General features: G+C 72.0%; 55 protein-coding genes and 1 tRNA gene (2 of these 56 running past the window's edge). 29 read left to right on the top strand and 27 right to left on the bottom strand.

Annotation, left to right across the window (positions count from 1 at the left end; translation table 11 throughout):
- Positions 1-173, top strand: partial view of an MFS transporter gene (locus AB0O93_RS03815; protein ID WP_363340658.1) — the 3' end only. It extends 1,033 nt beyond the left edge of the window; only the last 173 of its 1,206 coding nucleotides appear in the window; its start codon lies beyond the left edge, outside the window; the stop codon is at positions 171-173.
- A gap of 63 nt (positions 174-236) precedes the next feature.
- Here AB0O93_RS03815 and AB0O93_RS03810 read toward each other — a convergent pair whose 3' ends face one another.
- The gene (locus AB0O93_RS03810; RefSeq protein WP_363340655.1) at positions 237-992 is read right to left on the bottom strand and encodes an SDR family NAD(P)-dependent oxidoreductase; all 756 of its coding nucleotides are present in this window, start codon (positions 990-992) and stop codon (positions 237-239) included.
- 87 nt (positions 993-1,079) lie between these two features.
- Here AB0O93_RS03810 and AB0O93_RS03805 point away from each other — a divergent pair, with 87 nt between their 5' ends.
- On the top strand, positions 1,080-1,673 hold the full coding sequence (locus AB0O93_RS03805; protein ID WP_363340653.1) for a TetR/AcrR family transcriptional regulator: 594 nt from the start codon (positions 1,080-1,082) through the stop codon (positions 1,671-1,673).
- Between the two features lie 31 nt (positions 1,674-1,704).
- Here AB0O93_RS03805 and AB0O93_RS03800 read toward each other — a convergent pair whose 3' ends face one another.
- Positions 1,705-2,109, bottom strand: coding sequence for a pilus assembly protein CpaE (locus AB0O93_RS03800; RefSeq protein WP_363340651.1), 405 nt, complete (start codon positions 2,107-2,109; stop codon positions 1,705-1,707).
- A gap of 54 nt (positions 2,110-2,163) precedes the next feature.
- Here AB0O93_RS03800 and AB0O93_RS03795 point away from each other — a divergent pair, with 54 nt between their 5' ends.
- From AB0O93_RS03795 to AB0O93_RS03770, 6 genes are all read left to right on the top strand, one after another.
- On the top strand, positions 2,164-2,919 hold the full coding sequence (locus tag AB0O93_RS03795) for an alpha/beta hydrolase (RefSeq protein ID WP_363340649.1): 756 nt from the start codon (positions 2,164-2,166) through the stop codon (positions 2,917-2,919).
- A complete protein-coding gene (locus tag AB0O93_RS03790) occupies positions 2,916-4,112 on the top strand; it encodes an acyl-CoA dehydrogenase family protein (protein ID WP_363340647.1) in 1,197 nt (398 codons plus the stop codon). Before AB0O93_RS03795 ends, AB0O93_RS03790 begins: the two co-directional genes overlap by 4 nt.
- A 56-nt stretch (positions 4,113-4,168) precedes the next feature.
- Positions 4,169-5,377, top strand: a complete 1,209-nt coding sequence (locus AB0O93_RS03785; protein WP_363340998.1) for a DUF445 domain-containing protein — start codon at positions 4,169-4,171, stop codon at positions 5,375-5,377.
- Positions 5,378-5,464: 87 nt separating this feature from the next.
- Positions 5,465-5,806, top strand: coding sequence for a gamma-glutamylcyclotransferase family protein (locus AB0O93_RS03780; RefSeq protein WP_363340645.1), 342 nt, complete (start codon positions 5,465-5,467; stop codon positions 5,804-5,806).
- A gap of 33 nt (positions 5,807-5,839) precedes the next feature.
- A complete protein-coding gene (locus AB0O93_RS03775; RefSeq protein WP_363340643.1) occupies positions 5,840-6,775 on the top strand; it encodes an arginase family protein in 936 nt (311 codons plus the stop codon).
- Positions 6,772-7,257: a histidine phosphatase family protein gene (locus tag AB0O93_RS03770; RefSeq protein WP_363340641.1), complete on the top strand. Its 486-nt coding sequence runs from the start codon at positions 6,772-6,774 to the stop codon at positions 7,255-7,257. Before AB0O93_RS03775 ends, AB0O93_RS03770 begins: the two co-directional genes overlap by 4 nt.
- On the opposite strand, the gene hutI is transcribed toward AB0O93_RS03770, so the two are convergent.
- The 13 genes from hutI to AB0O93_RS03705 all read right to left on the bottom strand — a co-directional run bounded on the left by hutI (position 7,235) and on the right by AB0O93_RS03705 (position 23,485).
- The gene (hutI, locus tag AB0O93_RS03765) at positions 7,235-8,443 is read right to left on the bottom strand and encodes an imidazolonepropionase (RefSeq protein WP_363340639.1); all 1,209 of its coding nucleotides are present in this window, start codon (positions 8,441-8,443) and stop codon (positions 7,235-7,237) included. The two genes, AB0O93_RS03770 and hutI, sit on opposite strands and share 23 nt — an antisense overlap.
- A complete protein-coding gene (gene hutU / locus AB0O93_RS03760; protein WP_363340637.1) occupies positions 8,440-10,125 on the bottom strand; it encodes a urocanate hydratase in 1,686 nt (561 codons plus the stop codon). Before hutU ends, hutI begins: the two co-directional genes overlap by 4 nt.
- A gap of 1 nt (position 10,126) precedes the next feature.
- Positions 10,127-11,695, bottom strand: a complete 1,569-nt coding sequence (gene hutH / locus AB0O93_RS03755) for a histidine ammonia-lyase (protein WP_363340635.1) — start codon at positions 11,693-11,695, stop codon at positions 10,127-10,129.
- A gap of 89 nt (positions 11,696-11,784) precedes the next feature.
- Positions 11,785-13,800: a PAS domain S-box protein gene (locus AB0O93_RS03750; protein ID WP_363340633.1), complete on the bottom strand. Its 2,016-nt coding sequence runs from the start codon at positions 13,798-13,800 to the stop codon at positions 11,785-11,787.
- Positions 13,797-14,363 carry a response regulator gene (locus AB0O93_RS03745; RefSeq protein WP_363340631.1) on the bottom strand — a complete coding sequence of 189 codons (567 nt, stop codon included), beginning with the start codon at positions 14,361-14,363 and terminating at the stop codon, positions 13,797-13,799. The genes AB0O93_RS03750 and AB0O93_RS03745 overlap by 4 nt, the downstream gene beginning before the upstream one ends.
- Positions 14,360-15,583 (bottom strand): glycosyltransferase, encoded by a 1,224-nt coding sequence (locus AB0O93_RS03740; protein ID WP_363340629.1) that lies wholly within the window; start codon positions 15,581-15,583, stop codon positions 14,360-14,362. Before AB0O93_RS03740 ends, AB0O93_RS03745 begins: the two co-directional genes overlap by 4 nt.
- Positions 15,576-16,358: a dolichyl-phosphate beta-glucosyltransferase gene (locus AB0O93_RS03735; protein WP_363340627.1), complete on the bottom strand. Its 783-nt coding sequence runs from the start codon at positions 16,356-16,358 to the stop codon at positions 15,576-15,578. Before AB0O93_RS03735 ends, AB0O93_RS03740 begins: the two co-directional genes overlap by 8 nt.
- On the bottom strand, positions 16,355-17,665 hold the full coding sequence (locus AB0O93_RS03730; protein ID WP_363340625.1) for an oligosaccharide flippase family protein: 1,311 nt from the start codon (positions 17,663-17,665) through the stop codon (positions 16,355-16,357). Before AB0O93_RS03730 ends, AB0O93_RS03735 begins: the two co-directional genes overlap by 4 nt.
- Positions 17,662-18,822 (bottom strand): polysaccharide pyruvyl transferase family protein, encoded by a 1,161-nt coding sequence (locus AB0O93_RS03725; protein WP_363340623.1) that lies wholly within the window; start codon positions 18,820-18,822, stop codon positions 17,662-17,664. Before AB0O93_RS03725 ends, AB0O93_RS03730 begins: the two co-directional genes overlap by 4 nt.
- The gene (locus tag AB0O93_RS03720; RefSeq protein ID WP_363340621.1) at positions 18,815-21,961 is read right to left on the bottom strand and encodes a hypothetical protein; all 3,147 of its coding nucleotides are present in this window, start codon (positions 21,959-21,961) and stop codon (positions 18,815-18,817) included. The genes AB0O93_RS03725 and AB0O93_RS03720 overlap by 8 nt, the downstream gene beginning before the upstream one ends.
- The gene (locus AB0O93_RS03715) at positions 21,958-22,386 is read right to left on the bottom strand and encodes an ATP-binding protein (RefSeq protein WP_363340619.1); all 429 of its coding nucleotides are present in this window, start codon (positions 22,384-22,386) and stop codon (positions 21,958-21,960) included. Before AB0O93_RS03715 ends, AB0O93_RS03720 begins: the two co-directional genes overlap by 4 nt.
- Positions 22,383-23,144, bottom strand: coding sequence for a PP2C family protein-serine/threonine phosphatase (locus AB0O93_RS03710; protein WP_363340617.1), 762 nt, complete (start codon positions 23,142-23,144; stop codon positions 22,383-22,385). The genes AB0O93_RS03715 and AB0O93_RS03710 overlap by 4 nt, the downstream gene beginning before the upstream one ends.
- A gap of 2 nt (positions 23,145-23,146) precedes the next feature.
- Positions 23,147-23,485: an STAS domain-containing protein gene (locus tag AB0O93_RS03705; protein WP_363340615.1), complete on the bottom strand. Its 339-nt coding sequence runs from the start codon at positions 23,483-23,485 to the stop codon at positions 23,147-23,149.
- A gap of 129 nt (positions 23,486-23,614) precedes the next feature.
- Between AB0O93_RS03705 and AB0O93_RS03700 the strand changes: the two genes are divergently transcribed.
- On the top strand, positions 23,615-24,406 hold the full coding sequence (locus AB0O93_RS03700; RefSeq protein ID WP_363340613.1) for an IclR family transcriptional regulator: 792 nt from the start codon (positions 23,615-23,617) through the stop codon (positions 24,404-24,406).
- 104 nt (positions 24,407-24,510) lie between these two features.
- Here the strand turns inward: AB0O93_RS03700 and AB0O93_RS03695 are convergent, their stop codons facing one another.
- Positions 24,511-25,530 (bottom strand): LacI family DNA-binding transcriptional regulator, encoded by a 1,020-nt coding sequence (locus AB0O93_RS03695; RefSeq protein ID WP_363340611.1) that lies wholly within the window; start codon positions 25,528-25,530, stop codon positions 24,511-24,513.
- Positions 25,531-25,718: 188 nt separating this feature from the next.
- Between AB0O93_RS03695 and AB0O93_RS03690 the strand changes: the two genes are divergently transcribed.
- From AB0O93_RS03690 to AB0O93_RS03670, 5 genes are all read left to right on the top strand, one after another.
- Positions 25,719-26,972 carry an extracellular solute-binding protein gene (locus AB0O93_RS03690; RefSeq protein WP_363340609.1) on the top strand — a complete coding sequence of 418 codons (1,254 nt, stop codon included), beginning with the start codon at positions 25,719-25,721 and terminating at the stop codon, positions 26,970-26,972.
- Positions 26,973-27,111: 139 nt separating this feature from the next.
- Positions 27,112-28,158, top strand: coding sequence for a sugar ABC transporter permease (locus tag AB0O93_RS03685; RefSeq protein WP_363340996.1), 1,047 nt, complete (start codon positions 27,112-27,114; stop codon positions 28,156-28,158).
- A complete protein-coding gene (locus AB0O93_RS03680; RefSeq protein WP_363340607.1) occupies positions 28,155-29,060 on the top strand; it encodes a carbohydrate ABC transporter permease in 906 nt (301 codons plus the stop codon). The genes AB0O93_RS03685 and AB0O93_RS03680 overlap by 4 nt, the downstream gene beginning before the upstream one ends.
- Positions 29,057-30,940, top strand: a complete 1,884-nt coding sequence (locus AB0O93_RS03675) for a glycogen debranching N-terminal domain-containing protein (RefSeq protein WP_363340605.1) — start codon at positions 29,057-29,059, stop codon at positions 30,938-30,940. Before AB0O93_RS03680 ends, AB0O93_RS03675 begins: the two co-directional genes overlap by 4 nt.
- A gap of 464 nt (positions 30,941-31,404) precedes the next feature.
- Positions 31,405-32,232: a hypothetical protein gene (locus tag AB0O93_RS03670; RefSeq protein ID WP_363340603.1), complete on the top strand. Its 828-nt coding sequence runs from the start codon at positions 31,405-31,407 to the stop codon at positions 32,230-32,232.
- 10 nt (positions 32,233-32,242) lie between these two features.
- Here AB0O93_RS03670 and AB0O93_RS03665 read toward each other — a convergent pair whose 3' ends face one another.
- Both AB0O93_RS03665 and AB0O93_RS03660 read right to left on the bottom strand, forming a co-directional pair.
- Complete coding sequence (locus tag AB0O93_RS03665) at positions 32,243-32,719, bottom strand: YbaK/EbsC family protein (RefSeq protein WP_363340601.1); 477 nt, start codon at positions 32,717-32,719, stop codon at positions 32,243-32,245.
- Positions 32,720-32,724: 5 nt separating this feature from the next.
- A complete protein-coding gene (locus AB0O93_RS03660; protein ID WP_363340599.1) occupies positions 32,725-33,555 on the bottom strand; it encodes a methyltransferase domain-containing protein in 831 nt (276 codons plus the stop codon).
- A 136-nt stretch (positions 33,556-33,691) separates the two neighbouring features.
- Here AB0O93_RS03660 and AB0O93_RS03655 point away from each other — a divergent pair, with 136 nt between their 5' ends.
- Positions 33,692-35,668: a heavy metal translocating P-type ATPase gene (locus AB0O93_RS03655; protein ID WP_363340597.1), complete on the top strand. Its 1,977-nt coding sequence runs from the start codon at positions 33,692-33,694 to the stop codon at positions 35,666-35,668.
- A complete protein-coding gene (locus tag AB0O93_RS03650; protein ID WP_363340595.1) occupies positions 35,665-36,738 on the top strand; it encodes a Glu/Leu/Phe/Val dehydrogenase dimerization domain-containing protein in 1,074 nt (357 codons plus the stop codon). Before AB0O93_RS03655 ends, AB0O93_RS03650 begins: the two co-directional genes overlap by 4 nt.
- Positions 36,739-36,769: 31 nt before the next feature.
- On the opposite strand, the gene AB0O93_RS03645 is transcribed toward AB0O93_RS03650, so the two are convergent.
- Positions 36,770-38,080: a glutamyl-tRNA reductase gene (locus tag AB0O93_RS03645; protein ID WP_363340593.1), complete on the bottom strand. Its 1,311-nt coding sequence runs from the start codon at positions 38,078-38,080 to the stop codon at positions 36,770-36,772.
- An 18-nt stretch (positions 38,081-38,098) separates the two neighbouring features.
- On the opposite strand from AB0O93_RS03645, the gene hemE reads away from it, so the two are divergent.
- From hemE to AB0O93_RS03610, 7 genes are all read left to right on the top strand, one after another.
- Positions 38,099-39,157 carry a uroporphyrinogen decarboxylase gene (gene hemE, locus AB0O93_RS03640; protein ID WP_363340590.1) on the top strand — a complete coding sequence of 353 codons (1,059 nt, stop codon included), beginning with the start codon at positions 38,099-38,101 and terminating at the stop codon, positions 39,155-39,157.
- Positions 39,150-40,382, top strand: a complete 1,233-nt coding sequence (locus AB0O93_RS03635; RefSeq protein ID WP_363340588.1) for an FAD-dependent oxidoreductase — start codon at positions 39,150-39,152, stop codon at positions 40,380-40,382. Before hemE ends, AB0O93_RS03635 begins: the two co-directional genes overlap by 8 nt.
- A 35-nt stretch (positions 40,383-40,417) precedes the next feature.
- On the top strand, positions 40,418-41,125 hold the full coding sequence (gene hemQ / locus AB0O93_RS03630) for a hydrogen peroxide-dependent heme synthase (protein ID WP_363340586.1): 708 nt from the start codon (positions 40,418-40,420) through the stop codon (positions 41,123-41,125).
- Positions 41,122-42,036, top strand: a complete 915-nt coding sequence (gene hemC, locus AB0O93_RS03625; protein ID WP_363340584.1) for a hydroxymethylbilane synthase — start codon at positions 41,122-41,124, stop codon at positions 42,034-42,036. Before hemQ ends, hemC begins: the two co-directional genes overlap by 4 nt.
- On the top strand, positions 42,033-43,010 hold the full coding sequence (gene hemB / locus AB0O93_RS03620) for a porphobilinogen synthase (protein WP_363340582.1): 978 nt from the start codon (positions 42,033-42,035) through the stop codon (positions 43,008-43,010). The genes hemC and hemB overlap by 4 nt, the downstream gene beginning before the upstream one ends.
- A 2-nt stretch (positions 43,011-43,012) precedes the next feature.
- Positions 43,013-44,338: a glutamate-1-semialdehyde 2,1-aminomutase gene (locus AB0O93_RS03615; protein ID WP_363340994.1), complete on the top strand. Its 1,326-nt coding sequence runs from the start codon at positions 43,013-43,015 to the stop codon at positions 44,336-44,338.
- Positions 44,339-44,420: 82 nt separating this feature from the next.
- A complete protein-coding gene (locus tag AB0O93_RS03610) occupies positions 44,421-44,687 on the top strand; it encodes a hypothetical protein (protein WP_363340580.1) in 267 nt (88 codons plus the stop codon).
- Positions 44,688-44,691: 4 nt separating this feature from the next.
- Here AB0O93_RS03610 and AB0O93_RS03605 read toward each other — a convergent pair whose 3' ends face one another.
- Positions 44,692-44,949: a helix-turn-helix transcriptional regulator gene (locus AB0O93_RS03605; protein WP_363340578.1), complete on the bottom strand. Its 258-nt coding sequence runs from the start codon at positions 44,947-44,949 to the stop codon at positions 44,692-44,694.
- Positions 44,950-45,109: 160 nt separating this feature from the next.
- Here AB0O93_RS03605 and AB0O93_RS03600 point away from each other — a divergent pair, with 160 nt between their 5' ends.
- Positions 45,110-45,412, top strand: a complete 303-nt coding sequence (locus AB0O93_RS03600; protein ID WP_363340576.1) for a putative quinol monooxygenase — start codon at positions 45,110-45,112, stop codon at positions 45,410-45,412.
- A gap of 21 nt (positions 45,413-45,433) precedes the next feature.
- Here the strand turns inward: AB0O93_RS03600 and AB0O93_RS03595 are convergent, their stop codons facing one another.
- Positions 45,434-46,639 (bottom strand): MFS transporter, encoded by a 1,206-nt coding sequence (locus AB0O93_RS03595; protein ID WP_363340574.1) that lies wholly within the window; start codon positions 46,637-46,639, stop codon positions 45,434-45,436.
- A gap of 87 nt (positions 46,640-46,726) precedes the next feature.
- Here AB0O93_RS03595 and AB0O93_RS03590 point away from each other — a divergent pair, with 87 nt between their 5' ends.
- Positions 46,727-47,320, top strand: a complete 594-nt coding sequence (locus tag AB0O93_RS03590) for a TetR/AcrR family transcriptional regulator (RefSeq protein WP_363340572.1) — start codon at positions 46,727-46,729, stop codon at positions 47,318-47,320.
- 48 nt (positions 47,321-47,368) lie between these two features.
- On the opposite strand, the gene AB0O93_RS03585 is transcribed toward AB0O93_RS03590, so the two are convergent.
- The 4 genes from AB0O93_RS03585 to galU form a co-directional block, all read right to left on the bottom strand.
- Positions 47,369-47,444 (bottom strand) — tRNA-Ala (locus AB0O93_RS03585).
- A gap of 54 nt (positions 47,445-47,498) precedes the next feature.
- Entirely contained in the window at positions 47,499-48,398 is a 900-nt protein-coding gene (locus AB0O93_RS03580) for a large exoprotein (RefSeq protein ID WP_363340570.1), read from the bottom strand.
- 137 nt (positions 48,399-48,535) lie between these two features.
- Positions 48,536-49,165: a GNAT family protein gene (locus tag AB0O93_RS03575; RefSeq protein ID WP_363340568.1), complete on the bottom strand. Its 630-nt coding sequence runs from the start codon at positions 49,163-49,165 to the stop codon at positions 48,536-48,538.
- A 24-nt stretch (positions 49,166-49,189) separates the two neighbouring features.
- Positions 49,190-50,077 carry a UTP--glucose-1-phosphate uridylyltransferase GalU gene (gene galU / locus AB0O93_RS03570; protein ID WP_363340566.1) on the bottom strand — a complete coding sequence of 296 codons (888 nt, stop codon included), beginning with the start codon at positions 50,075-50,077 and terminating at the stop codon, positions 49,190-49,192.
- 92 nt (positions 50,078-50,169) lie between these two features.
- Between galU and AB0O93_RS03565 the strand changes: the two genes are divergently transcribed.
- The 3 genes from AB0O93_RS03565 to mscL are packed head-to-tail and all read left to right on the top strand — an operon-like array spanning position 50,170 to position 51,558.
- Entirely contained in the window at positions 50,170-50,766 is a 597-nt protein-coding gene (locus AB0O93_RS03565) for a 5-formyltetrahydrofolate cyclo-ligase (protein WP_363340563.1), read from the top strand.
- Between the two features lie 15 nt (positions 50,767-50,781).
- Complete coding sequence (locus AB0O93_RS03560) at positions 50,782-51,099, top strand: FmdB family zinc ribbon protein (RefSeq protein ID WP_363340561.1); 318 nt, start codon at positions 50,782-50,784, stop codon at positions 51,097-51,099.
- Positions 51,100-51,135: 36 nt separating this feature from the next.
- Positions 51,136-51,558 (top strand): large conductance mechanosensitive channel protein MscL, encoded by a 423-nt coding sequence (gene mscL, locus AB0O93_RS03555; RefSeq protein WP_363340559.1) that lies wholly within the window; start codon positions 51,136-51,138, stop codon positions 51,556-51,558.
- A 31-nt stretch (positions 51,559-51,589) separates the two neighbouring features.
- On the opposite strand, the gene AB0O93_RS03550 is transcribed toward mscL, so the two are convergent.
- Together AB0O93_RS03550 and AB0O93_RS03545 are read right to left on the bottom strand one after the other, a co-directional pair.
- Positions 51,590-51,802 (bottom strand): hypothetical protein, encoded by a 213-nt coding sequence (locus AB0O93_RS03550; RefSeq protein WP_053547976.1) that lies wholly within the window; start codon positions 51,800-51,802, stop codon positions 51,590-51,592.
- Positions 51,789-55,553, bottom strand: a complete 3,765-nt coding sequence (locus tag AB0O93_RS03545) for an AAA family ATPase (RefSeq protein ID WP_363340557.1) — start codon at positions 55,551-55,553, stop codon at positions 51,789-51,791. Before AB0O93_RS03545 ends, AB0O93_RS03550 begins: the two co-directional genes overlap by 14 nt.
- Before the next feature lie 173 nt (positions 55,554-55,726).
- On the opposite strand from AB0O93_RS03545, the gene AB0O93_RS03540 reads away from it, so the two are divergent.
- Positions 55,727-55,943 carry the start of an MGMT family protein gene (locus tag AB0O93_RS03540; RefSeq protein WP_363340555.1) on the top strand. It continues 362 nt past the right edge of the window, so the window shows 217 of its 579 coding nt (coding positions 1-217); the start codon lies at positions 55,727-55,729; its stop codon lies off the right edge, out of view.

Below are 55,943 nucleotides of genomic sequence, written 5' to 3'. Positions count from 1 at the left end.
TCGCCGGGTTCCTCATCGACGGGGTGGGGCCCACCGGCGCCTACCTCGCGGCGACGATCTTCGCCGCGGCGGGGCTCGTCGTCTCGGTCGCGTTCGTCCGCGGCTTCCCGGACCTCCGCGGGCGCGACGCCAGCCCGATGCCCGACACCGCGCCCGTGGCGACGATCACGTAGCCACGGGCCCGGCATCCGCTCACGGCACGGATCGGCGAGGCCGGCACGACGCGAGCGACGGGATCAGCGGGCCGCGTAGCCGCCGTCGACGAGGTGGTAGCTGCCGGTGACGAAGGATGCCGCGTCCGACGCCAGGAAGGCGACGAGACCCGCGACCTCCTCCGAGGTCCCGAGCCGGCCGAGCGCGTGCTGCGCGGCGAGGCCCGCCTGCGCGTCGGCGTCGAGGTTCGCGTCCACGAGCGGAGTCCGGATGAAGCCGGGGCCGACGGCGTTCACACGCACCTTGTCGGCGCCGTACTCGAGTGCGGCGTTGCGGGTGAGACCGATGAGCCCGTGCTTGGCCGTCACGTACGCCGACGACATGGGAATGCCGACCGAGCCGAGCACCGAGGCCATGTTGATGATCGACCCGCCCCCGGCGGCCACCATCGCGGGGATCTGCGCCCGAAGGCCGTAGAAGACGGCGTTGAGGTCGATCTCGATGACCTTCTGCCAGCTGTCGATCGGGTACTCGGCGATGGGGGCGGCCGCGCCGCCGATGCCCGCGTTGTTCACGGCGATGCGCAGCGGCGCGAGCTCGCCCGCTTTGGCGACCGCTTCCACCGCGGCATCCGGATCCGCGACGTCGGCGACGAACGCCGCGGCGGTCCCGCCGGCGGTGGCGATCTCGTCGACGACCGCGTGGGCGGCGTCGGCGGAGATGTCCGACACCAGGATCGCCGCACCGCTGGCGGCGAGGGTGAGAGCGGTGGCGCGGCCGATGCCGGAACCGGCTCCGGTGATGAGCGCTGAGCGCCCCTGGACGTCGTACGTGGCCATGATGGTCTCCTTCCGAATAATCCGACATATGTCGGCTAATGTGACGATACTCTTCCCCGCGCGCCCCGGATCGAGGAAGGTGGACGCATGCCCGCTCCCCTGCGGTCCCCCGCCCGTCTGCACACGGCGATCCTCGATCTGGCGCGCGAGCGTGCACCCGAGCAGCTGACCGCCACCGAGATCGCCCGGCACGCGGGCGTGCACCGATCGACCTTCTACGAGCACGCCGACACCCCCGCGAGCCTGCTCGTCGACGCGCTTCGCGCCGACCTGGACGGCATCCGTCACCGCTACCTCGACGATCCCGACGTCGACGTGGACGACGCCGTGGTCGTCACCACGCGCGCGGTCCTCGCGCACATCGAGCGGTTCGAGCCGATCTACCAGCGCGGACTCCGCTCGCCCGAGGGGAGCGTTCGCGCGCTGCTGTCGACGCACTTCCGCGACAGCCTCCGCATGCTCGAGGATGCCGGACGCGTCACCTCCCCCGTCACCGCGACCGGCCACGACGGCGCCTTCGGCCTGGAGGCGACGGCCCGTTTCATCGCCGGCGGCGCCGTCGGACTCCTCGAGGCGTGGCTCGCCGAACCCCCACCGCGCGCACCGGAGCTGTACCTGGACGCGTTCGCCTCGCTCACCGCCGCGAGCATCATCGCCCCGCGCCCGATCGACCACTCCTGACGGGCGAGCGCTCTTCGCGCGGACGCCGTGCTCAGCCGATGCGGCGGAGCATCTCGCGGACGGCGAGCGCGTACGCGTCGGCGGGTTCGGGGTGCTCGAACACCAGGCGCTCCTCGCCGACGACGATCTCGACCTCGTGGGTGTCGGCCAGGCGCCGGAGCGACCGAAAGGCCCCGCGGAGCATCTCGCGCAGCTGGTGCTCGTGCGGAAGCCACAGCGCGTCCTCGAGTGCGACCGAATCCAGCGCCCACTCCGTCGTGCCGTTGAAGGCGAGGATGCTCCCCGTCGGGTAATCCCGGGGTTCCACCGTCATCTCGCTGACCGTGAACACGTCCGCCTCGAACTCGGGCTCGTCCAGTTGGAAACGGTCGCCCGAGCGCGGGTGCCACACCAGGCCCGCCTGGCGGAGGTCGACCGCCCGTTCTGTCGAGATCATGCGAACCATCTTCCCGTGGATGCCGGGGGCCGGGGCCGCTCGTAGGCTGATCGCATGGTTTCCCCCGTGCTCCTCCCCCGCCGCTCCTGGGGCGCGCCGGGCTCGACCCGCCGCGCGCTCCTCGTGCACGGCCTCGGCTCGAACGGCGCGCTGATGTGGCGCTACGGCGTCGCCCTCGCCGACGCGGGCTGGCGGGCGGACGCCGTCGACCTGCGGGGCCACGGCACGGCGCCTCGGACGCTGGACTACGCCCTCGACGCCTACGCGGTCGACCTCGCGCACACGCACCCGGAGGACGGCGGGACGTGGGACCTCGTCGTCGCCCACTCTCTCGGCGGCGCGGCCGCCACCCTCGCCGCCGCCGACGCGACATGGGCCCGCCGCCTCGTCCTCATCGACCCGGCGATCGCGCTGACCCCGCGCGACCGCGGCATCGTCCGCGCGAGCCAGGAGGAGTCCTTCGCCGACCCGTCGCCGGCCGCCGTCCGCGCCGCCCACCCGACCTGGCATCCGCACGACATCGAGCTGAAAGCCCTGTCCGCGCAGCAGGCGAGCCGGTGGGCCGTCGAGCAGACGAGCGCGCAGAACCCGGAGTGGGATGTGACGGATGCCGCCACCGCGCTGACCGTCCCCACCCGCGTGATCGCCTCCGACCCGAAGGTCTACTCGATCTTCGCCGGCAAGCCCGCCGAGGCCGTCGTCGAGGCGAACCCGCAGATCACGATGACGATCGTCGCGGGCGCCGGCCACTCCCCCCACCGCGACAAGCCCGAGGAGACCGTGCGGGCCCTTCTGGAGGTCCTGCCATGACCGCGTCCCCGTCCCCCACCGCCGCACCGTTCGATCCCGCGGTGGTCCTCCCCGACGACCTGCTGGAGCGCTTCCGCGCGCGGGCCGCCGCGCACGACCGCGACAACACCTTCCCCGAGGACGATCTCGACGAGCTCCGCGAGCGCGGGTACCTCGCGATCCTCGTGCCCGCCGACCTCGGCGGGGCGGGGCTCGACCTCGCCGCGGCATCCGTCCTCCAGCAGCGCCTCGCCACGGCGGCGCCCGCCACTGCGCTCGCGATCAACATGCACCTCATCTGGACGGGGGTCGCGAAGCTCCTCGCCGACCGCGGGATCGACGACCTCCGGTTCGTGCAGACCGGCGCCGCCGGGGGCGAGGTGTTCGCTTTCGGCATCAGCGAGGCCGGCAACGACCTCGTGCTCTTCGGCAGCGACACCGAGGCCGCGCCCACCGGCGACGGCGGCTACGCCTTCACCGGGACGAAGATCTTCACCACCCTCTCCCCCGTGTGGACGCAGCTCGGCCTCCACGGGCTCGACACCACCTCGCCCGACGCGCCGCGGATGGTCTTCGCCTTCCTGTCGCGGGACGAGACGGATGCCGGTCGCGTGCGCATCCGCGACGACTGGGACACCGTCGGCATGCGCGGCACCCAGTCGCGCACGACGGAGCTGCACGGCGCCCGCGCCGCCGCCGCCCGCGTCGTCCGCCGTCTCGAGCCCGGCCCCCAGCCCGACCCGCTGGTCTTCGGGATCTTCGCGGTGTTCGAGCTGCTCATCGCCTCCGTCTACACCGGCATCGCCCGCCGCGCGATCGACGTCGCCGTGGCGACCGCGCATCGCCGCACCTCGAAGAAGACCGGCGCGACCTACAGTCAGGACCCCGACATCCGCTGGCGCGTGGCCGAAATGGGGATCGCCTACGACGGCCTTCCGCCGCAGCTGGCGGCGATCGCGCACGACATCGACGCGCAGACGGACCACGGCGCGCGCTGGTTCGCGCTGCTGTCGGGGCTGAAGCACCGCGCCGTGACCACCGCCAAGCAGATCGTCGACGAGGCGATCCTCGTCGCGGGCGGCGCGTCCTACTTCTCGGGGAGCGAACTCGGGCGCCTGTACCGCGACGTCCTCGCCGGGATGTTCCACCCCTCCGACCCCGAGTCCGCCCACGCCACCTCGGCGACCGCGTGGCTCGGACCGGTGGAGAAGTGACCGGCACCGTCGTCCTCAGCCCGGCCGACGAGGAACGCCGCCGGGGCCTTCGCCGCATGAAGGCGGTCGCGCTCGGGGCGCTGCTGTTCATGGCGGTCGTCTTCGTCATCTCCTTCCCGCTCCAGCAGGACGTCCCCGCCCTCGCCTACGTGCGCGCGGCGGCCGAGGGGGGAATGGTGGGGGCGCTGGCGGACTGGTTCGCCGTGACGGCGCTCTTCCGGCATCCGATGGGGATCCCCATCCCGCACACCGCGATCATCCCGAGGCGGAAGGACGAGATCGGACGCACGCTCGGCGAGTTCGTCGAGACGGAGTTCCTCCGCGGCGACGTGGTGCGGCAGAAGCTGGAGTCGACGGCCATCGCCTCCCGCCTCGGCGAGTGGCTGGCCGCGCCCGCGAACGCGGAACGCGTCGTCGCCGAGGCGTCCACGATGGCCTCCGGCATCCTCCAGGCCCTCAGCGACGACGAGGTCGGCGACGTCATCGAGTCGCTCGCCCGCGAGCATCTGATCTCGCCCGAGTGGGGCCCGGGGGTCGGCGCGTGGCTCTCCCGCGTCCTCGACGCCGGCGCCCACCACGGTGCGGTCGACATGGGCGTGGACAACATCGGCACGTGGCTGGCGGAGAACCACGCCGCCTTCACCGGTCTCGTCTCGCGGCGCCTCCCCTCGTGGGTGCCGAGCATCGCCCAGCGCCTCGTGGACGACACCGTGTACAACGAGGCCCTGAAGTTCGTCGCCGCAGTCCAGGCCGACCCGCAGCATCCGGCGCGTCTCGCCGTCGACGGCTACCTCGCCCGGCTCGCCGACAACCTGCAGCACGACCCCGCCACGATCGGCCGCCTCGAAGACGCGAAGGTGACGGTGTTCGACAGCCCGCGCGTCCGCGAACTCGCCGCGCAGGCCTGGGAGACCGCGAAGACCGGCCTCGTCGCCGCGCTCGCCGACCCGGACAGCGGCCTCCGCCGCCGCGCCCTGTCGGCCGTGACCGAGATCGGCACGCGCCTGACGACGGATGCCGCGCTCCAGCGCCGCGTCGACACGTGGGTGACCGACGCCGCGGTCTTCCTCGTCGACCGGTACCGTCACGACATCGCCTCGATCATCACCGACACGGTGGAGAGGTGGGACGCGAAGGAGACCACCCGCAAGATCGAGCTGATGGTCGGTCGCGATCTCCAGTACATCCGCCTGAACGGCACGATCATCGGCTCCCTCGCGGGCCTGACCATCTACACGATCGCCCACGCCCTCTTCGGCGGCTGAATCGCGCGACGCGGTCCGCGACATCGTGGGGGGACGTCGTGTGACGGCCCCGCTGACAACGGCCGCACCGCAGGCTACGGTGACCTCGTGGGCGCCGATCACCTCCTCTTCACGTACGGGACGCTGCAGGATCCCCAGGTGCAGCTCGACGTCTTCGGACGGCGCCTGCGGGGCACCGCCGATGTGCTCGGCGGTTTCACCGTCGACTACGTCGAGATCGTCGACCCGCGCGCGGGAGAGGGGCGGTCGCGCTCGGTGCAGCCCGCGCTCCGTGAGACCGGTCAACACCTCGACAACGTCACCGGCACCGTCCATCCCGTCGACGAGGATGAGCTCGACGCGTGCGACGAGTACCAGGCCCCGCTGTATCGTCGCGTCGCCGTGGTGCTGCGCAGCGGCCGCCGCGCGTGGGCGTACGTGACCCCCTGACGGCGAGGTACCCCGGGGGGCTATCGTGGCGGAATGAGCGCGCTCGCCGTCGATCCGCTGTGGCCGCGTGCCGGCGGATGGCCGGCGTGGACCGCGGACGAGGAGCGCCAGACGGATGCTCCGACCGCGGTCGCGGTCGGCGTGCCGACATGGCGCACGTCGCTCTCCCCGACAGCGGCGCACACGACGCCCGCCGCCGTGCGTGAGGCTCTCCGGCGCTACAGCCCGACCCTCCTCGGCCCCCCGCCGCTCGATCTGACGTCGGTGCTGCGGATCCTCGACGCCGGCGACGTCGCGGACCCCGACGGCGCGGACGGGGAGGAGCGGGTCGCGGCGCGCGTGCGTGGGATCGCGGACACGGCTGACCTCGTGATCGCCCTGGGCGGCGACAACGCCGCCACCGTCCCCGTCGCCCGGGGCGCACGGGCCACGGGACTCATCACGATCGACGCCCACTTCGACCTCCGCGACGGGGTCTCCAACGGCTCCCCCGTCCGCCGCCTCGTCGAGGGCGGGCTCGACCCCACGCGCGTCGTGCAGCTCGGCATCGCCGACTTCGCCAACTCCGTCGCCTATGCCCGCCGCGCCGCCGATCTCGGCATCACCGTCATCACGCTCGACGAGCTCCGCTCCCGACCCGAGGCGGACGTCGTCGCGCAGGCGCTGTCGGTCGCCGGCGGCGCGGACGCGCACTCCGTTCCCGGGGGCATCCATCTCGACATCGACGTCGACGTGTGCGATCGCGCGGTCGCCCCGGGCTGCCCCGCCTCCGTACCCGGAGGGCTCTCAGCCGATGCGCTGCGGCGGCTCGTGCGCGCGTTCGCGCGCGACCCGCGTCTCCGCTCCGCCGACATCGTCGAGGTCGATGCGGCCGCCGACACCCCCGATGCACGGACGGTGCGGCTGGCCGCGCTCTGCGTGCTCGACCTGCTCGCGGGCCTCGCCCAGCGACCGAGAGGATTTGCATGACCCCCGCACCCGGCATCCAGCTCGCCCTCGTCCGCCACGCCAAGTCGGACTGGGGGGATCCCGACCTCGACGACCACGATCGCCCCCTCAACGAGCGCGGCGAGCGCGACGCCCCGCGCATGGCGCGTCAGCTCGTGGAGACCGGCTTCTGGCCCGAGGCGGTGATCTCCAGCACAGCGCTGCGAGCCCGCACCACGGCGGAGGTGTTCGCCCATGCGCTGGATGCCCCGCTCCGCCTCGAGGAACGCCTCTACGCGGCGTCGGCGACGACGCTCCTGACGGTCGCGGCGGAGAGCGGCCTGCAGCGGGTGACCCTCGTCGCCCACGATCCGGGGCTGACGGTGCTGGCGGCGCGCCTGTCGCGCGATCGGATCGATCGGATGCCGACGTGCGCCGTCGCCGTCTTCACGTGGGCGGAGACGTCCTGGGATGTCGTGGACGCCGTCGACCCCGTCTCGTTCACGTTCGACGCGCCGCGCTGACCGCGCCACCGTCCATCCGCACCCCGCCGACGAGGACGTCGTCCACCAGCGGGACGCCGGGGCGGTAGGCGAGGTACGCGCGGCTCGGTGCACGCAGCACCACGAGATCCGCGCGGGCACCCGGCCGGAGCACTCCGACGTCGTCGCGCCGCAGCGCCGCCGCGCCGCCCGCGGTCGCCGCCCACACCGCCTCGTCCGGGGTGAGGCCCATCTCGCGGACGGCGAGCGCGATCATCAGCGGCATCGAACTGGTGAAGCTCGAACCGGGATTGCAGTCGCTGGCCAGGGCGATCGTCACCCCGGCATCCCACAGCGCCCGCGCGTCCGGGTAGGGCTGCCGCGTCGAGAACTCCACCCCGGGGAGGAGCGTCAGCACGGTGTCGCTCCCGGCGAGCGCAGCGACGTCCGCGGCGTCGAGATACGTGCCGTGATCGACGGATGCCGCACCGAGCGCGACCGCGAGACGCACCCCCTCGCCCGGCCCCAGCTGATTGCCGTGCACGCGGAGACCGAGGCCTCGATCCGCGCCCGCCGCGAGCACCCGCTCGGCCTGGGCCGGAGTGAAGGCCCCGCGCTCGCAGAACACGTCGACCCATCGGCAGTGCCGGGCCGCCGCGGCGAGCATCGGACCTGCGACGAGGTCGACGTACGCGTCGGCGTCGTCCGCGAACTCCGCGGGCACGACATGGGCGCCGAGGAAGGTGACCTCCTCCGTCACCTCCCGCGCGAGACGGGCGAGGCGTTCCTCGTCGGCGACCGACAGCCCGTAGCCGGTCTTGATCTCGACCGTGGTCGTCCCCTGCGCGCGGAGCTCCGAGATCAGCGCGCGAAGCCGGGCCCGCAGCTCGGCGTCGGTCGCCGCCCGCGTGGCGGCCACCGTGGAGCGTATGCCGCCCGCCGCATACGGCCGCCCCGCCATCCGGGCGACGAACTCCGCGCTGCGGTCGCCGCCGAACGCGAGGTGGGTGTGGCTGTCGACGAACCCGGGGATGACCGCGGCGCCGGCGACGTCGAGCACGGGTGCCCCGGCGGCGGCATCCGGCATCTCCCCCGCGGGTCCGGCCCAGGCGATGGTGCCCGCGCGGACGAGGACGGCGGCGTCGGGGATCGTTCCGCAGATGTCGTCGGGTGTCGAGACGTTCGTCGTCAGCTCGCCGATCCCGGTGACGAGGAGGTCGGCGCTCACCACATCGGCACCTGGAGACCGCGCTCGCGCGCCACCTCCGCGGCGCGCGGGTATCCGGCGTCCACGTGGCGCATGACCCCGGTGCCGGGATCGTTCACGAGCACGCGGGCGAGCTTCTCCGCCGCCTCCGGGGTGCCGTCGGCGACGACCACCTGCCCCGCGTGGATGCTCCGCCCGATGCCGACCCCGCCGCCGTGGTGGATCGACACCCACGACGCACCGGACGCGGTGTTCAGCAGCGCGTTGAGCAGCGGCCAGTCGGCGATGGCGTCGGAGCCGTCGGCCATCGCCTCCGTCTCGCGGTACGGAGAGGCGACCGACCCCGCGTCGAGGTGGTCGCGTCCGATGACGATCGGCGCCGACAGCTCACCGGAGGCGACCATCTCGTTGAACCTCAGCCCTGCGAGGTGCCGCTCCTGGTAGCCGAGCCAGCAGATCCGGGCGGGAAGCCCCTCGAACCGGACGGTGTCACCCGCCTTCTCCAACCAGCGCACGAGGGCGGCGTTCTGGGGGAACAGCGCCTTCACGGCCTCATCGGTCTTGCGGATGTCGTCGGGGTCCCCCGAGAGCGCCACCCAGCGGAAGGGACCCCGGCCCTCGGCGAACTGCGGTCGGATGTAGGCGGGCACGAATCCGGGGAAGGCGAACGCGCGGTCGAACCCGCCGAGTTCGGCCTCGGCGCGGATCGAGTTGCCGTAGTCGAACACGGCGGCCCCGGCATCCTGGAACCCGACCATCGCCGCCACCTGCGCCGCCATCGACCGGCGGGCACGGGCGGTGACGTCCGCCGGATCGGCCTCGGCCCGCGCGCGCCACTCGTCCACGGAGATACCGACCGGGAGGTAGGCGAGCGGATCGTGCGCGCTCGTCTGGTCGGTGACGATGTCGATCGGGACGCCGCGGGCGAGAAGGGCCGGGAACACCTCGGCGGCGTTGCCCACCATCCCCACCGACAGCGCCTCGCCGGCGTCCTTCGCCGCGACCACCCGGGCGACGGCGGTGTCGAGGTCGGTGGTGTACTCGTCGAGGTAGCCGTGGGCGACCCGGCGCGCCAGACGGGATTCGTCGACGTCGACGATGAGGACCGCGCCGCCGTTGAGGGTGACCGCGAGCGGCTGCGCGCCACCCATGCCGCCGCATCCGCCGGTGAGGGTGAGGGTGCCGGAGAGGTCATCGCGTCCGAGGCTGCGCGCCACGGCGGCGAAGGTCTCGTAGGTTCCCTGGAGGATCCCCTGCGTGCCGATGTAGATCCAGGACCCGGCGGTCATCTGCCCGTACATCGTCAGCCCCAGCTGCTCGAGCCGGCGGAACTCCGGCCACGTCGCCCAATCGCCGACGAGGTTCGAGTTCGCGATCAGCACGCGCGGCGCCCACGTGTGGGTCCGGAAGACGCCGACCGGCTTCCCGGACTGCACGAGCAGCGTCTCATCGGGCTCCAGCTCGTCGAGCGTACGGACGATCGCGTCGTACGCCGCCCACGAGCGCGCGGCGCGTCCGGTGCCGCCGTAGACGACGAGGTCTTCGGGGTGCTCGGCGACCTCGGGATCGAGGTTGTTCATGAGCATGCGCTTGGCAGCCTCAGCGCCCCAGCTCTTCGCGGTGCGCTCGGGGCCGCGCGGGGCGCGGATCGCGCGGGCGGTCGGCTCGGGGGCGGCGGTCGCGGTGTCGGATGCGGTGGTCATCTCACTCCTTCGTGGATTCGGGGATGCCGGCGCGGGCGACCGCCCCGGAGCTGACGAGCGCGGCGACCCGCTCGAGGTCGGGCGAGAGGAAGCGATCCGTCCCGGGGCCCCCGATGCCGGCATCCCTCAGCAGATCGCGGACCCGGGCGGTGCGCGGCGCCGGAGCGAGCGGGGCGCGGAGGTCCAGGGCGCGGGCGGCGGTGAGCACCTCGATGCCGAGCACCCGGGCGAGACCGTCGACGCCGCGGCGGAGCTTGCGACCCGCCGCCCACCCCATCGACACGTGATCCTCCTGCATCGCCGAGGACGGGATGGAGTCCACGGATGCCGGGACCGCGAGGCGCTTGAGCTCGGAGACGATCCCGGCCGCGGCGTACTGCGCGATCATCAGGCCCGAGTCCACCCCGACCTCGTGGGCGAGGAAGGGCGGCAGTCCGTGGCTGCGGGCAGGGTCCAGCGCACGGTCGGTCCGTCGCTCGGAGATCGAGGCGAGGTCGGCGACGGCGATCGCGAGGAAGTCCAGCACGAAGGCCACGGGCGCGCCGTGGAAGTTGCCGTTCGAGCGCACCTGTCCGTCGGCGGTCAGCACCGGGTTGTCCACGGCGGACAGGAGTTCCCGGTCGGCGATGCGCCGTGCGTGATCGACGGTGTCGCGCGCGGCGCCGTGCACCTGCGGGGAGCAGCGAAGCGAGTACGCGTCCTGCACCCGGGTGCACGCGGCGGGATCGCGGTGCGAGCGGACGATCTCGGAGTCGGCGAGGAGGGCGCGGAGGTTCGCGGCCGACCGGGCCTGACCGTCCTGGGGGCGCAGCGCCATGAGGTCGGCGGCGAACACCGCGTCGGAGCCGAGCTGACTCTCCACCGACATCGCCGCGGCGACATCGGCCGTCTCCAACAGCGTTTCGAGGTCGGCGAGGGCGAGGAGGAGCATCCCGAGCATGCCGTCCGTGCCGTTGATGAGGGCGAGACCCTCCTTCTCCGCCAGGACCAGCGGAGGGATGCCGGCCGCGGCGAGCGCGGATGCGGCATCCGTCGGCGTGCCGTCGGCCTCGCGCACCTCTCCCTCGCCGGTCGCGGCGAGCGCGACGTGCGACAGCGGCGCGAGATCGCCCGAGCAGCCGAGCGAGCCGTACTCGCGGACGACGGGGGTGATGCCGGCGTTGAGCATCGCGACGTAGGTCTCCGCGACGACCGGACGGACACCCGTGCGACCGGTCGCGAGGGTCTGCAGGCGCAGCAGCTGCAGCGCGCGGATGACCTCGCGCTCGACCTCCGCTCCGGTGCCCGCCGCGTGCGAGCGGATGAGGCTCGCCTGCAGGGCGACCCGGCGCTCAGCGGGGATGAATGTCGTCGCGAGCGCGCCGAATCCCGTCGAGATGCCGTAGTGCGCCCGGGTGTCCTCGGCGAGGGCGTCGACGATCGCGCGGGATTCCGTCATGCGCGACCGCGCCGCCACGCTCAGGGCGACCGATGCGCCGTGACGCGCGACGGCGACGACGTCCGCGGGCCGCAGCGTGGCGTCGCCGATCTCGACGGTGCGTGCGGACGGGGAGGCGACGGCGGTGCTCATGGGTCGATCCCACCGCACGACGCTCGCCTGCGGGGAGGCCGCGTGCCATTCTGTGTCTGTGATCTCAGACGGGGGCGTGGCCGCGGAACTCAGCGCGGGAAGACGATCGCGAACTCGGAGCCGCGTCCCACCACGCTCGTCGCGGTGAGGCTACCGCCCATCGCCTCGATCAGTCGCCTGCTGAGGGTGAGTCCGAGGCCTGTGCCCTCGTACTGGCGCGACAGGGAGGAGTCGCCCTGCTCGAACGGCTCGAAGATGCGCTCGAGGTCGTTCGCGGCGATGCCGACACCGGTGTCCCACACCACAATCCGCACCGACTCCGCAGTATCGGTGACCCGCACGCCGATGGAGCCTCCTGCGGGCGTGAATTTCACCGCGTTGGCGAGCAGATTGATGAGGGCGGCCCGGAAGCGCACGGCATCCAGGGGGATGCGGGGAAGGTCGACGGGTGCGTCGAGCACGATGTCCAGCCCCTGACGGACAGCGAGATCCTTGATCACTCCGCGCGCCTCCGCGATGACGGCAGCGACATCGCAGTCGGTCAAGACCGGCTCGTCCTTGCCGGCCTCGGTCTTGGCGAAATCGAGGATGGTGGTGATGACATCCAGCAAGTGGCGTCCGCTGTCGCCGATCTGGTCGACGAACGCCCGCTGCCGGTCGGTGAGCGGCCCGTAGATCTCGCGTTGGAGGACGGAGCTGAGACCGATCACCGCGTTGAGGGGCGACCGGAGCTCGTGACTGACGCCCGCGAGGAGCTCGTCCTTCGCCCGGGCGGCGCCCTCGGCCGCGTCCCGCGCCTGCCGGAGCGCGGCCTCGGTCTCCTTGTGCGCGGCGATGTCGCGGACGATGACCGTCGTGACGGGCTCTCCGTCGTATCGGCCGCGGACGAACGTGCCCTCCGCCGGCCGGAGGACCCCGTCGAGTCCTCGGACCTCCATCTCCATGCTCGAACCCGTCTGCAGCGCGTCGCCGGCGCGGCGGATGTAGGCGCGGAGGTGCGCGGGCGGGAGGTGGGCCCAGACACGCGTTCCGATGAGATCCGCCGCGGGCGATCCGACCAGTTCTCGCGCGGCGCGGTTGGCCAGCACGATCCTGCCGTCGGCCCGGAAGGTCACGATGGCGTCCGCCGCCTCCTCGACGATCAGCCGGTGGAGCTCCTTGTGATGCGCCTGGCGGCGCTCGGCCTCGATGCGTTCGCGGTCGACGGTCGCAGCTTCCATGAGGCTGCCGACGGTGGCCGCGAGCGGCGCGAGGAAGTGGACGAACTCCTCGTCGAAGCCCCCCTCCCGGTTCGCGAGGGCGACGACTCCGACCACGGCATCCCCCCGTCGGATGGGGACGCCGAGGAACGACTCGAGGGGCGGGTGCCCGTCGGGCCGTCCCGACGCGCGCGGATCGGTGAGCGGCGCGTTGGAGATCACCGGCCCGTTGTCGGTGACCACACGACCGAAGAGGGTGTCGAGGTTGTGGAACTCCATGCCGCGAGGTCCGAATCGGGCATACATCGCCCGCGTCGTCTCGTTCCACGAGATGTCGGTCATGGCCCAGCTGCGCAGGAAGGGGCCGTCGGCATCGTGCAGGACCTGTGCGATGAAGCCGTAGGCGCTGCCCGTGACCGCCAGCAGGTCCTCGAGCAGTCCGTCGAAGAGCTCCCCCACGTCGCCGCCGGCCATGTACTGCCCCTGCATGCGCGTGAGGGCGTCGAGGAGTTCGTTCGATCGCTGCAGCTGCGCGTCGACGGAGTGGAGGGTGGTGACGTCCTCGATCATCCCCTCGAAATAGGCGATCGCGCCGTCCTCACCCCACACCGGATGCGAACTCACGCGCACCCAGCGAAGACCGCCGTCGAACCGTCGGATCTGGAGGTCCTCCACCGGGATCGGATCTCCCGCTTGCGCACGGCGGATGAGCCACTCGCGGCGATCCGGGTCGGCGTAGATGTCCCGCGCGTGGACCGAGGCCAAGGCCTCGAAGGATTCGGCACCGAGGAGGCGCACGAGGGCATCGTTGCCGGCGACGAAACGGCCCTCGACCGTCGTACGGTACATCGCCACCGGCAGCCGGGCGACGATGTCGCCGAGGACGTCGGGCCGCTGTCCCGTCATCGCGGCGACGCGTCTTCCATCGTCGTGCGGATCACGTCGGCCAAGGCGTCGAGTTCGACCGGCTTCCCGAGGACCGCGTTGCCGAGCGCCGCGGCGCGTTCGAGGATCTCCGGGCTCTGAGAGGCGGTGACGAAGACCACGCGCATCTCGTCGAGGCCGGGGATCGCGGGCAGGCGACGGGCGACCTCGAGACCGTCGATCCCGGGCATCATGATGTCGAGGAAAAGCAGACGGGGCTGGACGGCCCCGCACATCACGAGCCCCTCCCAGCCGTTGAGCGCCGAGTGCACCGACACCACGCCGCCGAACCCGATCGCCGCCGCCTCGACGAGGGCGGCGGTGACGGGATCGTCGTCGATGACCATGACGACGAACTCGTGGACGATGTCGAGCTCCGCCGCCAGGGCCTCCAGCGTCGCCCGGTGCTTCGGCGTGGGTTCGCTGCGTCCGCGCTCCCACGCGTTGATCGTGGGATACGACACGGCCAGACGTCGCGCCAGGCCCTCCTGCGTGTCGCCGTTGGCCTGCCTGATGCGGGCGACGAGGTCCGCGCTGGTGATCATGAGCTGATCTTACAAAACTTCATGAAGTCTTGATCGTTCTGACGCGCGAGCAGCGCGAGCGGATCGCGGTGGACGAGCGTCCCGACGTGGATGAGGTACCAGTCGGCGATCTCGTCGAGAGAGAGCCCCGTCGCGGCGACGTGATTCACGCGGGCGATGTGCGCGCGGGCCTCGGCGTCGTCGAGGAGCTCCGCGATGGCCCGGGCGAGGTCGGCGGCGTCGTCGGGTTCGAAGTACGCACCGGTGAACCCCTCCTCGGCGACGAGGTCCTGCAGGTCGCCGATGCGGGGCATGATCGGCGGGCAGCCGAACGCGCCGGCCTGATGGAGGACTCCGGAGCTTCCCGTGGTGCCCGCGTACGGGAAGACCGTCACCGAGGCCGAGCGGAAGAGCGCCTCGACCTCGTCCTCGGGAACGTACCCCCGGAACTGCAGGTCGGACCCGCCGTAGCGCTCCTCCATGCTCGCCAGGTATCCGGGGGAATTCGGGCTGTCGGTGCCGGCGATGACCACCTGCACGTCGGGCCGACCCAGCGAGCGGACCGCGTCGATGAGCACTTCGACCCGCTTGTAGGTGCCGAACTTGCCGAAGGTGAGCACCGTCGCCCCCCTCGATGCCACCGGGGGCGACGGGACGACGGGTGCGCCGCCGAACGACCCGTGCGGAGTCAGTGCGACGTTTCCCGCACGGTACTTCTCGCGAAGGACGTCGACGTATCTCGGCATCGTGGTGGTGACGACGTGCGAGCGCAGCACCATCCAGGTGAGCGCGGTGCCGATCGCGCGCAGAAGGATCTCCGCGATCCGGCCGGCGCGGAATCCGGCCGCACCCAGATCGACCGTCTCGACGATGTTGTGCATCAGGGTGATGACCGGAACCCGGAGCACCCGCAAGAGGAGCGGCGTGAGCAGGCCCAGCGCGGCGGAGACCTTCGAGGAGCCGAAGCTGGTGAAGTGGGCGTTGATGATGACGGCGTCCGCTCCCGCCGCTCGGACGGCGCGCGCGATGCGCCACGGATTCCCGATCGAACCGAATCGCCACGTCCGGTGGATCTCGACGCCCTTGATCGACGGATAGTAAACCTGGAGGTCCTCGACCAGAGCGACGACGCGGATGCCGCGCTTGCGGCCGAGGGCGGCGAGGAGGTGCAGGCCGTATTCGGCGAGGGTGGTGGGGCTGGGGCTCAGCGCCGTGACGACGGCGATCGTGGTCTCACGCATTCCGGTACACCCCTGTCAGGGCGTTCCGCCGGATCCGGGCGATCGACCAGACGAAGCGCAGGGCTTCCCGCGCCGGGCGGACCGTGGAGCCGGGCGCATCGAACCAGCGCACCGGCACTTCCGCGATCCGGTATCCGAAGCGCTGCGCCAGGTGGAGCATCTCCAGATCGAAGGAGAACCCGTCCACCGTCTGCGCGGCCGCGATCCGTGCCGCCGCACCCGCGGTGAAAAGCTTGAAGCCGCACTGCGTGTCGGCGACGCCGATCCCGAGCCCCACCCGCACGACCCCGCGGAGTCCGGCGGTCATCGCGCGGCGCAGCAGTGATCGATTGACGACGTCCGCGCCGGCGGCGGCGCGCGATCCGATCGCGACGTCCGCGCCCGCGTCGAGCTCCGCGATGAGACGCCCCACTTCTTGGGCGGGGGTGGCGTTGTCGGCGTCGGAGAAGAGGACCATGCGGCCCTCGGCGTGCTGGAACCCGCGGCGCACCGCTGCGCCCTTCCCGGCGTTGCGCGGTGCGTGCACGACACGGACGTTCGCGTGATCGATCAGATCGATGAGCGTGCGCGTGGCGTCCCGGGAACCGTCGTCGGAGACGATCAGCTCCCAGGTCAGGTTCGTGCAGGCGAGGTGCGCGGCGAACGCCCCGATGGTGGGAACGATGCGCGCCTGCTCGTTGTATGCGGGTACGACGACGCTGAGATCGATGGGACGGGTGTTGCGGTTGTCGCGCCACGAGACGTACGCCTCGTAGGTGTGCGCTGTGGTGTTCATGAGCTCCTCTGCTCTGCTCGGGCGGCCACGGCCGTCGGGAGGGGGGTCGGCTCGGGAGCCGGGTGGGAGGGAAGGGCGGTCCGCAGACGATGCGCGCGGGCGAGGGACACGGTCGCGAGCGCGGTCAGGGTGACGACCGTCGTGACGACCTGCAGCCAGGCCATCGACAGGGGGGTGTCGGCGGCGATGAGAAGGACGAGGACCTGGACCACCGCGCCGCCCAGCAGGACGAGTGGGCCGATGCGGCGTCCGCGCGCGACGTCCGTGGCCGCGAGGAGCGTCGACAGCGACAGCAGCGCCGTCGCCGCGGTATAGGGCACGAGAAGAGGAACGGCGGAGGTGTAGGCGCGGCCGAAGAGGATCTCCACCGCCGCGCCGCCGACGCTCGCCGCGAGCACGACCGCGACTGCTCCGAGGACGCCGATCACGGAGAAGGCGAGGATGCCCGTTCGACGGCGCTCCGCCGGTGTCGTCGACGCGCCCGCGAGGACGGGGACGACGGCTTGGACCACTGACCAGGAGACGAAGTACAGCGATCGGCACAGGACCGCTGCGGCCGCGTAGACGCCGGCCGCGGGGGGATCGAAGGCGGCCTTGGCGAGCACCAGGTCGGCGTTGTTCAGTACCGTCTGCGCCGCCAGCATCACCACCGCCGCCGCCATCGTCCCGCGCAGGTCCTGCAAGGGGATCGTCACGCGTGGACCGCGACGAACAGGGCGCGTCCAGGCGACGGCACCGGCTGCGAGGAAGGACATCAGGATGCCGAGCGAAGCCCCGACCACACCCCAGCCCGCGGCTACGAGCACGAGGACGATCCCCACCCGGGCGACCGCCTCGGCGACGTACGTCGCCGCGAGCCGCGGGAAGCGCAGTGCCCCCTGCAGAAGGCCCCTGTAGGCGGCCTGGGCGAAGTAGACCGGAAGACCGACGCCGATGATGACGAACATCCAGGGGCTGGTCGTCTGCAGCAGAGCGGCGAGGGACCACGCTCCCCCGCCGAGGAGAGCGGCGCACATCAGGCCGATGATGATCGCCCATCGCACGAGGGTGCGGCGTAGCTCCGGGACGCTCTCCGGCTGTGCCGCCGCTGAGCGCGCCGCGACCATCTGCACGGTGGCGGCGATGATCGCCGCCGAGAGCACGAGGGTGATCGCCAGCGTGGCGTCGCCGAACTCGGCGGGATCGAGCAGGCGCGCGAGCGCGAAGTTCACGAGGTAGTTCGCGGCGCTCACCAGCAGCATGGTGAGCGACAGCACGGCCGCGCCGGCCAGGAATGCGCGTACAGGCCGCGCGTCGGGAGCGGTCATCGCGCCTGCTCCCGGATCCAGGCGCGCGCGCCGTCGAATCCGACGCGCGCGCGGTCGGTGAGATCGGCCACGCGTTCGCCGAGTGCCCGCCGGGCGACGGCGGGCTCATCCGCGACCTCGGTGATCGCATCGACGAGGTCCTTCGCGGTGAAGGGCACTCCGAGATCCACGGCGAGGTGTGAGACCCCGAATGCTTCGGCGAGCTCACCGACCTTGACGTCGTAGACCAAGGGGAGGACGGGGACCCCCAGCTTCGCCGCGGTGATGAGGGCGTGCAGGCGCTCGCCGAGGACGAGGTCGCACGACGCGACGATGCGCGCGACATCCTGGTGCGTCGTCGGTCGGTGCGGGATGACGGTCAGACCCGGGTTCCTCGCCGCGAATTCATCGAGCACCGCCGCGTCGTGGTGCGTCTTGCCGCGGGACTGCATCGGCAGGGCGTGGATCTCGAGCGCACGCTCGTGCCCGACCGTCCGCAGGGCCGCGCCGACGGTCTCGATGACGTGGTTCCAGTTCTCGGGTACCGCGATGTCGTGGTTCAGGCTGAGTGCGACGCGCAGCGGGCCCGACGCCTCCCGCGGCGTAGCGACCTCGTCGCCGCGGAGCCAGGCGGGAGTCGTCGCGAAGACCGCGTCGGTCGAGGCGACCACCGTCGTCGAGGTGCCGATGTCATCGCACAGACGCCGAGACGCCGCGTCGCGCACCGTGACGAGGTCGGCCCGGTCGAGGATCCGGCGCGCGAGTCGGCGACCCCGGGCGGTCTGGATAGGACCGACTCCGATGTTGAGCATCGCCACCGGCTTCGCCCCGAACCATCGCGCCGCGACCACCAGCGCCAGGATCATCAGAAGGGTCGCATAGCGGCCTCGCCCGGTGGCGCGGGACAGCTCCTTCACGATGCTGCCGCCCGCGAAGACGAGCACGTCGGCGCGCCGCAGGTGGCCGAGCAGCGCCACGCGATCCCGAGCCGTGTCGATGAGCTCGTACGTGTATCGCGCCCCCAGTCGAGCGGTGGTGTCGGCGAGGTCGTAGGTGTTGATCACGTACGAGTGATCGCTGCCGAGCTGGGCGAGGAACGTCTCGAGCAAGAGCTCGTCTCCGATGTTGTGCTGGCCGTGGGTGCCCAGCAGGAGGATGCGGATCGGCGTGTCAGTCATGGGGATCTCCGTGATCGTCGGGGGTGGTCGTCTCTTCGGACCGGGGCCGCGTGCGGGCGCGGATCGTGAGGACCGCTCCGAGGACGAGAAGCGAGGCGAGGAGGAGGACCAGACCGTCGGCGCCGAGTCCGCCCGAGTCCTCGGGTTCGAGCGACGACACTCCCGCGGCCGCGAGGTCGAGCAGTTCCTGTTCCGAGAGGTCGGCGTGCGCGTCGTTGGCGGCGGCATCGACGTAGCCCTCGCTGTCCGGTCCGAAGACGTCGTAGGTGTCGGTGCACTCCAGCTGGGCCGGGGAAACGATCAGGCCCGACGGCTCCTCATCGGTGAGCGCGAGATACGTGGTCTCGGGGACGAGGACGACGCCCTCGACGAGGAGGGGGTTGGCATCGAGCTTGTCGATCCGCAGCGTGTGCGCCCCGGCATCCATCTCCGCCGTCCCGAGGTCGTGGTACTCGTATCGCGAATTGACTGCGACGAGTCCGTCATCGAGGCGCGCCTGCATCTCCCCGACCGCGATGCCGGAGGTGTCGACGGGCGAGCGGTCGGGCGAATACACCGTCTCGGACGTGTAGAAGTCCACCGCGCCCGGGGCGGGGCGCAGCTCCAGCGCGCGGTCGAGTTCGACGGTTCCGGAATCGACGGTCAGTGCGTTGGCGCTCGCAGCGCCCCGCATCAGGATCCGGTAACGGCCGGCGTGGTCCACCTTCGCGGTGATGGTGAACCCGGTGGCCCGCGGCACCGCGATGAACGAGCCACGGAGGGTGCCGAACACGCCGGGGGTGATCATCTCGGTGCGGTTCCACTTCGTCGTCGAGAACATCAGGAAGGCTCGGAACATCGGCGAGAGGTAGTAGCTCGACGCGACGATGTCGGAGTTGAACGGAAAGATCTTCGGCGACGGTGAGGCGAACGCCTCCGGATGCCGCTGCACCCACAGGTCGACCGCGGTCGTCTCTGGAGACGCACCGGTGTAGACGAGCGCATCCGCGGTCTCCTCGGCGTACGGGAGGTACTGGAGGTCGTAGCAGCGGGTGAGATCGAGGCGGTTCCACAGGAGGGCGAGATACTCGCTCCAGCTGGTGTCGATCAGCAGCGTCGGCCGGTCGTCCGCGGGAGGATCGACGAGCTCGTAGAGGATGAACGTGTCGTTCTCGAAGCGGTTCTCGACGAATCCCATCGCCTCCTGCCGCTGCAGGGCGGGACCGATGTACGTCTCCACGTCGGGGAGGTACTCCGCGCCGACGCCGCGGTTGTCGCGCAGCTTCTTGTTGACGATCATGTAGCGCAGATCGATGTCTCGGGCGATGTTGATCCACCAGTCCTGCTGGTAGTAGAGGCCACGGAGGAGGAGGAAGAACTCGAACTTGTTCTCGCTGTCGCCGGTGAGCCCGTAGTAGTAGCTCGGCAGGTCGAGGTAGTAGATGAAGAACTTGTCGATGAACTTGTGGTCGATCCCGTTGTCGTCGGTGACGAGCTTCGCCGTCTCGGTCGGCGGCAGAACGACGGTCTTGCCTTCTTCCAGGCCGAGCAGCTCGGCCTTGAGCTCCTTCAGGTCCTGCACCGGGTACGGCGAGAGGAAAGTGCCGAAGTTCCCCGATCCGAAGACGGATCGGTAGTTGGCGTTGGAGAGGAGCGGCGCGAAGAAGACCGCGCCGATCGCCACGAGGGCCGCGGCGCGGAGGAGCGACGCGTCGCCCGCCCGAGCGCGGCGCATCGAGCGACGCACCACCGCATCGACGGCCCATGCGATCGCGAGCGACATCACCAGCGGCGCGACGACGAACAGCAGCAGCTGGAATCGGTGGGGGAAGCGCAGGACCTGCACGATCGTGGACGAGATCGAGAGGCTGATCGAGCCCACCGGTCCGTCGTTGCCCGCGAGCGTGCGCGTCACGGCGGAGAGCGTGCGGTGGAAGCTCGGGAACCACTGCGGTTCGGCGTATCCGATCGTCGCCCAGAAGGCGAATGCGGAGACGACGGCCAGAACGCCGAACAGCTGCCGGTGGGCGCGGGTGGTGAGGAGCGCGCGACGCACCTGCGGGACCACGAACGGCACGAGGAAGATCGCCGAGTACATGAGGTTGCTCACGCGCGGCACCTTGGCGAGGTAGTCGCCGTAGAGGATCTTGTCCATGATGCCCGCGAGATCCCAGCTGAGCACGTGCAGCCACGAGACGGAGGCGTCGCGGATGAAGTAGTAATCGCCCGGCACCGTCTCGGAGAGGTTCTCGACCCCCCGCAGGGCGACGAACTTCACGAACAGCATGTACGGGATGAGCGTCACCACGACGAAGATCGCCACCACGATGACCCCGCGCCCGATGGTCGTCCGGCTCCACCGCCGCACGGCGAGACGGATCCGGCGTGCCCGGTCGCGCGCCCGCAGTGCGGCGACGATCCGCGCCGGCAGGCCGGGGAGCCGCGCAACGCCACCGGTGCGGATCCAGCGCGCGAGCTCGCCGAGGAGGAGTGTGATGCCCGCGACCGCCACGAAGACGACGAAGAGCACGAGGTAGTGCACCGCGGGGTTCAGCAGGACGATGACGGATGCGAGCGTGGCGCGCAGCATCCATCGGCGCTGAGCGAAGAGCAGGGCGTGCAGCATCAACAGGATCGAGACGGTGACCATCGCGAGCCCGAGGGCGAGCGTGTAGAAGTGCGTCACCTTGGCGTAGATCATGATCGCGTAGACGAGGACGACGGGAAGAGCCGCGGACAGCGCGATGGTGACCGGCGACAGCGTGCGGAAGACGTCGGTGAGGAACCAGACGACGGCGCGATAGGCGACGATCACGATGCCGGGGATGACGAGCAGGATCGCGAACGGCAGCACCTGGAAATGGCGCACCCACGTCGTGAGGAAGGCGTACCGCACACGGAACTCGTAGCCGTGGGTCAGCTCGTTGAACTGTCCGGCGGCCTGCTCCAGCAGCTGGCTGTCGACGTTGAAGAAGGGGACCAGCTCGTCGCCCACGATGACCGACCGCCCCGCGAGGATGTCGGGGATGCCGAAGAGCACGCCTCGGAACACGACGAACGAGATCGCGACGTAGACGAAGGAGACGCCCCACGTGATGCGGCGCGCGACGCGCAGCTGATCCTCGCGCCGGACATCGGGCGCGAGCGCGACGGCGGTCACCGCTCCGGGACGTCGGCGGCGTCGACGGAGAGCACCCACTCGTTCCGCCCGCACGCCCTCCGATACTCGACGTCGCTGAACACCTGGTCGATGATGGCGAGCCCGTACCCGCCGTCGCCCGACAGGCTCGGCCTCGCGCCCTGCGAAGCGTCGGGCAGCGCGCCGACGGGGAGCGTCCCGCCCCAATCGGTGACCAGCACGGTGACAGCCGCGGGCGAGGCGGTCATGGCCACGCTGATCGGTCCGGTTCCGCCGCGGTAGGAGTGACGACGGATGTTGACGAGGAGCTCGTGGAGACCGAGCCTCGCCCGGTGCGCGTCCTCGTGTCCGAGCCATCGGGCCGATCGATCGAGCAGCCCGCTCATGCGCTCGTCGACGCGCGAGAAGTCGACGCCGTCGCCGACGAGGAAATCGTGGGTTCTCACAGCGGATATTCGGATCGGATGACGACGACGGCGCGGTCGTCGAAGACGGGGCCGAGGCCGGCATGACGGTCGACCGCGGACAGGATCGCGTCGACGGCCAGGCGCGGCTCGTGAAGCTCCGACGCGACGATGCGCTGCAGCCCCGCGATGCCGAACTCGTAGCCGCGCCAGTCCTGCTGATCGGTCACGCCGTCGCTCGCGAGGGTCAGCACCGCGCCGGGCGGAAAGGCGAGTTCCCGTTCGAAAGCGCTCGCCTCGACGGAACCCAGCGGCGGGCAGGTCGGGACCAGGCAGGTGGCTCGACCCGCGGCGTGCATCACCACCGGGTGGTGTCCGGCGGAGGCGAGACGGACGACACGCGCACGCGGGTCGACCGCCGCGACCACGAGGGTCGCGAGGGTGCCGGTGCGATCGAGCACACCACGCATCGAGGTGTCCACGGCACGAAGGAGCGCGCCGGGTCGAGCACCGACCTGCGGCGCATGGTGCTGCACACTCGCCAGCAGCATGGCCGCCACGAGCGATGCGGCGGTGCCCTTGCCGGAGACGTCCGCGAGAACCGCGACCAGGTGCCCGTCGATCTCCAGCAGATCCACGACGTCTCCCCCGATCCCGAGGGCTTCGCGGACGTCGCATGCCGCCGAAACGTCGCCGACCGCGAGACCGAAGGATGTCGAGAGCGCGCGCTGCACCCGCTCGGCGTGCCGCGACGCGTCGTACCCCGGTGAGACGGGGCGCTGATCGATGAGCAACGACATGGTCAGGCTCGCGCCGCGACGCGCCCGGCCCGGGAAGTCCCGGCGACGCGGAACACTTCGTCCAGCCGCGTGAGCTCGAGGATGATGCGCACGGCGTCGGACACCTCCACGATCGTCGTCGACCCGGCGTGGGCGAGGGTCGCCTTGAGCGTGCGCACCAGCGCCGCCAGAGCGCTGGAGTCCATGAACTCCACCTCGGAGAGGTCGAGGTAGACGTGGGGTCGGCTCTCATCGATGAGGCCGATCACCCGCCGATCGAATTCTTCGACGCGATGCGCGTCGAATCGCCCGCTGACGGTGGCGGCGATGAGGTCAGGTTCCCGGCTGACGGTGAGGTGCATGACGAACTCTCCCTAGATGACGCGCCTTCGGGTGGCGCTCGAGCCCTTCGGGTGGGCTCGATGCAACTTTATAGCGCTTTATATTAAGCTGTCAACGACTCCGCACGTGTTTCTGGCAAGCTGAGGTCGATGGCCACCTCCGACCGGCGGGATCGCACTCCGGAGAGATCTCAGGTTCCCGCCGCCGATCAGACGCTGCGGATCCTGTCGTTCCTCGCGCGCCAGCGAGGGCCGATCGCGGCGCAGACGATCACGGCGCACCTCGGCATCCCGCGGTCGAGCGTCTACCACCTGCTGAAGGTGCTGGAGGGTCACGGGTTCGTGGTGCACCTGGCCGACGAGCGCCGGTGGGGACTCGGAACCGCCGCGTTCGAACTGGCGGGCGGCTTCGCGCGGCAGGAGCCCCTCGCCCACCTAGGGCGCCCTCTGGTCGCCGCGCTCGCCGACCGGACGGGCGAGAGCGCGCATCTGGCCGTGATGACCGGACGCGACGTGCTCTACCTTGTCGAGGAGCGTGCGCCGCGCCGGCCGGCGCTGGTGACCGACGTCGGCGTCCGCCTTCCCGCGCACCTCACCGCGAGCGGGCGCGCGATGCTCGCAGCACTTCCCCGCGCGCAGGTGCGAGCCCTCTTCCCGGATGCGGCGGCGTTCGCCGACCGGACCGGGCGCGGGCCGTCGCGACCCGCGGAGCTCCGCGAGGTGCTGCGCGAGGTGCGGGAGCGCGGGTTCGCGAGCGAGGACGGAGAGGTCACGCTCGGGCTCCGGTCGGTGGGTGTCGCCGTGCGCGACCATGCGGGCTGGCCCGCCGCGGCCGTCGCGGTGACGTGGCCGGAGGAGCTGCCGCGGGACCCGGAGCACCTCGCCGCCGAGCTGCGGCATGCGGCACTTGAGCTCTCCCGTCACCTCTATGGCACGCCCTGACGCCCACACCCCGTCACACCCCGGGGCGATTCCGACGCTTCAGCCTCTTCCGGGGCCTCGAACGGTCGGAATCACCCCGGGGTTTCACACGAGCCGCCGGCCGCTCAGACGGAGGGCGTCCGCACGACCAGCTGAGGCTCGACGAGGACGTGCGCGGCCCCCGCGGTCGTCGGGCGGGGCGCGACGACGTTCCCCGACGGCCCCATGAGGAGGTCGAGAGCACCGGCGGCGACCTTCTCCGGAAGCTGCTCGATGCTCGACAGCCCGAGCGCTTCGGCGGACGGGGTGTTGTCGAAGCCGATCACCGGCAGCCGCGGCATGCCGGCCTCAACGGCGGCGAGGTGCGCCCCGATCGCGAGGGAGTCGCTCGCGCAGACCAGGGCGTCGATCGATTCGTGGCGTTCGAGCGCGTCCGCCACGGCCGCGCGCGCCAGAGCGACGTCGTCGCGGACGGTGAGCCGGAGACCGCTGCGCGCCGCACCCTGCATCGTCTCGCGCCAGCCGCGCTCGCGCTCGTCTCCGGTCCCCGATCCGCTCGGCCAGCCGAGGAAGGCCACGCGATCACCGGCATCGAGCGCGAATCGCGTGGCGGCCGCCGTTCCCGCCGCCCCATCCACGTCGACCCAGAGGTGGGCGGGATCCTCGACGTCGTCGACACCCCACGGGCGACCGAAGGCGACGAACGGGACGTTGCGGGAGGTGAGCCAGCGGGTGCGCGGGTCGCCGTGGAAGGTGCCGGTGATGACGACCGCGTCGATCTCGCCGCCGTCGACGAGATCGCCCATGCGTGCGATCTCCTGATCGGCCGTGCGCGCGGCGTACAGCAGCACGCGCATGCCGCGGTCGGTCGCCCGCTCGGTGAGGGCGTGCACGAAGCGGTCCAGCACGACCCCCGAGATTCCTCCGGCGTACGGATCGAGGTGGATGCCGATCGTCGAACTGCGGCGGGTCCGCAGCGCCCGCGCGGCGGTGTGCGGTCGATAGCCGAGGTCGCGGATCGCCTGCTCCACGCGCTCGCGCGTGCCGTCCCGCACGATCGCCGGAGTGTTCAGCACGTTCGACACGGTCTGACGGGACACCCCCGCGACCCGCGCGACGTCCTCGACGGTCGGTGCTTTCGCCATGGCGACCCCCTCCACCCTGGGAACGTTCAAATCGTTATCCTAGGGCGCCCCCGCCCATCTTGACAGGACCCGCTCGCCGTCCCTAACGTGTGAGAACACGGGAGTTTGAACGATCAAGTTATCGCGTCAGCACGTTTGAACGATCTAGAACCCGCGTTCTCGACGGACTCATCGAAGGAGAGAGACCCATGACACAGCGCCCCCTGATCCGCCGCACCGCAGCGCCGGCCCTCGTCGCCGTCGCCGCCCTGGCTCTGGCCGGATGCGGCTCGGGGTTCGACGACACCGCGGACAGCGGTGACGGCGGACTCACCACCTCCGAGGACGGCCTGACGATCCTGATCGGCTCGAGCGGTGAAGCCGAGACCGCCGCCGTCGAGGAGGCGGTGGCCGCGTGGTCGGCGGAATCCGGCATCGACGCCTCGGTGCAGGTCGCCAACGACCTCAACCAGCAGCTCGCCCAGGGATTCGCCGCGGGCAGCCCGCCGGATGTGTTCTACCTCTCCACCGATGCCCTCGCCGGGTACGCCGACAGCGGGGCGCTGCTCCCCTACGGCGACCAGCTCAGCAACGCCGACGACTTCTACCCGAGCCTGGTGCAGAACTTCACCTACGAGGACGAGTTCTACTGCGCCCCCAAGGACTTCTCCACCCTCGCCCTCATCATCAACGAGGGACTCTGGGCGGATGCCGGACTCACCGAAGCCGACGTCCCCACCACGTGGGAGGAGCTCGCCGACGTCGCCGCGACCCTGACGCAGGACGGCCGGGTCGGACTCGCGTTCGGCGCGGAGTACCAGCGCCTCGGTGTCTTCATGGCTCAGGCCGGCGGCGCGCTCGTCACCGACGACGGCACCGAGGCCGTCGCCGACAGCCCCGAGAACGTCGAGGGCCTCACCTACGCGCAGGAGCAGCTGCAGGCGGGATCCTTCGCCTACGTCGCCGACATCGGCGCCGGTTGGGGCGGCGAGGCCTTCGGGCGGGAGCTGGCCGCGATGACGATCGAGGGCAACTGGATCACCGGCGCGATGAACGCCGACTACCCCGACGTGGAGTACCTCGTCGCGGAGCTTCCCGCCGGCCCCGCGGGACAGGGCACGATGCAGTTCACCAACTGCTGGGGTATCGCCGCCGACAGCCCGAACCAGGAGGCCGCGCTCCAGCTCGTCGAGTCGCTGACCAGCACCGACGCGCAGCTGGCCTTTTCCGAAGCGTTCGGCCCGATGCCCTCGATCGAATCCGCCGCCGCGGACTGGACCGCCGCGAACCCCGACCTCGCCGCGTTCCTCGACGGCTCGGCGTACGCCGTGGGTCTTCCCACCAACGCCGGGGTCTCGCAGGTGATCGGAGACTTCAACGCACAGCTGGAGTCGCTCGAGACCGGCGACCCCGCCGGCATCCTCTCCTCTGTGCAGACGAACCTGCAAGCGATCGTCGGCTGACATGACCGCGTCCCCTGTCGGAACCTCCGTGGTCGACGGGACGACGTCCCCGACCGGCGCCCCGCCTCGTGGCGGGGCCCGGCGGGGGCGGGGTCTGCGTCGGAACGAGACGGCGGCCGGGTGGACCTTCACCCTGCCGATGCTCGTCATCCTCGGCCTGTTCCTCTTCGTCCCGGTCGTGATGGCGCTGTGGGTGAGCTTCTCGGATTGGCGCGGACGCGGCAGCCCCTTCGGCGCCGACGTGAGCTTCGTCGGCCTGGAGAACTACGCCTCCATCACCACCGAGCAGGGTCTCCCGCGCCGGGACTTCGGCCTGGCGCTGCGCAACAACGCCTGGTACGTGCTGCTGGTCGTCCCGCTGCAGACCGCGCTGTCGCTCTTCCTCGCCGTCCTCGTCAATCGCGCGGTGCTGCGCGGACGCGGGTTCTTCCGGACGGCCTTCTACTTCCCCTCGGTCACCAGCTCGGTGGCGATCACGATTCTGTGGCTGTTCCTCTTCTCCTCCACCGGTGTGGTGAACACGGTCCTGTCGTGGGTGGGGCTGTCGGGACCGAACTGGTTCAACGATCCGAGCGGCGTCGTCCACAACGCCCTCGCGGCGGTGGGGATCACCCAGCCCCCACCCGCCCTCGCCGACGGGTCGATGCTCGGCGTCACCTGGTGGGAGTGGCTCGGCGGACCCTCGGTGGCGATGAGCGCGTTCATCCTGATGGCGGTGTTCACCACGAGCGGCACCTTCATGCTCATCTTCCTCGCCGCGCTGCAGAACATCGGCGGCGAGACCTACGAGGCGGCGCTCATGGACGGCACGAACGCATGGCAGCGCTTCTGGCGGGTGACTCTGCCGCAGCTGCGCACGGCGCTGTTCACCGTCCTCACCCTGGGACTCATCGGATGCTGGCAGGTCTTCGACCAGATCTACACCGGCACCCAGGGCGGCCCCGGGAAGACCACGCTGACACCGGCGTACCTCTCCTACGACGCCGCGTTCCTCGGGCAGCGGTGGGGCGAGGGCGCGGCGATCGCGTTCGTCCTGTTCGTCATCATCGTCGCCTTCACGCTCCTGCAGCGCTGGGTGCTCCGCGAGCGCCCCGTGTCGAAGCGGCGGGCGCGCGCGTACCAGCCGTCCACCGTCCCGTCGACGGCGACCGGAACGTCCGCGACCCCGGAGAGGAGCTCCCGATGACCACCACCACCCCCGTCGTCGGTGCCCCGGCATCCGTCAGCCACTCCTCGCGCCCGCGTCAGGTGCCCCGCATCGGGCGTCGTCGCCTCGGCAAGATCGCGCTGTACGTTCTGCTGATCGTGCTCGCGACGATCTACATCTTCCCGTTCCTCGTGCAGGTGTCGACGTCCTTCAAGACGGATGCCGAAGCGGCGACCGATCCGATGTCGCTCGTACCGCAGGTGTGGTCGTTCGCCGCGTACGAGCGGCTGTTCCTGCGGAGCGACTTCCCGCTGTGGTTCACCAACTCCGCCATCGTGACGGTGATGGTGACCCTCGGCCGGGTCTTCTTCGTCTCGCTCGCCGGGTATGCCCTGGCGCGACTGCAGTTCCGCGGCCGCACCGTGGTCTTCGCCGCCCTCATCGCGGTGATGGCCGTCCCGAGCGTCGTGCTGCTCATCCCGAAGTTCCTCGTGCTGAACCAGCTCGGCCTGTACGACTCGTACGCCGGGATGATCCTGCCGCTCCTCGTGGACGCGGCCGGGGTCTTCATCATGAAGAACTTCTTCGAGTCCATCCCCGCCTCGGTGGAGGAGCAGGCGCGCATCGACGGTGCGGGCACGTTCCGCATCTTCTGGTCGGTCGTCCTCCCGATGGCCCGGCCCGCGCTCATCACGATCGTGATCCTGTCCTTCCAGGGATCGTGGAACGAGCTCTCCCACTTCATCGTGGCCACCCAATCCCCCGAACTGACCACCCTGACCAAGGGCGTGGCCTCCCTCGCCTCCGGTCAGCTCAGTCAGGGCACCCAGTATCCGCTGAAGCTCGCCGCGGCGGCGATCATGACGATCCCCGTCGCCGTGATGTTCTTCATCTTCCAGCGGCGCATCATGAACGCCAGCGAAGGAGCCGTCAAAGAGTGAACGACACCTCCCCCTCCCCCGCCCGCCAGCCCCTGCTGCACGACGCCGCGGTGGTGATCCACGCTCCGACCCAGGTCTGGGCGCGCCCCGACGGCGACGTCGGCGGCGGCGCGATCGACGGCGTGTACCTCGGTGACACGCGGTTCTTCCGCCGCGTCTCACTCTCCGTCGAGGGCGCGCGGACCGAGCCGATCGCGACGTCCGCCGACGCGGCCGCGCGCGTGCGCTTCACCGCGCTCGTCCGCGACCTCGACGACGACGCCGCCGACCCGAAGCTCATCCTCGAGCGGGAGCGGGAGGTGTCCGGGACGGGGATGACCGAGGTCATCCGGCTGCGCGCGCACCTCGGTGCTCCCCAGCGCGTGCGCGTGAGCGTGGACCTCGAGCCCGAGTTCGCCACGATGCACACGGTCAAGGCCGGAGCCCCGGACGCCGCCGCATGGGAGGCGGCGGATGCGCCCGGCGGTGTGGCGGTGCGCGCGGGCGCGGCATCCGCTCTCGTCTCCGGAGACGGCACCCTTGCGACGGATGCCGGGGGCGTGCGTCTCGTGTGGGACCTCGACGTCCCGGCGCGGGGATCGGCGGCGGCGCGCTGGACCGCGACGCTTCGGGACGAGGCGATGGTGGTCGAACCGGCGACGAGTGCACGGCGTCTGCGCTCGCCCGACACCGCGGGCCTCGACCCGCGCGCGGAGCGCTGGGCGCGGGTCGCCCTCGACGATCTCGACCGGCTGCGGCTGCGCCTGCCCGGTTCGGAGGACGAGTTCTACGCCGCGGGCGCCCCCTGGTTCTTCACGCTGTTCGGTCGCGACTCGCTGTGGGCGGCGCGTCTGGCGCGCGCCGCCGATCCCGCGATCGCCGTCAGCACCCTGCGCGTGCTCGCACGCCTCCAGGGACGGACCGACGACGTGGACTCCGCCGAGGAGCCGGGGAAGATCCTCCACGAGCTCCGCGCCGACACGTTCCACGTGCCGGGCGAGCAGGTCTCGCTTCCGCCCGCGTACTTCGGCACCGTCGACGCGACCGCCCTGTGGGTATGTCTGTTCGGCGACCTGCTCGAGGACGGAACCCCGATCGAGGAGCTCCGCGATCTGCTGCCGGCCCTCCGAGAGGCGCTCGGGTGGCTGACCCGCCACGGCGAGGCGTTCCTGTCGTATCTGGACCGGTCCGGGCACGGCCTGGCCAATCAGGGCTGGAAGGACTCGGGAGACTCGATCCAGTGGCGGGACGGCTCGCTCGCGGAGGGGCCGATCGCGCTCTCCGAGGTGCAGGGTTATGCGTACGAAGCCGCGCTCGCGGGCGCGCGACTGTTGGACGCCTTCGGCGAACCCGGCGCGGCCGATCTCCGCGCGTGGGGCGAGGCGCTCCGTGCGAGATTCCGCGCGGAGTTCTGGGTGACCACCCCGGAGGGGCACTACCCCGCGATCGCGCTGGACACGCACGGCCGCGCGGTCGACACCCTGACGAGCAACATCGGCCACCTGCTCGGGACCGGCATCCTCGATCCGGACGAGGAGCGCGAGGTCGCGCACCTGCTCGTGGGTCCGACCATGCGCTCCGGGTTCGGCATCCGCACGATGTCTTCCGACGCCGGCGGGTACTGGCCGCTGAGCTATCACGGCGGCAGCGTCTGGATCCACGACACCGCCATCATCGCCCGCGGGATGCTGCGCGCGGGCCTGAACGAGGAGGCGGCGCTCGTCGCCCTGGACCTGCTGGCCGCGGCGGAGGGCTTCGGATACCGGGTGCCGGAGCTGCACGCGGGCTTCGCGGGCACCGCCGGGGATGTCCCGGTGCCGTATCCCGCCGCCTGTCGCCCGCAGGCGTGGTCGGCCGCGGCCGCCGTCACCGCGATCGAGGTGCTGCGCGCCACGGTGTGACGGGCTACCGTGTCGAGAACGCGGGAGATCCGGGCACGGCGGGTACCGCCGGGCCACCGGAGTGCTCAAATCTCCCGCGTTCTCGACGCGCCGCGCGCGGTAGTCGATGCGGCGCCGGTCGGCAACCCCCTGCAGAGCCCGCCGCGCCCTGCCTACCGTGGAGGCATGCTCACCGCCGACATCCCGACCCCTGCCGACCTCCTCGAGCTGATCGACCACCGTCACCCCGTGAGTGTGACCCTGACGCTCGAGTCCTCTCCGCTGCCGAGCGAGCACGAACGGATCGCCCTGGGCCTGCGGAACGCGATCGACGAGGCCGAGCGACAGATCGACACCCTCGAGCTGTCGCGATCGGAGGCCGCCGAGGCCGCCCAGGTGATCGCGTCGCTGCGCTCCCTGGTCGACGATCCCGAATTCTGGGAGCAGCAGTCTCGTTCGCTCGTCGTCCTCGCCGCCCGGGCCGGTTGCAGGCGCATCGCCTCGCCAACACCGTCACCGATCACGTCGCCGTCGGCGACCGCTTCGACACCGGCGCGCTCCTGCGTTCGGTCGCCTTCCCGAACCGCGCCTTCACCGTCCTGCTGTCGCAGGGGTCGGCCCGGCTGGTCGAGATCGGACCCGATCACCGGCCGCGCGAGCACGCCCTGGACCTCCCCGACGATCACGCGATGATGCTGGAGAAGACCGCCACGGACGGGCAGGCCGACACTCCGCGCGCCGACGGCGCGACCGGCGACCGCATCGAGCGCGAGCGCTACGCACGGGCCGTCGAGGTGCTCGTGCGTCCGATCGTGCCGGATGACGTCCCCGTGATCCTCGCGGCGGCGACCGACCTCGTCCCGGCCTATCGCGCGGTGAACACCCATCCCCTGCTCCTCGAGGACGGCATCTCGGCGCACCCCGAGTCGCTCGACGACGAGACGCTGTCGGCGGCCGTCCGGGAGATCCTCGACGCCCAGCACGCGCGGGAGCTCGCCGAGTGGCGCGAGCACCTCGGCACGCAGCAGGCCGAGGGGCTCGGCTCCTCCGACCTCGCCGAGGTCGCTCGCGCCGCGACGGCGGCGGCGGTCGCCGAGCTGCTGTTCGACATGGACGACACCACCGAAGGCCACATCGACGAGTTCGGGACCATCACACCCGCACCGGATGCCGGGGCGGCGACGTATGCGCTGGTCGACGAGATCGCGGCCCGGGTGCTCCGCACCGGTGGGCGCGTCCGCGCCGTGCGCCGCGAGGACCTCGTGGGCGACGCGCCGGTGGCGGCGACGTTCCGCTTCCCGCTCGGCGCCTGAGTCGCGCGGGTCAGTCGACCTGGACGACCGTGCCGCCGGTGAGGGCGACGAGCTGGTCGAAGGTCAGCGGGAACACCGTGTGGGGTGTGCCGCCCGCGGCCCAGATCTCGTCGTAGCCCGCCAGATCCCGGTCGACGAGGGTCTCCAGTGGCGCGGGGTGTCCGGTGGGGGCGACCCCGCCGATCGCCTGACCGGTCGCGCCGCGGACGTCGTCGACGCTCGCGCGGGTGATCCGCGTCCGTCCGATCCGCTCGGCGAGGGCGGCGGTGTCCACGCGATGGGCGCCGCTCGTCATGACCAGGAGCGGCTCGCCGTCGGCGAGGAACACGAGGCTGTTGGCGATCGCGCCGACCTCGATCCCGAGGGCGGCGGCGGCGAGGGCGGCGGTGGAGGCGGCATCCGGAAGGACGACGATCTTCCCGGGGATGCCGGCCTCGGCGAGACGGTCGGCGACGATCTGACTGCGCGGGTGGAGGTTCTCGGTCACGGCGCTCAGCCTACGATCCCGACCGACCCGGCGCCGCGGGCGAGGAGCGTCCCGTGCGGCATCAGGAGCCACCCGTCCGGGTGGGTGCTCCACTCGTGCCACCCGTCCGAGATCCGCTGGAGCGCCGCGTCGTCGGCGGCTCCGAGCCGGCGTGCGTGGTCGGCGAAATCGGAGTGCACGGCCCGTTCGGCCCACGCCCCGCCCCACCACGCGCGGTCCTCGGGAGACTCGAAGAGCCACAGCTCGGCCGAGGAGCGGATGTCGGTGAACCCCGCCTCGCGCGCCCAGGCCTTCAGGCGCCGCCCGGCATCCGGTGCGCCGCTGACGGCGCGGTGCACGGCGAGGTACACGGTGAACCATTCGTCGAGCGCCGGGAGCCGAGGGAACCACGACGTCCCCTCGTAGTCGACGTCGCGCGCGGCGACGAGCCCGTCGATCCCCGCCACGCGCCCGAACTCGCGGAGCGCATCGACGGGGCGCGACAGATGCTGGAGGACCTGGTGGGCGTGGACGACGTCGACGCTCCCGTCCGGGGCGTCGACGTCGTAGGCGTTGCCGACCGCGAAGGTGAGGTTCGACAGCCCTCGGGCGGTGGCGAGCTCCGCGGCGCGCGCGACGACCTCGGCGGAGACGTCCAGGCCGCGGACGGCGCCGGGCGCGACGATCTGGGCGAAGTCGGCGGTGATCGTCCCGGGTCCTGCGCCGATGTCCAGAAGCGACATTCCGGGACGGAGCTCGGGCAGAAGGTAGGCGGCGGAATTCTCCGCGGTCCGCCATTCGTGCACGCGCAGCACGCTGCCGTGATGCCCGTGGGTGTAGGGGTCGACGACGCTCATGGAGAAAACCGTAACCTCCCGCGTCACCGCCGCCCCACCGTGTGACGACGGGACGGAGCGCGAACACACGGCGAGCGGATGCCGCGGGCCCAACGACCCTGGCACCCCCGCCCCCCCGCGGGCGGAGACTGACCCCGTGCCCCGGTTCCTGCATCCCCTCACCCGGTATCCGATCATCACCGCGACCGTCGTCGTCGGCATCCTCGTCCTCGTCCTCGCCCTCGCGGAGCAGACGGATGCCGCCCGGTGGGTGAGCATCCTCTACGTCTCGGGGTTCGTCGCGTTCACGCTGGTCGGGATGATCCGCGACGTCCTCCGCGGGCACGTGGGTCTGGACATCCTCGCGGTCGTGGCGATGGTGGCCACCCTCGCCGTCGGCGAGTACGCGGCCTCCCTCATCATCGTGCTGATGCTCTCGGGCGGTCAGGCGCTGGAGGACATCGCCGGGCGCCGCGCGAACCGCGAGCTCGCGGCGCTCCTCGAGCGCGCGCCCCGCACCGCGCACCGGGTCCGCACCGGACCGGACGGCACGGATGCCGTCACCGACGTCCCCGCCGATGAGGTCGCGGTCGGCGATGTGCTGCTGATCCGCCCGGCCGAGATCGTCCCCGTCGACGGGGTCCTCCTCTCACCCGCCGCGAGCATGGACGAATCCTCGCTCACCGGCGAGAGCATGCCGGTGCCGCGCACCGCGGGCGAGGAGGTGCTGTCGGGTTCGGTCAACGGTTCGGCGGCGATCCGTGTGCGGGCCCTGCGGCGCAGCGCCGACAGCCAGTACCAGCAGATCGTCGCGCTCGTGCGGGAGGCGCAGGAGTCGCGGGCGCCGGTCGTGCGCCTCGCGGACCGCTTCGCGATCCCCTTCACCGCGGTGTCACTGGTGATCGCCGGCGCCGCGTGGGGCATCTCGGGCGACCCGACGCGGTTCGCCGAGGTGCTCGTGCTCGCCACGCCCTGTCCGCTCCTGATCGCCGCCCCCGTCGCGTTCCTCGGCGGGCTCTCCCGCGCGGCACGGGCGGGCGTGATCATCAAGGGCGGCGCGGTGATCGAGCAGCTCGCGCGGGTGCGCACCGCTGCGTTCGACAAGACCGGGACGCTCACGCGCGGCCGCCCGACGGTGGTGGAGGTGCGCGCCGCCGACGGGTGGGCACCCGATGATGTCCTGCGTCTCGCCGCGTCCGCGGAGCAGTACTCCACGCACGTGCTGGCGGACGGCATCCGCAGCGCGGCCGAGGATCGCGGCCTCCCCCTCTCGGCGGCGACGGCGGCGGAGGAGACGGCGACCAACGGCGTGCGCGCCGCCATCGACGGCCGGAGCGTCGTCGTCGGCAAGACCCGGTACGTCCGCTCGCTCGCCCCCGACACCCGGACCGTCGAGATCGCGAGCGGCCAGGCCGCCGCCTACGTCGCCGTCGACGGCGTGTTCGCCGGGGCGCTGATCCTTGCCGACGACCCCCGCGCCGAATCGGCCGGCGTCATCGCGTGGCTCCGCGCACACGGCGTGGAGCGCGCCGTCATGCTCACCGGGGATGCCGAACCCACCGCCCGGGCGATCGCCGACGCCGTCGGCTTGGACGAGGTGCGCGCCGAGCTCCTCCCCGCCGACAAGGTGCAGCTGGCCGCAGGGCTCCAGCCCCGCCCGGTCCTCATGGTCGGTGACGGGGTGAACGACGCCCCGGTGCTCGCCGCGGCGGACGTCGGGATCGCGATGGGGGCGAAAGGGGCGACGGCGGCGGGCGAGGCGGCATCCGTGGTGATCCTGAAGGACTCCCTCGCCGGCGTGGTGGACGCCGTGGCGATCGGCCGCGACACCCTGCGGGTCGCCCTGTCCGCGATCGGCATCGGCATCGCCCTCAGCATCGGACTCATGCTCGTGGCGACGACCGGCCTCATCCCGGCCGTCGCGGGGGCGCTCGTGCAGGAGCTCGTCGACCTCGCCACGATCCTCTACGCCCTCCGCGCGCTCACGGGGCGCGACCCGCAGCAGGACCTCTCGACGACGCCGCACCCCCATGACGGCGAAGCCCCCGTCGGGCACAATGGAGAGCGGATGCCGCACAGCCGCAGCATCCGCAGCGCAGAGCCCACAAGGCCGGCCGAAAGAGGAACGCGATGACGCACACCCTGCCCCTTCCCGATTTCACCCACGAACGGGTGGAGGTGATCACGGGGCGGCGGAGCGGTCTGTTCCTCGCGGTCGCCCTGCACTCCTCCGTGCTCGGCTCCGCCCTCGGCGGCGCGCGCCTGTGGTCGTACCCGCACTGGAGCGACGCCCTCGGCGACGCCCTCCGGCTCTCGGCGGCGATGACGCTGAAGAACGCCGCCGCGGGCCTCGACGCCGGCGGCGGCAAGTCCGTCATCGCGCTACCGGAGGGCACTGTCCTGGATGCCGAGCGTCGACGTGCGGCGTTCCTCGACCTGGGCGACGCGGTCGAGTCGCTGCACGGTCTGTACCGGACGGCGGAGGACGTCGGTTCGACCACCGAGGACATGCTCGTCGTCAGCGAGCGGACCGACCACGTCGTGGGCCTCCCCGACGCGGTGGGCGGGTCCGGAGAACCGGCGGGCCCCACGAGCCTCGGTGTCTACGAATCGCTGCGCGCGACGCTGGAGCGCGTCACCGGCTCCGACGACGTCGCGGGTCGGCGCATCACGATCTCGGGTCTCGGCCAGGTCGGCTCGCGGCTCGCCGTGCGCCTCGCCGCCGAGGGCGCCGAGCTCACCGTCACCGATGTCAACCCGGCCAAGCAGCACCTGGCCGCCGAGCTCGGCGCACGCTGGTGCCCGCCGGGCGAGGAGCACCTCGCCACCGCCGACGTCTTCGTCCCCGCCGGGATCGGCGGCGTGCTCACCGACGAGGTCATCGACGCGCTCGATGCCCGCGCGGTGTGCGGGCCGGCCAACAACCCCCTCGCCGCCCGCGCCGGGGCCGAGCGGCTCGCGGGACGCGGCATCCTGTACGCGCCGGATTTCGTCGTCAACGCCGGGGGCGTCATCTACCTCGATCTGGAGGCGAAGAAGCTCGGCACCCGGCCCGAGATCATGGAGCGGGTGAGCGCCATCGGCGACACGCTCCGGCGCATCTACGACGAGGCCGAGACGCGAGCGGTCACCCCGCTCGCCGCGGCCGAGGGGCTCGCCGCCGAGCGTCTCGCCGGGGGCCGAGCGCCCGCGCTGGCGAGCTGAGACGCGCGCTCCCGGGGCGCACGGCCGGGTGTCAGGCGCTCGCCGCGCCCCGGGGGCAGCCGCCGGCGTCGCCGCAGATCGCGGCATCGACGATCGCGGCGTCGACGATCGCATCCCCGGCGAGGACGGGGAGCGAGGGCTCGACCGCCAGGCCGTGGAGGGTCTCCAGCGCCTGATGGGCCTCGTCCAGGCGCCCTTCCACGGCGAGCTCGCGGATGCGGACGGACGGCTTGTGCAGGAGGACCCCGGCGAGGTGACGGAGGGCCTCCTCGACCTCGGGCCCGGCGCCGCGGGCGCGCGCACGCGACACCTCGGCCTCCACGAGCCCGAGGACCTCGCCGCGGAGCTTCGTGATCGCCGGTCCCGCGGCACGGTCGGCCGCGAACTCCGCCGCGGCGTCGCCGACGAGCGCGCGCGCGTCGGCGTGGGCGCTGAACTCCTCCAGGGGCGCGTGCAGGCGGATGGTCTCCAGGTCCAGCAGCTCGACCCCGTCGACCGCACCGACGGCGGGGTCGACGTTGCGCGGAAGACCGAGGTCGATGACGATCACGCGGTGACCCGGAGTGAAGGCGTCCTCGTGCACGACGGCATCCGCGGTGCAGGTGATGACCACGTCCGCGCGTGCCGCGGCGGCGGCGAACGACGGCTCGGCCACCAGGCCGTGGCGCGCGGCGAACGCGGCGGCGCGGCCCGACGGGGAGAACACACGGAGGTCGGCGGCGCCGCGGGCGCGGAGCGCCGTGACGGTGGTGGCGGCGTAGCGACCGGTCCCCACGACGAGGACCTCGACATCGGACCAGTCCGGGATGCGGCTGGAGGCGAGCTCGAGGGCGAAGCGGACGAGCGAGCGGTGGCTGCCGCCGAGGGAGGTGCGACTGCGGATGCCGCGGCTGGTGTGCGCGGCCTTCTGGAAGAGGCGCTCGAGCTCGCGGCTCGTCGTCCCCTCCACGCGGGCGGTGTCGAGGGCACGGCGGACCTGGCCCGAGATCTCGTCCTCACCGACGACGATCGATTCCAGGCCGCTCGTGACGGCGAACAGGTGCGCCGCGGCATCCTCTCCGCGGTGGACCGCGACGCTCTCGCGGAGGCGCTCGACGGGGATGCCGCTGGCGTCGGCCATGGTCTCGACGACCGATTCGACGGCGACGGCCTCGCCGCCGGTGAGCGGCTCGTCGATGTCGAGGTAGGCCTCGAACCGGTTGCAGGTGGCGAGGACGACGGCTCCGGCGACGAACAGCTCGTCGTCCACGAGGGTGCGGGTGGCCGCGGGTGCGCCGACGGAGAGCTTCTCGAGGAGGTCGAGGTCGGCGTTTCGATGATTCGCGGTGAAGCACAGGAGCACGTATCTAATGTTAACGGTGTGAGCACCTCTCGAGCCCGTCCGCCGTTCATCGACCGGAACGCGTCGTCGGCGCTCGTCCGCGCCTACCGCGGCGAGCGCGGCGATTCCACCCCCGTGTGGTTCATGCGGCAGGCGGGCCGATCGCTCCCGGAGTACCGCGAGCTGCGCATGGGCACCGACATGCTCGACGCGTGCCTGAACCCGGAAATGGCGAGCGAGATCACCCTGCAGCCGGTGCGTCGGCACGGGGTGGACGCGGCGATCTTCTTCAGCGACATCGTGATCCCGGTGCGCCTCGCGGGCGTCGACGTCCGCATCGTCCCGGGTCGCGGCCCGGTGCTGGAGAACCCGGTGCGCTCGGCGGCGGATGTCGCAGCCCTCCCCCCGCTCGACCCCGACGCCCTCGCCCCGATCCGCGAGGCGGTGGGACTCACCGTCGACGCGCTGGGCGCGACCCCGCTGATCGGCTTCGCGGGTGCGCCGTACACCCTCGCGTCCTACCTCGTGGAGGGCGGCCCGTCGAAGGAGCAGATGCTCACCCGGGCGATGATGCACTCCGACCCCGACGCGTGGGCGGCGCTGCTGTCGTGGTGCGCCGAGATCACCGGAGCGTTCCTCGCCGCCCAGATCGAGGCGGGCGCCTCGGCCGGGCAGCTCTTCGACTCGTGGGCGGGATCGCTGAGCCTCGCCGACTACACCGCGCACGTCGCGCCGTTCTCCGAGCGCGCGATCGCCCCCGCCCGCGCGCTCGGGGTGCCGCTCGTGCACTTCGGCGTCGGGACGGGCGAGCTCCTCGCCGCGATGCACGGCATCGGCGTCGACGTCATGGGCGTCGACTGGCGGCTGCCGCTCGATGAGGCCTCCCGCCGGCTCGGTGACACCGTGCCCCTCCAGGGCAACGTCGACCCCGCGCTCCTCGCCGCTCCGTGGCCGGTGCTGGAGGCGCACGTGCGCGACGTCCTCGCCCGGGGGAAGGCCGCGCCCGCGCACGTGCTGAACCTCGGACACGGCGTCCCTCCGACGACCGATCCCGACGTCCTGACGCGTCTGGTGGAGTTCGTCCACACCCATGCCTGACGTCCACGTCGTCGGCGGAGGGGTCGCCGGCCTCGTCCTCGCGCGGCGCCTGGCGCGCGGCGGGGCCGACGTCGTCGTGCACGAGGCATCCGATCGCCTCGGGGGCACCGTCGCCGCGCACGAGATCGCCGGCATCGTGCTGGATGCCGGGGCGGAGAGCTTCGCCACGCGCGGCGGGACCGTCACCGCCCTGATCGACGAGCTCGGGCTCGCGGGCGACCTCGTGCGGCCGGAGCCGGTGTCGGCGTGGCTGCAGCCGGCGCGCGGGGACGCCGCTCCCCTCCCCGCGACCGCGCTCCTCGGCATCCCGGGCGATCCCCTCGCCGACGACGTCGTGGCGATCGTGGGTCGCGCGGGCGCCGAAGCGGCGGTCGAGAGAGACGCGGCGCCGATGGCCCCCGACGACCCGCTCCTCGTCCCCGGCGCGAGGCTCGGCCCCCTCGTCCGCGCCCGGCACGGCGATGCCGTCCTCGACCTGCTCGTCGCGCCGGTCGTGCACGGCGTCCACTCGCTCCATCCCGACGACGTGCCGCTCGAGCGCGTACATCCGCGGCTGCGTGCCGCCCTCGCCGAGACGGGATCGCTGTCCGGGGCGATGAGCGCCCTCCGCGCCGCCGCTCCCCCGGGATCGGTCGTCGCGGGCCTCCGCGGCGGCGTTCACCGCCTCGTGTCGGCCCTCGCCGACGATCTCGCGGCGCACGGGGGCGACATCCGTCTGCGCTCCTCGGTCGACGTCGCGGCGCTCGAGCGGCTCGCCGGCGCCGGCACCGTCGTGGTCGCCGCGCCGGACGTGCTCCCGGCCTCCGCCCCGCCCCGCCGCATCGACCTCGTGACCCTCGTCGTGGATGAGCCGGAGCTGGATGCCGCCCCCCGCGGCAGCGGTCTCCTCGTCGCCGCGGGCGCCCCGGTCGGCGCGCGTGCCCTCACCCACGCCACGGCGAAGTGGGCGTGGCTCGCCGACGCCGCCGGCGGGCGCCACGTCCTCCGCCTGTCGTACGACGACCTGCCGGACGACCCGTTCGCGTCCGCGCGCGCGGACGCCGCCGTCCTCCTCGGGGTCGACGTCCCCGCCCCCGAGGGCGCCGCGCACGTCACGTGGTTCCGGCCCGCCGCCGCGATCGCCCCGGCGGGGATCACCGTCGTCGGCGAGACCGCGGCGGGGTCGGGCCTCGCCGGCATCATCGCGCACGCGGAGGCAGCGGCATCCGCTCTCGCGACGAAGTGAACCCCACCCCCGCCCGGAGTGAAAGGATGGAATCCATGAGCGATTCCTCGGTCCCCACCCCCGACCAGGTCCCCACCCCCGACCAGAACGAGGTTCTCGGCTACACCCTGTGGGCGGTGCTGTGCCGTGACCCGGCCCGGCCCGCCCCCGCCGGAACCGACGCCCTCGCCGCGGCCGTGGCGGAGGTGGAGGATGCCGGGGTGACCCTCCGGGGTGTCTACGACGTCTCGGGCCTCCGCGCCGACGCCGACCTCATGCTGTGGTTGCACGGCGAGGACCCCGAGGTGCTCCAGGCGGCCCTGCGCACCCTGCGTCGCGCCGAACCGCTGCGCTCGCTCCTGCCGGAGTGGAACGCGATGGGGGTCCACCGCGACGCGGAGTTCACCCGCAGCCACATGCCCGCCTTCATGCGCGGCAAGGCACCCGAGACCTGGCTCACGGTCTACCCGTTCGTCCGCTCGTACGAGTGGTACATCCTCCCCGACGAAGAACGCCGCCAGATGCTCGCCGAGCACGGCCGCAAGGGCTCGGAGTACCGCCAGGTGCTGAGCAACACCGTCGCGTCCTTCGCGCTCGGCGACTACGAGTGGATCCTCGCCCTCGAAGCCCCCGAGCTCGTCGACCTCGTCGACCTCATGCGCTACCTGCGTCAGACCGAGGCCCGTCGCCACGTGCGCGAAGAGGTTCCGTTCTACACCGGTCGGCGCATCGGTCTCGACGAGATCGACGAGGTGCTGGCGTGACCGCCCACGTCCGCATCGGCACGCGCGGAAGCGCCCTCGCCCTCACCCAGACCGGGACGGTGGAATCCGACCTCATCGACGCGACCGGGGTCACCACCGAGATCGTGACGATCACGACCGACGGCGACCGTTCGCGTGAACCGCTCTCCCGCGCGGGCGGCACGGGGCTGTTCACCGGCGCTCTCCGCGACGCCCTGCAGGAGGATCGCTGCGACGTCGTCGTGCACTCGCTGAAGGACCTCCCCACCGCACCGCACGACGACCTCGTCGTCGCCGCCATCCCCGTCCGCGAAGACCCCCGCGATGCGCTGTGCGCGCGCGACGGCCTCACCCTCGCCGAGCTCCCGCAGGGGGCGCGCGTGGGCACCGGTTCGCCCCGCCGCATGGCGCAGCTGCGTCGGAAGCGCCCCGATCTCGACGTGGTCGACATCCGCGGCAACGTCGACACCCGCCTCGGCCGGGTCCGTGAGGGCGACCTGGATGCCGTCGTCCTGGCCGCCGCGGGCCTCAACCGCCTCGGACGCGCGAGCGTCATCACCGAGCACCTCGAGCTCGGGCCGTGGCCGACGGCACCCGGTCAAGGGGCGCTGGCGATCGAAGTGCGCCGCGGTGACGAAGAGCTCGTGGCGCGCCTGAACCACCCCGAGACGCGCGCCGCCGTCGAGGCCGAGCGTCACGTCCTCGCACTCCTCGAGGCCGGCTGCTCGGCTCCCGTGGGCGCCCACGCCGTCGTCGACGCCGGGCTCCTGCTCCTCTCGGCCCGCGTCTACAGCCTCGACGGTCAGACCGTCCTCTCCTCGGCCCACGCGATCGACTGGCCGGACGAGGATGCCGTCCTCCGCGTCGCCGAGGGCGTCGCCCGCGAGCTGCTGGACGCCGGGGCCGCCGACCTGACGGGAGCACGCCCGTGAGCGGCTTCCCCACCGTCCGCCCGCGGCGCCTGCGCTCCACCCCGGCGCTGCGCCGCCTCGTCGCCGAGACGCGGCTGCACCCGGCCGAGCTCGTCCTCCCCGTCTTCGTCCGCGAGGGCGCCGGCGCCCCGGTGCCGATCTCCTCGATGCCCGGCGTCGTCCAGCACACCACCGAGACGCTGAAGGGCGCGGTCGCCGACGCGGCGGCGGCCGGCATCGGCGGGATCATGCTCTTCGGTGTGCCCGAGCACAAGGACGCCGAGGGATCCGGCGCGACCGACCCCGACGGCATCCTGAACCTCGCCACGCGCGTCGCGGTCGCCGAGGCGGGCGATGCCCTCGTAGTGCAGACCGACCTGTGCCTGGACGAATTCACCGACCACGGCCACTGCGGCGTGCTCGATGCCGCCGGCGCCGTCGACAACGACGCGACCCTCGTGCGGTACCGCGACATGGCGCTCGCCCAGGCCGAGGCGGGCTCGCACCTGCTGGGCCTGTCCGGGATGATGGACGGCCAGGTCGCGGCGATCCGCGACGCGCTCGACACCGCCGGACGATCGGATGTCGCCCTGCTGGCCTACTCGGGCAAGTACGCCTCGGCGTTCTACGGCCCGTTCCGCGAGGCCGTGCAATCCTCGCTCCAGGGCGACCGCCGCACCTACCAGCTCGATGCCGCGAACCGGCGCGAGGGCGTCCGCGAGGCGATGCTGGATGTCGCCGAGGGCGCCGACCTCGTCATGGTCAAGCCCGCGATGAGCTACCTCGACGTCCTCGCCGACACCGCCGCGGCCAGCCCCGTGCCGGTGTGGGCGTACCAGGTGTCGGGCGAGTACGCGATGATCGAGGCCGCCGCCGCCCACGGCTGGATCGATCGACGCCGCGCGATCGAGGAGTCGGTGCTCGGCATCCGTCGCGCCGGCGCCGACGCGGTACTGACGTATTGGGCGACCGAGCTCGCAGGATGGATCCGATGACGATGACACCCACGACCAACGCGCGCGAGTTCGAGCGCGCCCGCCACGCCATGCCCGGCGGCGTGAACTCCCCCGTCCGCGCCTTCGGGTCGGTGGGCACCACCCCCCGGTTCTACGTTTCGGCGAAGGGCCCGCGCGTCACCGACGTCGAGGGGCGCGCGTACGTCGACCTCGTCGGATCCTGGGGTCCGGCGATCCTCGGGCACGCCCACCCCGCCGTCGTCGAGGCGGTCCGGGAAGCGGCCACCCACGGGCTCGGGTTCGGCGCGTCCACGCCCGGCGAGACGGCGCTGGCCGAGCACGTCGAGGCGCGCATCGAGCGCGACGGCGTGCGCCCGGTCGAGAAGCTCCGTCTCGTGTCCACCGGCACCGAGGCGACCATGACCGCGATCCGTCTCGCGCGCGGCGCGACCGGACGCGACCTGATCGTGAAGTTCGCCGGGCACTACCACGGCCACTCCGACGGCCTGCTCGCCGAGGCCGGATCCGGCGTCGCGACGCTCGCGATGCCCGGATCGGCCGGCGTCCCCGCCCCGATCGCCGCGCAGACGCTCGTCATCGCCTACAACGACCTCGACGCCGTCCGCGAGGTCTTCGCGGTGCACGGCGCCGACATCGCCGCGGTGATCGTCGAGGCCGCCCCCGCGAACATGGGGATCGTGCCGCCGCGGCACGGCTTCAACGCCGCCCTGGCCGAGATCGCCCACGCGCACGGCGCGCTCCTCATCGTCGACGAGGTGCTCACCGGATTCCGGGTGGGTCCCGCCGGCTGGTACGGCGAGGACCCGGTGCCGTTCTCCGCCGACCTCCTGACCTTCGGGAAGGTCATCGGTGGCGGGCTGCCGCTGGCGGCCCTCGGCGGATCCACCGACCTCATGAACCTCCTCGCCCCCCTCGGGCCGGTCTACCAGGCCGGCACGCTGAGCGGGAACCCCGTCGCGGTCGCCGCCGGGCGCGCGACCCTGGAGAACCTCGACGCCGCCGCGTACGGGCGGATCGAGCGGGCCTCGACGGCGATCGCGGATGCCGCATCCGCGGCGCTGAGCGCCGAAGGCGTCACGCACGTCCTGCAGCGCGCGGGCTCGCTCTTCTCCTTCCAGTTCGCCGCCGAGGCTCCCTACGACTACGACACCGTGAAGGCGCAGGAGGCGTTCCGCTACCCGCCGTTCTTCCGTGCGATGCTCGAGCACGGGGTGTCGTTGCCGCCGTCGGTGTTCGAGGCGTGGTTCGTCTCAGCGTCGCACGACGACGGTGCGGTGTCGCAGATCCTGGAGGCCCTCCCGCACGCCGCGCGCGCGGCCGCCGCGGCGGTCGATCCCGCCGCCTGACGTCTCGACACACGACACACGTTCGCCATGTGTGCGTGGTATACCTGGGGCATCGTCCATCCCAGTCACACCCGGAGTCTGCATGGCCGCCTCACGCCACCCGTCCCGCGCCGCCCACCACAAGCGCATCCTCGCGCTGTACACCGGTGAGGGCGGGTGGGTGCCCACTGAGCGCGGGGTGAAGCTCACTCCCGAGAGCGCCAGCGACCTCATGGAGCGCGGCTTCAGCATGGCGCGGGTGCGCGACGGATGGCGCGGCACGCGTCAGGTGTCCCTCTGCCAGTACCTCCAGGTCTTCGTGCCGACGGCATCCGACGATCCGCCGCTCCGGCGCCGCGCGAACCCGTGACGGATCAGGCCTGACGCGGAACGAGATCGCACACGTCGATCTCCAGCGCGTGGGCGAGGGCGACGATCGTCTGAAGCCGCGGGTTCGCGGGCGTGCCGGGGTTCGATTCGCCCTTCTCGAGCTTCTGATACGTGAAGGTCGCGATGCCGGCGCGGCGGGCCACGGCATCCTGCGTCAGTCCCGCGCGTTCGCGCGCCTCGACGAGCCGCTGCGCGAAATCCTGCGCGTAGGCGCCCCAGTCGACCCCTGACGTCGTCGTCATGACCCGATGGTACGCCCGCCCCGCCCCTCCCGCCCCTCACCCGCACCTGGCGACAAGTGAACCCAGTTGAGTGGCGCCATCACGCGGGTGCCGCAGCCCGAGACCCGCACGACGGCGCCACCGAGCGGCGCCCGCGGCAGCAGCAAGGTACGGTCGGGTCATGGTGTTCGTGAATGCAGGGACCCTCGGGGTCGAACCGGGCCGACGTGACGAGCTGGTGGAGATCCTCGTCGCGCGCAACGACGCGCTGACGGATATCGGATGCCGCATCTACGAGGTCGGCATCACCGACGACGAGCCGGGCACGGTGTACGTGGTCGAGGTGTGGGACGACGCCGCCGCACACCGAGCGTCGCTGGAGCTCCCCGAGGTGCAGGCGGCGATCGCGGCAGCACGGCCCATGCTCTCCGGTGAGTTCGGCGGATTCCGCTTCACCTCCGCCGGCTCGCCCCTCCGCCGCTGAGCCCCCCGGCTCACCCTCGGTTCAGTGGCGCCTTCCCGCGGGTGTCGCGGGCAGCGACCCACGCGAAGGCGCCACTGAACCACGGGGTCGTCGAGCGAGCCATGGCACCGCCGCGCCGAGGAGCGCGACCACAGCGGCGGTGAGGAAGGCGAACCTCACCCCGAGGGCTGACGACAGGACGCCGACGAGGACGGAACCCACCGCCGACCCGATCGTCAGGGCGAGGAAGCCGAGACCCACGCCCGCGCCGGGCGCCTCCGGATACACCTCGGTCCCCCACACCAGCAGCACGCCGGTGAGCACCATGAAGCCGGCGCCGAACGCCGCGGCGCTCGTCAGTGCGGCGACGACGGATGCCGGCGCGATCACGACGACGCCGGTCGCGGTCCCGAGAAGCGCCATGAACACCACCCAGACAGATTCCCGCCCCCAGCGATGGACCAGGTCGCCTGTCGCGGCTCCCGCCACGCCGGTGACGCCGAGCACGATCCACGCCGTCATGGAGGATGTCTCGCCGATCGCGTCGTCGGAAGCCCACACGTCTCGCCCGAACGTCCATACCGCACTGGAGCTCGCGCCAAGGAGGAGGGCGCTCGACAGCAGTCGTCCTGCCCCCGGACGAAGGACGGGACGGGGTCGCAGCGATGTCGCGACTTCGCGATGCCCCGCGGGCGGCAGGGCCATGAGAACCCCGACCAGCGCGATTGCCGCGACCGCCGCGAACCCCGCCCACGCGATGCGCCATTGTCCGTGGACGAGGAGCGCCACCGGGCCCGCGACGGCGACACCGACGGCGGTCGCGGCGTTCACCGCCGTCTGCGCCCGGTCGCGCACCCCTTCCCGCACCGTCCGGGCAACGGCATCCGCGACCGGAGGTGAGGCCAGGCCCGTGCTCGCTCCCGCGAAGATGACACCGGAGGCAAGGATGCCGGCGTTCGGCGCGACCGCGAGCGCAGCCATCCCGACTCCTGCGACGATCGCCGCGACGGCAGCGACCGCCCGAGCCCCGACGCGCGGAAGGAGCAGAGTCGCGGCGACGATCGCGACGCAGTACGACAGATACGAGCCGGTGGCGATGAGGCCGATGAAGGCGGCATCCAGTCCGAACTCCGCGCGGAAGGTGGGCACGAAGAAGCCGTAACCGTATCGCGCGAGTCCGTAGGTGACCGCGATCAGCAGCCCTCCTGCGGAGACGACGACGACGGCACGGGACACGGCGATGTTCACGAGGGGTCCCTTACAGATCGGTGAAGTTCTGACGGTAGGTATACTGATCTGTGAAGTCAAGCCCGCCCATCGAAGAGAGGCGCCCCTTTGCCCGACTCCGCCGAGGAGGCGATCCTCACACCCCCGACGCTGACGCCGCGTGCGCAGCGGATCCTCGACGTCGCGTCCGAGCTCTTCTATCGCCGCGGGCTGCATGCCGTCGGTGTCGACACGATCTCCGCGGAGTCAGGCGTCACCAAACGCACCCTCTACGACCGGTTCGGATCGAAGGATGCCGTCATCGAGGCCTATCTGCAGCAGCGCCACACGGTCTGGTGGGCACGGATGGAGCGGCGCATCGCGGCGCAGCCGGACGCCCGCGTGCTCGCTCTCTGGGACGCCCACATCCAGGATGCCGAGCCCTTCGATCGGGGGTGCGCCTTCTTGAACGCCGGCGGTGAGCTGCCCGTCGATCACCCGGCTCTGCGCGTAATCCGCGCGCACAAGGCCGCCGTGCGTGACCGATTTGTCGACCTGGTGACTGCAGACCACCCCGACATCGCGGATCCCGATCGCACCGCCGAAGTCATCGTGCTGCTCCTCGAGGGCGGCATGGCTCACCGTGGCATCGACGGCGACGACCACCTGCTCCGTCGGGGTCGCGATGAGGTCGAACGCATCCTGTCCGCCGCGCCCGCCTAACCCCGCCCGCCCGGGAACGGGAAAAGCCCGGCTCGAGCCGGGCTTTTCTGGTGGACCTGAGGGGATTCGAACCCCTGACCTCTTCATTGCGAACGAAGCGCGCTACCAACTGCGCCACAGGCCCAAGAACCTCCGAAAGACTATCACGCCCGCCGGAGCCGACCGAACCGCGGGGGCCTCACTGACCCGATGCGCGCCGCTCGAGGAGGCGCCGGACGTGCGCCTCGATCGCGGCGTCGTCGACGTGCCCCATGCGGGCGTATTCGCTCTCCCGGGCGGCGCGGGCCGCGCCGATCGACGGGGGCGCGTCCGCCTCGACGCGCTCGCGCAGGGCCTCCTCCTGGGCGGCCTGGCGGAGCGCCTCGCGGGCGGCTTCGGCGTCCAGCATCGCCGCGGCGCGGGAGCCGGCGGATGCCGTCAGCGGACGCGGCAGATCGCGCGGCTGCCAGCGGCGTTCGGTGGTGACGAGCTCGACGTCCTGCACCTCGCCGCCGACGGCCTCCCGGGCGACGTCGGCGGCCTGCGCCGCGATGAGCCGCTGCGCGCGGGCGGCGGCACGGGCGCCGACCCGCGACATCCGCTGCAGCACGAGGAGTCCCACGACGGCCACGCCCACGCCGGTCCACAGCAGCAGCTGCGCACCGGTGAGGACGACCGTCACCCCGCCCCACACCGCCACGCCGGTACCGGCGAGGGCGACGATCGTGGCGACGAGACGGGTGCGGCGGCGGGCACGGGCCTGCCGAGCCTCCGGCGAGCGACGCGCGGCGGCGCGGGCGTCACGGGCCCGCTCGAGATCGATGCGTGCCTGCTCCAGAGCGACGGATTCGCGCTCGGCGAGCGCACGACGGGCGAGCTTCTGCTGCGCGAGGGCGGTGCGGGTGTTCAGTTCGACCCGCACCTCATCGGGCGTCTCACTCGTTTCGGCGAGCACCCGGAGGGCCTGGTTGAGGCGCACGGCGTTGCGCTCGGCGGCGTCGAACTGCCGGCGACTGTGCCACGACGGCAGCAGGTAGACCAGCCACAGAAGCACCGACACGAGGACGATCACCCCGCCGCCCCACACCTGTCCGCCCATGGTCACCAACTTTAGGGACCGGATGCCGCGAACCTCGGCATCCGGTGGCGTGTCGTGGCCGGATCGGGCGAAGACTCAGCGCCGGCGAATACTCAGCCCCGGCGAATACTCAGCCGCAGCCGCCACCCCCGGACACCTCAGGCGTGCAGTCGGTCGGCCGGGGGAATCGCTGCGGCGTCCTGCGGCGCACGCCCCGCCACCCATCGGGCGAGAACCCCCTCGGGGACCTCTTCCCGCACGAGCGCGAACGCGTAGTGGTCGCGCCAGTCGCCGTCGATGTGGATGTACCGGCGGCGGAGGCCCTCGTACCGGAAGCCGAGCTTCTGCACGACCCGGAGGCTCGCGTCGTTCTCGGGACGGATGCAGATCTCCATGCGGTGCAGGCGCATCTCGGTGAAGCACGCGTCGGTCGCGAGCGCCACCGCGGTGGGGGTGATGCCGCGCCCGGCGAAGCGACGGCTGACCCAGTAGCCGATGGTCGCCGAGGCGAGCGAGCCGCGCGCGATCCCCCACACGTTCAGCTGACCGGCGACTTCACCCGCGTACTCCATGACGTAGGGGACGCCGGCGCCGTCGCGATACTGCTGGAGGAGCCGACGGACGCCGAGGCGCATGTCGAAGGACACCGGACCGTCGGGACTCGTGGCCTCCCACGGCTGGAGCCAGGCGCGGTTCTCGAGGAGCTCGTGCTGCAGGATGCGCGCGTCGCGCTGCTTGACGAGCCGGATCGACACCGGACCGTGACCGCGGGGAGCTCCCAGATCCACCCGGACCCCCTCCGTCGAGCGGCGTCAGAGTGTCGCCGCGAAGTCCTTGAACCAGGGACGCAGTTCGGGTCCGAGATCGTCACGATCCGCGGCGAGCTGCACGATGGCCTTGATGTAGTCCACCCTATCCCCGGTGTCGTAGCGGCGGCCTCCGAAGACGACACCCAACACGCCGGGGCCCTCGGTGTCGGCGGCCATCTCCTGCAGCGCGTCGGTGAGCTGGATCTCGCCGCCCTTGCCGGGCTCGGTGCGCTCGAGGATCTCGAACACGTCGGGGCTGAGGACATAGCGGCCGATGATGGCGAGGTTGGAGGGGGCATCCTCCTTCTTCGGCTTCTCGACGAGGCCGGTGACCTTCACCACGCCGTCGGTGTCGGTGGCCTCGACGGCCGCCGCGCCGTACATGTGGATGCTGTCGGGGTCGACCTCCATGAGCGCCACGATCGCGGCACCGGTCTTGCGGTGCTCCTCGAGCATGGTGGTCAGCAGCGGGTCGCGCTCGTCGATGAGGTCGTCGCCGAGGAGGACGGCGAAGGGGTGGTCGCCCACGTGCGCGCGGGCGCGCAGCACCGCGTGCCCGAGACCGCGGGGCTCACCCTGACGGACGAAGTGGATGTCGGCGAGGTCGCTGGAGCGCTGCACCTTGGCGAGCTTGTCCTGGTCGCCCTTCTTCACCAGGTTGCTCTCGAGCTCGGGGACGGAGTCGAAGTGGTTGGAGAGGTTGTTCTTGTTGCGCCCGATGATGATGAGCACATCCTCGATACCGGCCGCGGTGGCCTCTTCGACGACGTACTGGATCGCCGGCTTGTCGACGACGGGGAGCATCTCTTTGGGCATGGCCTTGGTCGCGGGGAGAAAGCGCGTGCCGAGTCCGGCCGCGGGGATCACGGCCTTGAAGGGCTTCTGGGTCATGCGGCAACTCTACCCAGGCATGTGAACGGCGCATGTCACGCCCGTCACCGGGGAGCGCGTCGAACCTCAAGGCGCCGCCTACAATCGGGAGCATGTCCGACGCCATCGCCGATGCGAAGCGCGCACTGCGCGCGGAGCTGCGCGAGCGTCGCCACGCGATGTCCCCCGCCGCTCGCGTCGCGGCGGCCGCGGGCCTGCACGCGCAGCTGAACGCGCTCGTCGCCGCGCACGGCGCCACGACCATGGCGTGCTTCCTCTCCACCACGACCGAGCCCGACACGCACGCCTTCGTGACGGATGCCGCGGCCCGCGGCATCCGGGTCCTCCTCCCCGTCACGCGTGCCGACGGCCTGCTCGACTGGGCGGTGGCCACCCCCGACGGCGAGATCGCGGAGGGCCTGTTCGGCCTGCCGGAGCCGGTCGGCGAGCTCCTCGGTCCGATCGCGGTGAACGACGTCGACGTCCTGGTGATCCCCGCCGCGGCCGTGAGCCCCGACGGCACGCGCCTCGGCTGGGGCCGCGGCTACTACGACAAGACGATCGGCTCGATGGAAGGATGCCCGCCGGTGTACGCGGTGGTCTTCGATTCCGAGATCATCGACGACCTCCCCCGCGACGTCCACGACCAGCCCGTGACGGGCATCGTCACCCCCACGCAGACCCTCACCCTCGCGCCCACCGGGCGCTGACCCGCCGGAGACACCATGCCCACCTACGCCTATGCCTGCAAGCAGTGCGCGCACCGCTTCGAACAGGTGCAGTCCTTCGCCGACCCCGCACTGACCGAGTGCCCCGAGTGCGGCGGCACCCTCCGCAAGGAGTACGGATCGATCGGCGTCACCTTCAACGGCTCCGGCTTCTACCGCACCGACTCCCGTGCCGGCGCGAACAAGGCCTCCGGTTCCGGTTCGTCGGGGTCCGGTTCGTCGGGGTCGGGCGCGTCCGGTGGCGACGGGAGCGGGAGTTCGGCATCATCGTCCTCCGAGACGAAGAAGAGCTCCCCCGCACCTGCGGGATCCTGACCGGCGCGAGCCGACGAGACCAGAGGAAGTGACGCCGTGATCCAGGGCTTCAAAGAATTCATCATGCGCGGCAACGTCATCGACCTCGCCGTCGCTGTCGTCATCGGCGCCGCGTTCACCGCGGTGGTCAACGCCATCGTCGCCTCGATCATCACCCCGCTGATCGCCATCTTCTGGAAGGCCGACGCCAACGGTGTTCCCGGCATCGCGGTTCCCGACCTCTACGGCGGCACCGTCACCTTCCCGATCGGCGACCTCATCACGGCGATCGTCAGCTTCCTGGCCGTGGCGATCGTGGTGTACTTCATCTTCGTCATGCCGATGAACCGTTGGAAGGAGCGCCAGTCCGCCAAGCTCGGCGTCGTCGAGAACGCCGCGGAGAAGCTCCCCACCGAGCAGGAGCTGCTGATGCAGATCCGCGACCTGCTCGAGCAGCAGAAGCAGACGCCGAAGCTCTGAGCCTTGCGCGTCGCGAACGGCGAAACGCGCGTCAGTAGTGCGGCGGGACGTCGCGCCGCAGGCGCTCGTCGTTCGGACCGGATTCACCCACGGATGCCGCTTCCCTGAGGGAGGCGGCATCCGTCGTCTCGTCGCCCGGCACGGGCTCGGCGGTGGTGTCGGGCGCAGGCGTCAAACGCGCGCGGCGGGACCCGGGTCGGGAACCCGGGAGCCGCTCGACGCGCTGACGCTCAGCGTCCGCCATGGAACGGGTCGCGATCGAACGGCTCCGGTTCGAACGGCTCGGTGTCGTTGTCGACGCGCGGGGTCTCCGGCGGCACCCCGAGGAGGGCGGCGATCCGCTGGGCGACCGCGGGGGCGTCGCTGTAGACGTCGAAGGAGTGCACGCGCACGTAATGCCAGCCGAGGCGCCGGAGGATCTGGGGCCGGAGGCGCAGCGACTCGCGCAGGGACTCGCCGATCGTCTCGGGGTCGCTCTCGACGACGACGGCCTTGCCGCCGTACTGGGCGACGAGCGGCAGGAGTCCGCGGTAGTGCACGTCGACCGAGAGGCCCAGGCGCCGGAGCTCTCGCGCGAGGCGGAGCGTGAGGGGGTCGGCGAGGTCTTCGAGCCGTGCCTGGCGGGCGCGGTCGGCGACGCTCCCGAGGATCGACATGATGGTCGCCGCTCCGTGCTCGAGACGTCCCTCGTCGAACGCCGACGGGCGGATCGACGACACGATCACCATCGAGCGGCGCGCGCGGGTCATGCCGACCGTGAGCAGTCGCTCGCCGTCCGGCGTCGACAGGTCGCCGAAGTCGCTGAGGACGCGCCCGTGCCGGGTGAGGCCGAACCCGAGCGAGAAGACGACGCGGTCGCGGCTCTCGGCGACGGATTCCTCGAGGGTGAGCACCGCGAAGGGCTCGGAGGTGTCGCGCGAGAGGAAGTCGGCGACGTCGGCGCGGCCCGCGAAGGCCGCCTCGACCGCGGCGCGCACGCGCTCGGCGTGCTTGGCGCTGGCGGTGACGACCATGAGCGACTCCGAGCCGCGGTTCACGGCGTGCTCGACGACGAGGGTCACGACGCGTCGCACCTCGGCATCCGGGCTCTCCACCGCCCCCGAGATCGGGTCGGGCGCACCGGTCCCGCCCTCGACGTAGTCGACGCTGAGGCTGCCGCGACCGAGGTACGACCCCGCCCACGGGAGGGACACGATCTCGCCGCCGTAGAAGGCGTCGTTGACGAGCTCGGCGAGGTCTTCGCCGCCCGCGCGGTAGCTGCGGGTCAGGGTCTCGATGGGGAGGAGCTCGGCGAGCCGCTCGAAGATGCTGACCCCGTCGAAGGAAACCTGCTCGACCTCGTCGTCGTCCTCGCGCTCGGGCGAGACGCGCGAGACGACCTCGAACGGCGTGGGCTTCTGCGTCACGGGGTCGCCGAACGCGACGACCTGGCCCCCGCGGCGGAGGGCCGGCGTCGCCTCGGCCAGGCACAACGCACCCGCGTCGGCGATGATCACGACGTCGAACGCGGTGGACTCGGGGATCTCGGGGACGTCGTACGGGGTCGCCAGCCACACCGGCGCGAGCTGCGCCATGAGGTGCGGGGCGACGGCGTCGAGCTGCGCGGCGGTGGCGCCGCCGTCCTTGAGCGCACGACGCAGCTGCTGGGCCTCCCCCGCGCGGTCGACGATGCCGATGCGCCACTGCGTGGCCAGGTGCGCGGCGAGCAGGGGTCCGGATGCCGCGGCGTGGGCTTCGTCGACGAGACGGAAGTCGCGCTCGAGCCGGTCGACGACGGCGGTGTTGGCGCCGAGGAGCCCGCGGTCGACCCGCAGCAGGTGTTCGAGGGCCGACTGCCACCACGCGTACTCGAGCTCGGCGGCGACCTCGCCCTCGGGGACATGCCGCACGGACAGGTCGGCGAGAAGGGGCTCGAGACCGAAGGAGGCGAGCTTCCCGCGGAGCTCGGCGCGCTCGCGCAGGTTGTCGAAGACGTCGGACTCCGCCGCGAGCTGGGCGAGGGTGCGCACGAGCGTCTTCACCGGGAGTGCGGCGAGGCGGTCGGCCCCGGAGCGGCCGAGCACGGCATCCAGCTCGGAGAGCTCCGCGTCGACGCGCTGCCACGCGACATGGACGTCACCGAGTCCGAGCGGCACCTGCGGGGCGACGCCGCTGTCGACGTGGCGCTGCCATTCGGTCCGCTGCTGCTGCACGCGGACGAGGGCCTCGTGCATGTCGGGGACGTGGACGCCCGGTCGGACGTACTCCTTCGACAGGCGCTTGAGGCGGCGCCGGTTGGCCGAGCTCATGGTGGAGTCGCGTCGGCTGCTGTGCGCCTCGATCAGCTCGCCGAGAGGGCGCTCGAAGACGGTGAGACTGAAGCGGTCGAGCGAATCGCGGATGCCGCGCATGAGCGTCAGGTACTCGCCGAGGTCGGCGATGGTCTGGAACGGCCGCATGCCGGTCTGCGAGATGAGGGAGTAGCCGCGCTCGAGGAGGGCGGGGACATCCTGGCGGTGGAGCTTCCCCGCGAGGGCGTGGGCGGCGGCCGCTGCCTCGGGCGAGGCGAAGCTCACGCCGTACCACGGCGAGTCGGACGGGCCGAAGCGGAATTCGCCGAGACGCGCCGCCGCGGCGAGGTCGCGCGCGGCTTCGTCGCGGCCGACGGCGAGGCGCTGGAGGGCGGCGACGCCGAGACGCGCGGTCGTCGACGGCGCGGGGTCGAGCGAGGCGAGGCGCGCGAGTTCGCGGAGCACCTCGAGCACGGAGACGCGGAGGTCGACGTGCGTGGTCGTGACCGCGCCGCGGTAGTCGCGGAGTACGCGGCGCAGGCGCACGAGCGCTTCGTCGACCTCGGCGACCTTGGGCTGCTCGGCCTTCTCGTTCCGCCCGATCGCGCGGATGAGATCGCGCTGCAGGTGACGGGGCGAGATCGCCAGACCCGGGAGGGCGATGCCGGCGAGGCGATGACGGATGCCGTCGAGCGTGGAGCGGCGGGCGCTGACGACGAGGACGCGCTTGCCGTCGCGGACGAGTCCGCCGAGGGCGTTGATGATCGTCTGCGTGCCGCCGGTGCCGGGGAGCGTGTGCACCACCATCGACTGGCCCGCCTGGATGCGGGCGAGGACCCGCTCCTGCTCGGAGTCGGCGTCGAGGAGGAGGGTGTCGGCGGCGGGCGAGCGCTCGTCGGGGCTCGTGGCGACGACCCCCTCGCGGCGCGCGACGAGACGGGCGCGGTCGTCGGGGTGGCCGGCGAGGGCGTTGAGCACGGGGTGGTCGAGGTCGCCGCCGTCGCGCGACATAGCGCCGCCGACGTCGGCGAAGGTCGACACGATCAGACGCGGCGTGACGGCGAACGAGTCGAACCGGTGGGCGAGGGCGCGCAGGTGGTCGATGACCGGCTGCGGCTTGAAGATGCCCTGGTCGTAGGCGAGCGCCGACAGGGCGCGGCCGTCGACCTCGATGCCGAAGTGGGTGCGGAGGGCCCGGAGGAGCTCGGGGTTCACCTGGAAGGCGCCGTGGAGCTTGAGCTCGAAGTCGCCGTGATGGCGGCGGATCGCGAGGGGCCGGAGCAGGACCGGGGCCGTGCAGGTGAGGCCGCCGAGGCGCCAGGAGGCCAGGCCCACGGCGAGGTGCACGGCGTCGATGCCGCGCGCGGTCCGCAGTTCGACGTTCTTCGTGGTGATGCGCTGGGCGGCGAGACGGGCGTTCCGCACCGCGACCTCGTCGCGGAAGAGGTTCGAGAGCAGGGTGGAGCGGCCCGTGATGAACTGCGGGAGACTCCCGGGGTGCGCCTTGGTGATCTCGATCGCGGCATCCGTCGCATCGGAGTAGTGCAGCAGCGTCGAGCGGCCGCCGAGTCGCGCGGACTGGCGGCGGATGCGCTCGCGTTCGGGCTCCGCCACGTGCACCACCGTCACACCGGGTTCGGCGAGCCCGAGATCACCGGGGGTCACCGAGGGTCCGGAAATGCTCTCCCTGTCGCCGACCACGGCGTTGCCTTCTGCTCGCCACACGTGTGACACCCTAAGCGGCGACGCGCCGGAGAGGTTGCATCCACGCCCGGTTTCGCGGTATTGACCCGACGCGCCCCTCCTCCCCAGACGGATGCCGCGCCCCGCCGCCGGGGGTTGTCCCCCGTTTCCGCCCGGGACCGCAGCGCGGGCGTCGGACGCGGCAGGATCGGGCCATGACCTCGAACGAGCCTCCTCGCTTCCTCCTTCAGCCCTCCCCCGTCGGCGATGTGCTGATCGTCGCCGCGGCGACCGGGATCGTGGAGCTGCATCCGATCGAGGCCCCCCTCTCGATCGCCCTCGAGCGGGTGGCTCTGCGCACCGGGATGATCCCGACGCCGGTGACCGGATCCGCTCCGCACCCCGAGCGGTCGCCGTCGGCGATCGCCGAGC

This window comes from Microbacterium sp. NPDC077184 (assembly GCF_040687055.1).
In the GTDB taxonomy this organism is placed as follows: domain Bacteria; phylum Actinomycetota; class Actinomycetes; order Actinomycetales; family Microbacteriaceae; genus Microbacterium.
The sequence above is the reverse complement of the archived record's forward strand: the minus strand, read 5'-3'. Positions and strand labels throughout refer to the sequence as shown.

Coding starts and splice junctions, on each gene's coding strand:
- hutU (WP_363340637.1), bottom strand. CDS start 10,125: ATGACCACCGCATCCGACACCGCGACCGCCGCCCCCGAGCCGACCGCC.
- AB0O93_RS03605 (WP_363340578.1), bottom strand. CDS start 44,949: ATGACGACGACGTCAGGGGTCGACTGGGGCGCCTACGCGCAGGATTTC.
- AB0O93_RS03705 (WP_363340615.1), bottom strand. CDS start 23,485: ATGCACCTCACCGTCAGCCGGGAACCTGACCTCATCGCCGCCACCGTC.
- hutH (WP_363340635.1), bottom strand. CDS start 11,695: ATGAGCACCGCCGTCGCCTCCCCGTCCGCACGCACCGTCGAGATCGGC.
- AB0O93_RS03690 (WP_363340609.1), top strand. CDS start 25,719: ATGACACAGCGCCCCCTGATCCGCCGCACCGCAGCGCCGGCCCTCGTC.
- AB0O93_RS03710 (WP_363340617.1), bottom strand. CDS start 23,144: ATGTCGTTGCTCATCGATCAGCGCCCCGTCTCACCGGGGTACGACGCG.
- AB0O93_RS03600 (WP_363340576.1), top strand. CDS start 45,110: ATGGTGTTCGTGAATGCAGGGACCCTCGGGGTCGAACCGGGCCGACGT.
- AB0O93_RS03745 (WP_363340631.1), bottom strand. CDS start 14,363: ATGATCACCAGCGCGGACCTCGTCGCCCGCATCAGGCAGGCCAACGGC.
- AB0O93_RS03560 (WP_363340561.1), top strand. CDS start 50,782: ATGCCCACCTACGCCTATGCCTGCAAGCAGTGCGCGCACCGCTTCGAA.
- AB0O93_RS03550 (WP_053547976.1), bottom strand. CDS start 51,802: ATGGCGGACGCTGAGCGTCAGCGCGTCGAGCGGCTCCCGGGTTCCCGA.
- AB0O93_RS03795 (WP_363340649.1), top strand. CDS start 2,164: ATGGTTTCCCCCGTGCTCCTCCCCCGCCGCTCCTGGGGCGCGCCGGGC.
- hemQ (WP_363340586.1), top strand. CDS start 40,418: ATGAGCGATTCCTCGGTCCCCACCCCCGACCAGGTCCCCACCCCCGAC.
- AB0O93_RS03660 (WP_363340599.1), bottom strand. CDS start 33,555: ATGAGCGTCGTCGACCCCTACACCCACGGGCATCACGGCAGCGTGCTG.
- AB0O93_RS03680 (WP_363340607.1), top strand. CDS start 28,155: ATGACCACCACCACCCCCGTCGTCGGTGCCCCGGCATCCGTCAGCCAC.
- AB0O93_RS03610 (WP_363340580.1), top strand. CDS start 44,421: ATGGCCGCCTCACGCCACCCGTCCCGCGCCGCCCACCACAAGCGCATC.
- AB0O93_RS03805 (WP_363340653.1), top strand. CDS start 1,080: ATGCCCGCTCCCCTGCGGTCCCCCGCCCGTCTGCACACGGCGATCCTC.
- AB0O93_RS03700 (WP_363340613.1), top strand. CDS start 23,615: ATGGCCACCTCCGACCGGCGGGATCGCACTCCGGAGAGATCTCAGGTT.
- AB0O93_RS03785 (WP_363340998.1), top strand. CDS start 4,169: ATGAAGGCGGTCGCGCTCGGGGCGCTGCTGTTCATGGCGGTCGTCTTC.
- AB0O93_RS03790 (WP_363340647.1), top strand. CDS start 2,916: ATGACCGCGTCCCCGTCCCCCACCGCCGCACCGTTCGATCCCGCGGTG.
- AB0O93_RS03695 (WP_363340611.1), bottom strand. CDS start 25,530: ATGGCGAAAGCACCGACCGTCGAGGACGTCGCGCGGGTCGCGGGGGTG.
- AB0O93_RS03635 (WP_363340588.1), top strand. CDS start 39,150: ATGCCTGACGTCCACGTCGTCGGCGGAGGGGTCGCCGGCCTCGTCCTC.
- AB0O93_RS03735 (WP_363340627.1), bottom strand. CDS start 16,358: ATGAACACCACAGCGCACACCTACGAGGCGTACGTCTCGTGGCGCGAC.
- AB0O93_RS03650 (WP_363340595.1), top strand. CDS start 35,665: ATGACGCACACCCTGCCCCTTCCCGATTTCACCCACGAACGGGTGGAG.
- AB0O93_RS03800 (WP_363340651.1), bottom strand. CDS start 2,109: ATGATCTCGACAGAACGGGCGGTCGACCTCCGCCAGGCGGGCCTGGTG.
- AB0O93_RS03750 (WP_363340633.1), bottom strand. CDS start 13,800: ATGACGGGACAGCGGCCCGACGTCCTCGGCGACATCGTCGCCCGGCTG.
- AB0O93_RS03740 (WP_363340629.1), bottom strand. CDS start 15,583: ATGCGTGAGACCACGATCGCCGTCGTCACGGCGCTGAGCCCCAGCCCC.
- AB0O93_RS03730 (WP_363340625.1), bottom strand. CDS start 17,665: ATGACCGCTCCCGACGCGCGGCCTGTACGCGCATTCCTGGCCGGCGCG.
- AB0O93_RS03725 (WP_363340623.1), bottom strand. CDS start 18,822: ATGACTGACACGCCGATCCGCATCCTCCTGCTGGGCACCCACGGCCAG.
- AB0O93_RS03810 (WP_363340655.1), bottom strand. CDS start 992: ATGGCCACGTACGACGTCCAGGGGCGCTCAGCGCTCATCACCGGAGCC.
- AB0O93_RS03565 (WP_363340563.1), top strand. CDS start 50,170: ATGTCCGACGCCATCGCCGATGCGAAGCGCGCACTGCGCGCGGAGCTG.
- AB0O93_RS03580 (WP_363340570.1), bottom strand. CDS start 48,398: ATGGGCGGACAGGTGTGGGGCGGCGGGGTGATCGTCCTCGTGTCGGTG.
- AB0O93_RS03615 (WP_363340994.1), top strand. CDS start 43,013: ATGACACCCACGACCAACGCGCGCGAGTTCGAGCGCGCCCGCCACGCC.
- galU (WP_363340566.1), bottom strand. CDS start 50,077: ATGACCCAGAAGCCCTTCAAGGCCGTGATCCCCGCGGCCGGACTCGGC.
- AB0O93_RS03685 (WP_363340996.1), top strand. CDS start 27,112: ATGCTCGTCATCCTCGGCCTGTTCCTCTTCGTCCCGGTCGTGATGGCG.
- AB0O93_RS03770 (WP_363340641.1), top strand. CDS start 6,772: ATGACCCCCGCACCCGGCATCCAGCTCGCCCTCGTCCGCCACGCCAAG.
- AB0O93_RS03775 (WP_363340643.1), top strand. CDS start 5,840: ATGAGCGCGCTCGCCGTCGATCCGCTGTGGCCGCGTGCCGGCGGATGG.